The organism is Clostridium sp. chh4-2 (genome assembly GCF_002899675.1).
Lineage (GTDB): Bacteria > Bacillota > Clostridia > Lachnospirales > Lachnospiraceae > CHH4-2.
Genome location: NZ_PKUU01000031.1, coordinates 1 through 57,671, shown reverse-complemented (window position 1 = coordinate 57,671; position 57,671 = coordinate 1). Strand labels below are relative to the sequence as shown.

Annotated in this window: 48 protein-coding genes and 2 riboswitches; of the genes, 44 read left to right on the top strand and 4 right to left on the bottom strand. The window is 46.4% G+C overall.

Going from position 1 to position 57,671, the window contains the following annotated elements:
* The first annotated feature begins 289 nt into the window (after positions 1–289).
* From C0033_RS24200 to C0033_RS24135, 14 genes are all read left to right on the top strand, one after another.
* A complete protein-coding gene (locus C0033_RS24200; protein WP_103230417.1) occupies positions 290–1,009 on the top strand; it encodes a DUF5131 family protein in 720 nt (239 codons plus the stop codon).
* 155 nt (positions 1,010–1,164) lie between these two features.
* On the top strand, positions 1,165–2,094 hold the full coding sequence (locus C0033_RS24195) for a glycoside hydrolase family 25 protein (protein ID WP_180994882.1): 930 nt from the start codon (positions 1,165–1,167) through the stop codon (positions 2,092–2,094).
* Positions 2,095–2,133: 39 nt separating this feature from the next.
* Positions 2,134–3,567, top strand: coding sequence for a S8 family peptidase (locus C0033_RS24190; protein ID WP_103230415.1), 1,434 nt, complete (start codon positions 2,134–2,136; stop codon positions 3,565–3,567).
* 497 nt (positions 3,568–4,064) lie between these two features.
* Positions 4,065–5,774 carry a histidine kinase gene (locus tag C0033_RS24185; RefSeq protein ID WP_103230414.1) on the top strand — a complete coding sequence of 570 codons (1,710 nt, stop codon included), beginning with the start codon at positions 4,065–4,067 and terminating at the stop codon, positions 5,772–5,774.
* The gene (locus C0033_RS24180) at positions 5,771–6,526 is read left to right on the top strand and encodes a response regulator (protein WP_103230413.1); all 756 of its coding nucleotides are present in this window, start codon (positions 5,771–5,773) and stop codon (positions 6,524–6,526) included. The genes C0033_RS24185 and C0033_RS24180 overlap by 4 nt, the downstream gene beginning before the upstream one ends.
* 111 nt (positions 6,527–6,637) lie before the next feature.
* A complete protein-coding gene (locus C0033_RS24175) occupies positions 6,638–7,897 on the top strand; it encodes an extracellular solute-binding protein (protein ID WP_103230412.1) in 1,260 nt (419 codons plus the stop codon).
* A gap of 114 nt (positions 7,898–8,011) precedes the next feature.
* Positions 8,012–9,808, top strand: a complete 1,797-nt coding sequence (locus C0033_RS24170; RefSeq protein ID WP_103230411.1) for an iron ABC transporter permease — start codon at positions 8,012–8,014, stop codon at positions 9,806–9,808.
* A gap of 1 nt (position 9,809) precedes the next feature.
* Positions 9,810–10,925 (top strand): ABC transporter ATP-binding protein, encoded by a 1,116-nt coding sequence (locus tag C0033_RS24165; protein WP_103230410.1) that lies wholly within the window; start codon positions 9,810–9,812, stop codon positions 10,923–10,925.
* A gap of 189 nt (positions 10,926–11,114) precedes the next feature.
* Positions 11,115–11,564 (top strand): bilirubin utilization transcriptional regulator BilQ, encoded by a 450-nt coding sequence (bilQ, locus tag C0033_RS24160; protein WP_103230409.1) that lies wholly within the window; start codon positions 11,115–11,117, stop codon positions 11,562–11,564.
* Positions 11,536–12,648 (top strand): bilirubin reductase, encoded by a 1,113-nt coding sequence (bilR, locus tag C0033_RS24155; protein ID WP_103230408.1) that lies wholly within the window; start codon positions 11,536–11,538, stop codon positions 12,646–12,648. The genes bilQ and bilR overlap by 29 nt, the downstream gene beginning before the upstream one ends.
* The gene (bilS, locus tag C0033_RS24150) at positions 12,645–13,187 is read left to right on the top strand and encodes a flavodoxin family protein BilS (protein WP_103230407.1); all 543 of its coding nucleotides are present in this window, start codon (positions 12,645–12,647) and stop codon (positions 13,185–13,187) included. Before bilR ends, bilS begins: the two co-directional genes overlap by 4 nt.
* 20 nt (positions 13,188–13,207) lie before the next feature.
* Positions 13,208–14,176 carry a tRNA-dihydrouridine synthase family protein gene (locus C0033_RS24145; protein WP_103230406.1) on the top strand — a complete coding sequence of 323 codons (969 nt, stop codon included), beginning with the start codon at positions 13,208–13,210 and terminating at the stop codon, positions 14,174–14,176.
* Positions 14,177–14,354: 178 nt separating this feature from the next.
* Positions 14,355–15,341 (top strand): diaminopimelate dehydrogenase, encoded by a 987-nt coding sequence (locus tag C0033_RS24140; RefSeq protein ID WP_103230405.1) that lies wholly within the window; start codon positions 14,355–14,357, stop codon positions 15,339–15,341.
* Between the two features lie 205 nt (positions 15,342–15,546).
* Positions 15,547–17,253 carry a sensor domain-containing diguanylate cyclase gene (locus C0033_RS24135; RefSeq protein ID WP_103230404.1) on the top strand — a complete coding sequence of 569 codons (1,707 nt, stop codon included), beginning with the start codon at positions 15,547–15,549 and terminating at the stop codon, positions 17,251–17,253.
* Positions 17,254–17,267: 14 nt separating this feature from the next.
* Here C0033_RS24135 and C0033_RS24130 read toward each other — a convergent pair whose 3' ends face one another.
* Together C0033_RS24130 and C0033_RS24125 are read right to left on the bottom strand one after the other, a co-directional pair.
* A complete protein-coding gene (locus C0033_RS24130) occupies positions 17,268–17,558 on the bottom strand; it encodes a DUF6171 family protein (protein WP_242984585.1) in 291 nt (96 codons plus the stop codon).
* Complete coding sequence (locus C0033_RS24125) at positions 17,555–19,108, bottom strand: alpha-N-arabinofuranosidase (RefSeq protein WP_103230403.1); 1,554 nt, start codon at positions 19,106–19,108, stop codon at positions 17,555–17,557. The genes C0033_RS24130 and C0033_RS24125 overlap by 4 nt, the downstream gene beginning before the upstream one ends.
* A gap of 207 nt (positions 19,109–19,315) precedes the next feature.
* Here C0033_RS24125 and C0033_RS24120 point away from each other — a divergent pair, with 207 nt between their 5' ends.
* The 8 genes from C0033_RS24120 (at position 19,316) to C0033_RS27245 (ending at position 28,190) form a co-directional block, all read left to right on the top strand.
* Positions 19,316–20,239: a winged helix-turn-helix transcriptional regulator gene (locus tag C0033_RS24120; protein ID WP_103230402.1), complete on the top strand. Its 924-nt coding sequence runs from the start codon at positions 19,316–19,318 to the stop codon at positions 20,237–20,239.
* A 91-nt stretch (positions 20,240–20,330) separates the two neighbouring features.
* Positions 20,331–20,420: riboswitch (NiCo riboswitch) on the top strand.
* 112 nt (positions 20,421–20,532) lie between these two features.
* Positions 20,533–21,453, top strand: coding sequence for a cation diffusion facilitator family transporter (locus tag C0033_RS24115; protein WP_103230401.1), 921 nt, complete (start codon positions 20,533–20,535; stop codon positions 21,451–21,453).
* Between the two features lie 320 nt (positions 21,454–21,773).
* Positions 21,774–23,006: a hemolysin family protein gene (locus C0033_RS24105; RefSeq protein ID WP_103230399.1), complete on the top strand. Its 1,233-nt coding sequence runs from the start codon at positions 21,774–21,776 to the stop codon at positions 23,004–23,006.
* Positions 23,007–23,102: 96 nt separating this feature from the next.
* Positions 23,103–24,071, top strand: coding sequence for a DUF4846 domain-containing protein (locus C0033_RS24100; RefSeq protein ID WP_103230398.1), 969 nt, complete (start codon positions 23,103–23,105; stop codon positions 24,069–24,071).
* Between the two features lie 12 nt (positions 24,072–24,083).
* Positions 24,084–25,175, top strand: coding sequence for a linear amide C-N hydrolase (locus tag C0033_RS24095; RefSeq protein WP_103230397.1), 1,092 nt, complete (start codon positions 24,084–24,086; stop codon positions 25,173–25,175).
* A gap of 62 nt (positions 25,176–25,237) precedes the next feature.
* Positions 25,238–27,508, top strand: a complete 2,271-nt coding sequence (locus C0033_RS24090) for a glycoside hydrolase family 3 C-terminal domain-containing protein (protein ID WP_103230396.1) — start codon at positions 25,238–25,240, stop codon at positions 27,506–27,508.
* 15 nt (positions 27,509–27,523) lie between these two features.
* Positions 27,524–27,664: a hypothetical protein gene (locus tag C0033_RS27250; RefSeq protein ID WP_180994881.1), complete on the top strand. Its 141-nt coding sequence runs from the start codon at positions 27,524–27,526 to the stop codon at positions 27,662–27,664.
* 313 nt (positions 27,665–27,977) lie between these two features.
* On the top strand, positions 27,978–28,190 hold the full coding sequence (locus tag C0033_RS27245; protein WP_180994880.1) for a hypothetical protein: 213 nt from the start codon (positions 27,978–27,980) through the stop codon (positions 28,188–28,190).
* 289 nt (positions 28,191–28,479) lie between these two features.
* Here the strand turns inward: C0033_RS27245 and C0033_RS24085 are convergent, their stop codons facing one another.
* Positions 28,480–29,535, bottom strand: a complete 1,056-nt coding sequence (locus tag C0033_RS24085; protein WP_103230395.1) for a nitronate monooxygenase — start codon at positions 29,533–29,535, stop codon at positions 28,480–28,482.
* A gap of 283 nt (positions 29,536–29,818) precedes the next feature.
* On the opposite strand from C0033_RS24085, the gene C0033_RS24080 reads away from it, so the two are divergent.
* The 12 genes from C0033_RS24080 to C0033_RS24025 all read left to right on the top strand — a co-directional run bounded on the left by C0033_RS24080 (position 29,819) and on the right by C0033_RS24025 (position 44,503).
* A complete protein-coding gene (locus C0033_RS24080; protein WP_103230394.1) occupies positions 29,819–31,771 on the top strand; it encodes a BMP family ABC transporter substrate-binding protein in 1,953 nt (650 codons plus the stop codon).
* Between the two features lies 1 nt (position 31,772).
* Positions 31,773–32,372: a metallophosphoesterase gene (locus C0033_RS24075; protein ID WP_103230393.1), complete on the top strand. Its 600-nt coding sequence runs from the start codon at positions 31,773–31,775 to the stop codon at positions 32,370–32,372.
* A 157-nt stretch (positions 32,373–32,529) separates the two neighbouring features.
* On the top strand, positions 32,530–33,417 hold the full coding sequence (locus tag C0033_RS24070) for a hypothetical protein (protein ID WP_103230392.1): 888 nt from the start codon (positions 32,530–32,532) through the stop codon (positions 33,415–33,417).
* Positions 33,418–33,531: 114 nt separating this feature from the next.
* Positions 33,532–35,640 carry a penicillin-binding transpeptidase domain-containing protein gene (locus tag C0033_RS24065; protein ID WP_347501219.1) on the top strand — a complete coding sequence of 703 codons (2,109 nt, stop codon included), beginning with the start codon at positions 33,532–33,534 and terminating at the stop codon, positions 35,638–35,640.
* Between the two features lie 157 nt (positions 35,641–35,797).
* Positions 35,798–37,234 (top strand): amidohydrolase, encoded by a 1,437-nt coding sequence (locus C0033_RS24060; RefSeq protein ID WP_103230391.1) that lies wholly within the window; start codon positions 35,798–35,800, stop codon positions 37,232–37,234.
* 8 nt (positions 37,235–37,242) lie between these two features.
* On the top strand, positions 37,243–38,016 hold the full coding sequence (gene cbiQ / locus C0033_RS24055) for a cobalt ECF transporter T component CbiQ (protein ID WP_103230390.1): 774 nt from the start codon (positions 37,243–37,245) through the stop codon (positions 38,014–38,016).
* A 62-nt stretch (positions 38,017–38,078) separates the two neighbouring features.
* The gene (locus tag C0033_RS24050) at positions 38,079–38,903 is read left to right on the top strand and encodes an ABC transporter ATP-binding protein (protein ID WP_242984586.1); all 825 of its coding nucleotides are present in this window, start codon (positions 38,079–38,081) and stop codon (positions 38,901–38,903) included.
* A 37-nt stretch (positions 38,904–38,940) separates the two neighbouring features.
* A riboswitch (cobalamin riboswitch) is annotated at positions 38,941–39,126 on the top strand.
* Positions 39,127–39,245: 119 nt separating this feature from the next.
* Entirely contained in the window at positions 39,246–40,007 is a 762-nt protein-coding gene (locus C0033_RS24045) for an energy-coupling factor ABC transporter permease (protein WP_103230388.1), read from the top strand.
* Positions 40,000–40,317: an energy-coupling factor ABC transporter substrate-binding protein gene (locus C0033_RS24040; protein ID WP_103230387.1), complete on the top strand. Its 318-nt coding sequence runs from the start codon at positions 40,000–40,002 to the stop codon at positions 40,315–40,317. The genes C0033_RS24045 and C0033_RS24040 overlap by 8 nt, the downstream gene beginning before the upstream one ends.
* Before the next feature lie 96 nt (positions 40,318–40,413).
* Positions 40,414–41,868, top strand: a complete 1,455-nt coding sequence (locus tag C0033_RS24035; RefSeq protein ID WP_103230386.1) for a D-alanyl-D-alanine carboxypeptidase family protein — start codon at positions 40,414–40,416, stop codon at positions 41,866–41,868.
* A gap of 273 nt (positions 41,869–42,141) precedes the next feature.
* Positions 42,142–42,876 carry a GntR family transcriptional regulator gene (locus C0033_RS24030; RefSeq protein WP_103230385.1) on the top strand — a complete coding sequence of 245 codons (735 nt, stop codon included), beginning with the start codon at positions 42,142–42,144 and terminating at the stop codon, positions 42,874–42,876.
* A 13-nt stretch (positions 42,877–42,889) separates the two neighbouring features.
* Complete coding sequence (locus C0033_RS24025; RefSeq protein WP_103230384.1) at positions 42,890–44,503, top strand: mannitol dehydrogenase family protein; 1,614 nt, start codon at positions 42,890–42,892, stop codon at positions 44,501–44,503.
* Between the two features lie 897 nt (positions 44,504–45,400).
* Here C0033_RS24025 and larA read toward each other — a convergent pair.
* On the bottom strand, positions 45,401–46,675 hold the full coding sequence (gene larA, locus C0033_RS24015; RefSeq protein WP_180994879.1) for a nickel-dependent lactate racemase: 1,275 nt from the start codon (positions 46,673–46,675) through the stop codon (positions 45,401–45,403).
* Between the two features lie 505 nt (positions 46,676–47,180).
* Here larA and C0033_RS24010 point away from each other — a divergent pair.
* From C0033_RS24010 to C0033_RS23965, 10 genes are all read left to right on the top strand, one after another.
* Positions 47,181–48,497, top strand: a complete 1,317-nt coding sequence (locus tag C0033_RS24010) for an ABC transporter substrate-binding protein (protein WP_103230381.1) — start codon at positions 47,181–47,183, stop codon at positions 48,495–48,497.
* A gap of 99 nt (positions 48,498–48,596) precedes the next feature.
* Positions 48,597–49,469 carry a branched-chain amino acid ABC transporter permease gene (locus C0033_RS24005; protein WP_103230380.1) on the top strand — a complete coding sequence of 291 codons (873 nt, stop codon included), beginning with the start codon at positions 48,597–48,599 and terminating at the stop codon, positions 49,467–49,469.
* Positions 49,470–49,507: 38 nt separating this feature from the next.
* Complete coding sequence (locus tag C0033_RS24000) at positions 49,508–50,476, top strand: branched-chain amino acid ABC transporter permease (protein ID WP_103230379.1); 969 nt, start codon at positions 49,508–49,510, stop codon at positions 50,474–50,476.
* Entirely contained in the window at positions 50,469–51,221 is a 753-nt protein-coding gene (locus C0033_RS23995; protein WP_347501218.1) for an ABC transporter ATP-binding protein, read from the top strand. The genes C0033_RS24000 and C0033_RS23995 overlap by 8 nt, the downstream gene beginning before the upstream one ends.
* Position 51,222: 1 nt before the next feature.
* Entirely contained in the window at positions 51,223–51,945 is a 723-nt protein-coding gene (locus C0033_RS23990) for an ABC transporter ATP-binding protein (RefSeq protein WP_103230377.1), read from the top strand.
* A gap of 54 nt (positions 51,946–51,999) precedes the next feature.
* Positions 52,000–53,022, top strand: coding sequence for a zinc-binding alcohol dehydrogenase family protein (locus C0033_RS23985; protein WP_103230376.1), 1,023 nt, complete (start codon positions 52,000–52,002; stop codon positions 53,020–53,022).
* A gap of 97 nt (positions 53,023–53,119) precedes the next feature.
* Complete coding sequence (locus C0033_RS23980; protein ID WP_146043810.1) at positions 53,120–54,127, top strand: hypothetical protein; 1,008 nt, start codon at positions 53,120–53,122, stop codon at positions 54,125–54,127.
* 17 nt (positions 54,128–54,144) lie between these two features.
* Positions 54,145–55,263 carry a uroporphyrinogen decarboxylase family protein gene (locus C0033_RS23975; RefSeq protein ID WP_103230374.1) on the top strand — a complete coding sequence of 373 codons (1,119 nt, stop codon included), beginning with the start codon at positions 54,145–54,147 and terminating at the stop codon, positions 55,261–55,263.
* 77 nt (positions 55,264–55,340) lie between these two features.
* On the top strand, positions 55,341–56,393 hold the full coding sequence (locus C0033_RS23970) for a mannonate dehydratase (protein ID WP_103230373.1): 1,053 nt from the start codon (positions 55,341–55,343) through the stop codon (positions 56,391–56,393).
* Positions 56,394–56,813: 420 nt separating this feature from the next.
* On the top strand, positions 56,814–57,671 hold an 858-nt coding region (locus C0033_RS23965), incomplete at its 3' end, for a tyrosine-type recombinase/integrase (RefSeq protein ID WP_180994878.1).

The window sequence follows — 57,671 nt, the reverse complement described above, 5'->3', positions numbered from 1 at the left end:
GTAAGGGAATCTTATAGAAAAAAAGTAACTGTTCGGCGGGGACTGCGCATTTATTGTGCTGACCGCAATAAGACGTGGAAGAGCAGGCGAAAAACTAGGGCAGGAACTGTGAAATGATTATATATTGACATAATCATTTTGCAGTTCCTTTTTCTTTTTGAGTTCCAGTTTCTGATATAATAGGGTGTAAGCGTATAAAATTATATTTTATGCTATTTCTCTATTGAAAAATGTACCGCTATTATTTATAATAAAGAAAAAAGAACGTATGTTCGTAGGCGGTGAAGATATGGTAATTTGGAATCCCTGGCATGGCTGTACGAAGATCAGCCCCGGCTGTTTCAATTGTTATGTATACCGGCGTGATGCGGAATTTGGAAAAGACAGCAGAATTGTATCCAAAACAACCAGTTTTTCTCTTCCTGTAAAGAGAAGCAGAGGCGGTGAATATAAGATTCCCGGCGGGGAACGGGTATATGCCTGTATGACCTCTGATTTTTTTCTGGAAGAGGCTGATTCCTGGCGGGCAGAAGTCTGGGCGATGATAAAGGAACGTCAGGATTTGGAGTTCTGCATCATCACCAAGCGGATACACCGTTTTATGGCAAAGCTGCCGTCTGACTGGGAGAGCGGCTATGAGAATGTGACAATCTGCTGCACCGTTGAGAACCAAAACAGGGCGGATTACCGCCTTCCCATTTTTCTGGAACTTCCGATCCGCCACCGCACCATCATTCATGAGCCCATGCTGGAGGAAATCCACATAGAGCCATATCTGGCGTCCGGAAAGATTGAAGGGGTAACCTGCGGCGGCGAATCCGGGCCGGAGGCCAGACTCTGTGACTTTTCCTGGGTTCTGGAAACCATGAGACAGTGTATGGAAGCCGATGTTCCCTTCTATTTTAAGCAGACCGGAGCGAATTTCAAAAAGGGAAACAGGATTTACCGGATTGAGAGAAAAGACCAGATGATTCAGGCCGGAAAAGCCGGAATTAACTACAAGTGCTGAGTAAGATATTGTTAAGAAATATTAAGTTGACTTAAAGCAGGGGTAAAGTAGTAAACTGTAGATGAGTAAAACAGGAACTCGGTCACAGCAGTCTGCGGCCGAATAAAGGTTCAGAAAAGATTATGCCGTATTCGAACGGTAGAAATGAGGACAATATGAAAAAGATATCAGTATTAGCTGCGTCTGCGCTCATTACGGCCATATGCGCAGTGACGCCTCTGACAGCTTTTGGGGCGGAGCCATGGACCATGGAAAACGGACAGTATGTGGACGCATCAGGCGCGCCCATAGAAGGGGCGGTGGCTAAAGGAATAACGGTTACCAAATACCAGAACAGAGCCAATAAAGACACCGGAATTGACTGGGCAAAGGTCAGAGAGGACGGAGTCTCTTTTGCGATGGTACGTTTAGGCTATCTGAATGATCAGGACCCTTATTTTGGAATCAACATGCAGGAGGCGTCCGCCAACGGCCTGAAAACCGGAGTATTTTTCTATACCCAGGCCCTTGATGTGGCCACTGCGGAAGCGGAGGCCAGATACGTTTTGGAAGTGATCAAAGAGTATCCTGTTTCCTATCCTGTGGCATATGATGTGGAATCCCAGATTCTTCTGGATAATAATCTTACTAAGGAACAGATTGCGGATCAGATTAATGCATTTTGCAGGATTATCTCAGATGCCGGTTACCAGCCGGTTGTCTATGCCAATAATCTGTGGCTGACCCAGTATATCGACGCATCCCGTGTTCCTTATGAGATTTGGTATGCACGCTACGGCACCAATTATGCATATCCGAACCGCACCATCTGGCAGACTACAGATAAGGGGGAAGTAGACGGGATCGCCGGAGATGTGACCATCGAGCTGGCTTTCAAAGATTACGGCGCCGTCCTTCCTGCCGACGGCTGGAAGAACATTAACGGCAGATGGTATTACATGAAAAACTATGTAAAACAGACCGGATGGATTCAGGATCAGGATAAACAATATTACCTGGATTCCAACGGAACCATGATTCACGATACAACGATGGATGTTGACGGCGTATCCTATACTTTTGGTTCAGACGGTTCGGTACAATAGACCGGATAACGTGAGCAGGATACAGCAGTTGCGAATAGAATGCCAGAAAACAGCGGAGGCGGAATGAAGAGAAGAACGATTGTAATTTCCCTTATGTTCCTGTTGGGAATGCAGATAACGGCATGTGCAAACCGGCCGGGGCCGGCGGCAGAAATGGCTGCGGTTTTGGCAGATGGGCCAACAGCTGTCTGCCGGGCGGAATCTTATGGGCTCCTTGATGCCGGGCCACAAGAGTATTTCTACCGGATACAGGGCGCTTCTACCAATGATGCCTTATCCGGAGATCAATGGGCCCTGTCCAACGACGGCAGTTTTCGGATTGATGAAAGCGATGAGCGGTTTCCTGTGTTGTCGGTTCCTTTTGGCCAGGCAGAACCGGAATCCCGACCACAGAATGACGTGATTGCGGCGGCGGGCAGCGGATCAGCGTCTCAGATAATGGCAGCGGTAGGAATTGATATCAATATTGAAACCGCATGGAACCTTTTTGGTTCCGGCGGACGTGATGTTGTGGTTGCCCTGATCGACACGGGAGTGGACTACAGCCATGAAGACCTGGCCGGGGCGATATGGGTTAATCCGGGTGAGATACCGGGCAATGGAATTGATGATGACGGCAATGGCTATATTGACGATGTATTTGGCTGGAATTTCTACGATAATAATAATAACGTGCTGCCGGATGCCGAAGACGGGCACGGAACACACGGAGCAGGAACCATAGGTGCCGTTTCCAATAACGGTATCGGCATATCCGGCATAGTGCCGGGCGGCCGTGTTAAGATTATGGTGCTGAAAGCTTTGGGCGGATCGGAGGGCGGAGGAAAAAGTACAGGGCTTGTGGAGGCCATCCGGTATGCAGAAGCGAACGGAGCGGTGATCTGCAATCTGAGCCTGTCTTCTGATGAGTCAGACCCGGCGGTCTATCAGGCGATCGGTAATTCCGATATGCTGTTCGTCGTATCCGCAGGCAATGGGAGCGATCAGATCAACCCGGGCCGGGATATTGATATCCAGCCAAGTTATCCGGCGTCTTATTCTTTGGATAACATTATTTCAGTGGCTAATTTGAGATTTGACGGCAATCTTTATCCGGGTTCCAATTATGGGGCTTCGGGAGTGGATTTAGCTGCGCCGGGAACTTTTATCCTCAGCACCATACCGGGCAACAGCTACGGATATATGACCGGGACTTCTATGGCTGCTCCTATGGTGACTGCAGCGGCGGCCATGGTGTACTCTCATTATCCGGATATCACTTTGGCGGATGTGAAGGAGATTCTGCTTTCTACCGCACGTCCGCTGAACAGCCTGGCGGGCCGGACGCTGACCGGAGGAATGCTGGATGCGGGTGCGGCATTGTCTTTTGATACAGGAAGGCTGTCCGGAATGAGATGGTCACGGATCGGATATGCCCCGGAGATGGAGATCCATTTGGATAACCAGGGAAGCGGGTCTTATCTGGTTGTATAACGGCAGAACAGTTCTCAGGCGGAAGCGGAGGAACATCCCTCAGCCCGGATGAGAATGGGATGATATGGCTTCCGGTCCCCGGAACGGGCAGTTTTACATTCTATGCCAGAGATTACGCAGGCAATGAATCTGTAAAAACGGTGACCCTATATGATTCAGCAAACTGAGCGGGGATTCCCCCGCCTCTAGTAGGTGGAGGCATGAATCGCCAAAAACAAACTTAGAGGTACTTGGTCGGCAGAAACAGAAAAAGGCAGACAAATACTGAATTTCGAATCAGTATTTACCTGCCTTTTTCCGTTTCTGCCGGCCTTAGTACCTCTTAGGGTCGAAACTCGAATCCCTGATCTCTTATCATGTCCGCCGCCCGCCCGGGTTTCCCCTTCTTTCCGGCCTGCCTCAGTTAACTAAAAAGATATTGCCCATATGTTCGTAAATGGGTTATACTAAGGCCATATGTGAAAGGCAGAGCGGAATTGTCTGCGGTGGGGGAACGAATGAAAAAGGTTCAGTCAGTCAGGTCATTTAAGGAAAATTTGAAGAGGATGCTGCTTTTGTATTCTTTGGCGCCTGTGTTTCAGCTGATGGTGCTGTGTATTGCCATTGTTTTATGCGTGGGAAGTTTTTTTATTATCAGTAAAAGCAGAAATACGAATCAGGAAATCGTGCAAACGGTGGATTATACATTGGTATCTTATGATAAGCTGCTTCAGGATCTGGCTCAGACGCCGGATATTGTTGATCCGAAAACATCTACAACGAAAAGGCAGAAGATCATGCGCAAGCTTTATACCGTTTCCGTGGATACCGGGTATGAGGCGGAGCTATATGTGCTGGATGAGAATCACCGGATCTGTCTGAGGACGGGAGAGGAGGACCCTGACCGTTTAGAGAACGAGATCAATAAAAAATGGAAGGTATTGGACATTCTCGAAGAGGACCCGGATCAGACTGCAATTTACATAGCCGCTATGGGCAACGATAAAAAGATATATTTGGGACGAACTGTGAAGGAAGGACAGAGTACCCGGGGGTATGTGATTATCAGCATATCGAGGCCTGAATTTACGGCCCTGCTTTCCGGTTCTTTGCAGAAGAATATTCTTGTGGATAATACGGGCTGGGTTTTTGCCACCAGCAGCTACAGCTTTGTGGATGAAGTGGGAAGGCTGGCGAAGGATTTAAAAGGGAAAAAGGGCTTTTTTACCTATCGGGGAGGAAGTTATTATACGACGGTTAATGAGCTGTGGGGCGGAGCGCTGTCCGTCTATACGATTACGGATAATACGGATATCGTGGGTGTGCTGGTTGCGGTGCTGATTACCGGGTTCTTTGTGCTGTTTCTTGTGTTTTTTATCACATTTTCCAGCGCGGAGCGGATGGCGGTTAAGAGTACGGCCGACATCCGGGAGATCGACAAGGCATTTCAGAGCGTGACGGAAGGAAATCTGGACGCTTATCTGGATATTCGGAGCAGTACGGAATTTGAAAATATCGGAAAATGTTATAATGAGATGCTGGACAGCTTAAAGCGGCAGATTGAAGCCAACAGGGAATTGGCGGAGACGGTGGCCTATGCCCATGTAAAACAGCTGGAATCCCAGTTTAATTCCCATTTTCTGTTCAATACACTGGATAATATCCGGTTTATGTGTAAAATCGATGCGGATTTAGCGGAGTTCATGACGGTATCCCTGTCGGAACTGCTGCGCTATAATACCAGCAATGCCAATGAAAAGGTGACTGTTGAAGAAGACCTGAAATATATCAGGATCTATCTGGAGATTATGAAAGTGCGTTTTTGTGAGAGGTTTGATTATCAGATCCGGATGGAAGAAGGGGTGGAGGAGTGCCTGATGCCCAAGCTTTTGCTCCAGCCTTTGATCGAAAATGCCATAAAGTATGGTTTTGGGACGAGAGAACATCTGAATGTGGAGGTTACGGCGGTTAAAAAGGACGGTATGGTGGTATTTGTCTGCCGGGATGACGGTGTGGGAATTGTTCCGGAGCTGTTGGAAAAACTGCGCCATAATCTGACCCTGTCCCAAAACGAAAGCTCCCATCTGGGAATGTATAACGTCCATAGGAGGATTCAGCTGATGTATGGGGAAGAGTACGGTATCTTGGTGGAGAGCGAAGACGGGGTTACCATTACGGTGAATTTGCCTTTCGAAGGCGGAATGAGTGAGGAAAAGGAGCAGCTATGATCAGGGTTGTGGTGGTAGAAGACGAATATTATGTGAGAAAGGGAATTATCCAGACATTTGACTGGAAGAGCCTGGACTGTGAGATCGTGGGGGAAGCATCCAATGGGAACCAGGGAGTTGAGGTCGTGGAGGAGATGAAGCCGGATCTGGTGATTGCGGATATTGAGATGCCGGTGGTCAACGGGATTGAGATGGTAAAGATGCTGAGGAGCAAACAGTGTAAGGCGGAATTTATATTTTTGACGGCTCACCAGAAGTTTACCTATGTTCACAGCGCCCTGAAGCTGGAAGCGGTGGACTACCTTTTAAAGCCGTTTCATTACAAGGATCTGGAAGAATGTATCAGGAAAGTGAAAATACGGCTTCATAAGGTCGACGAGGAAACGTCAAAAACCGTACTTCTTACGGATGAGGAAATACAGGCCGAAAATATCTATATAAAAAAGGCCATTGCTTATGTGAGAGAGCATTATGCCAAAGAAGTCATGGTTACTGACGTGGCGGAATATCTAAAGATCAGCGAAGCGTATTTTTGCAGGCTGTTTAAAAAGGAGACAGGGTATACGTTCGGACAGTATTTAACAAACTACCGGGTTCATGTGGCGGCGGGACTTCTGGTCAACTTTCCGATGAAGGTGAGCGAGGCTGCGGAACAGGTGGGATTTACGGACAGCAATTATTTCAGCACCATTTTTAAGAAAATCATGGAAATGTCGCCCAGTGAATACCAGGAGATCAAAAAAGTCTATTAAATAATGTCAAATATTTCAAGATGAATGTCAAAATACTCTATTAGCAGATATCATGAACTCCGCTATAATTAGAACTATCAAAGGGGTAATTAAAATAAGAGGAGGGGTTTTATGAAAACAGGTAAAAGAGTTTTGGCATGTGTTATGGCAGCGGCAATGATGTCTTCGATGGCAGCATGTGGTTCAAAGGATACGGGCGCAGGAACGGCGAAAGAGCCGGAAAAGACTACGGCTGCAGAGACCACAGAGGCAGCGAAAACGGAAACTTCCGCACAGGAGACAGAGGCGGCAAAAGGTGACGATATGACGCTGGAAGAGCTCATCGAGGCAGCACAGAATGAAGCGACTGCGGACGGAGCCGGAACCTTCATGGTATACGCGCCTACAAGCCGTATTTCCAAAGCGCTGGCTGCATTTACGGAAGAGTATGGCATTCAGGGCGAGTACTATAACGAAAGCGGCCAGGACCTGTATACAAAACTTACAACAGAGCTGGAAGCCAATACAAAGGACACCGCCGATGTGGTGCTCATGCAGGATTCTTACTTATTCCAGACTCAGCTTGTGGATTATGATTATGTGACAAATTATGTGCCGCCGTATTTGAAAGACAGCATCATAGCGGAAGACCAGGCGCCGCTGATCTGCTATTACTACAATAAACTGTTCATCTACAACAATACGGACGGATCAAAAGGAATTTCTAATATCTGGGAACTGACCGAAGATTCCTTTAAAGGAAAACTGTTTATGAAGGATATCAGCAAGGAATCCGTTAATAAAAACTTCCTTGCAATGCTCACCAGCGACGACTGGTCTGCAAAGATCGAAACCGCTTATAAAGACTTCTATGGCAAAGAGATTGAACTCGACGAGGACTGCCCGAATGCAGGCTATCAGTTCATCAAACAGATGCTTGCAAATGTAAAATTCGGTTCCGGCGACGGCGATATCGCAACAGAGCTGGCCGATGGTCTGGGCGGAAATATGGGACTGTTCGTATATTCCAAACTTCGTGATGACAGCGTAGCACAGGATAATCTTTCTGTAGCCGCTTATGCGGAGAAACAGCCGGAAGGCTTTTCAGGCTTCATGTATCCGATGTATCTGCAGATGGTTACAAACACAGACCGTCCTTACACATCAAAACTGTTTATCTATTTCTTAATGACAGAAGATGGCTTTAAGTCCGCATTCCAGACAAAAGATTCTGATATTGGTACTTATTCCACCAATGCCACAATCAAACCGTTAGAGGGCGACAAGGAACTGGTATTCTGGAAAGACTGTCTGGTAATTGAAGATCCTACCTATCTGCCTAAGGCTTATGCAGACGGTATTCTGGATTTCATCACTTACTGCACGCAGTAGACGGGCGGCAGAAAACATAGATTCAAGATGTAGGTGGAGGGCGCTGTAAAATCTTAATTTGGATGTGATTTTGCAGCGCTCTTTTTCTGACCAAACATCGGATAGGAGAGGGATATGAACAAGGTTTCGAATCGGGTAAAAGCATTTTTTTCAAAACCAGCCAACATCATATTAGTCCTTTTTTCCGTCATTCTGGTCTTGCTGACCTTGTATCCGCTGTGCGAACTGCTTCACCACACATTTATCGTACACGCCACGGATGCCACGGTTCTGCCCGGACTGAAAAAAGGGGAACTGACGCTTCAAAGCTGGAAAAAGTTACTGACCACCAGCACTCATAAATACAGCTATATCAATTTCTATAAACCGATGATGAACTCCATTCTGCTGGCATCGTTGTCCGCCATATTTGCACTGGTATTCGGCGGCACCGTAGCCTGGCTTGTGACAAGATCCAACTTAAAGGCAAAACGGTTCATCTCGACGGTTTTCATCTTTCCATATATAATGCCGTCCTGGACGCTGGCCCTTTTCTGGCTCAATATGTTTAAGAATCCGGGAATCGGAACCGGATCACCGGGATTTATCTACTCGCTGACAGGAATCTGCGCGCCGGAGTGGTTTGTCTATGGGCTTCTTCCCATGGTGATCGTGTCGGGTCTTCATTATGCGCCGTTCGCTTATATATTTATCGGTGGTATTCTGAGGAATATGGACGCCAATCTGGAAGAGGCGGCCACGATATTGAAGACGCCGAGAAGGAGAATCCTTTTAAGGATCACCCTTCCCATCGTAAAACCTGCGATTTTATCCACATTTCTGCTGGCATTTGCAAGCGTTATGGGATCTTATGCGGTTCCGATCTATTTGGGATCGCCGGTTAACTTTTATGTGCTGACCACCAAGATGAAGACATTGCAGAGCACGGCCATCGGCCAGGCGTATATTGTGGCATTGTTCATGGTAATTCTGGGCGCGTGCATCATGCTGGCAAACAGCGCGTTTACCGGTTCCAGAAAATCCTATACCACCATTACGGGGAAATCCTCACAGATCTCATTGGTGGATTTAAAAGCTGGAAAATATGTGATTTCAGGCGTTCTCTGTGCAATTTTGTTTTTCGTGTGCATCATGCCGCTGATTTCATTTGCATTGGAGTCCCTTATCATTAAATCAGGCGATTACAGCATGGCCAACATGACGCTGAATTATTGGATCGGAAAATCCGGGTCCGTGTCCACCACGGTGGGGGACAGCGGTATTTTACAAGATCCGTCCATCTGGTCTGCGATTAAGACATCGCTGAAGCTGTCTGTTATCTGCGCGCTGATCGCCGGTTCCTGCGGCGTTATTATCGGATACGCGGTTGTCAGAAGAAGAGGAAGCAAGCTGTCCAAATGGGTGAGCGGATTATCATTTTTCCCATATTTGATTCCTGCTATGGCATTTGGCGCCATTTATCTGGCAATTGCGTCCAACTTCTCCTTCCTTGCCAATTCCTTCACGATTCTGGTATTGGTTGGTTCTGTTAAGTATCTGCCGTTTGCGACAAAAGCCGGAACTAATTCCATGCTCCAATTGTCTGCGGAGATTGAGGAAGCGGCTACCATATTCGGTGTTTCCTGGTGGAAACGGATGACTAAGATCATCATTCCGATTCAGAAAACAAGCATTATATCGGGATTTTTACTTCCATTCGTGTCCTGTATGAGAGAACTGTCTCTGTTCGTCATGCTGGTCAGCTCAAAGACTCAGACACTGACCACGATGCTCATGACCTATAACGAAAAAGGAGCTTCCCAATATGGAAATGCCATTAACCTTCTGATTATATTGATCGTGTTAACCATTAATTTTACTGTAAACAAGGTTACAGGAGCTTCCATTGATAAAGGAGTAGGGGGAAATTAATATGCCGGAAATTATCTTAAAAAATATAAAAAAAGAATTTGGTAATAAATTTGTTGCGGTGGATGATCTGAACATGGTCATTGAAGACCGTTCGTTTATCACGCTGCTGGGCCCGTCCGGATGTGGGAAAACCACCACACTGAGGATGATAGCCGGCCTCGAAACTCCAACCCAGGGGCAGATTATGATAGACGGCGTAACGGTATTCGACGCGGAAAAGGGAATTAACCTTTCGCCGGATAAGCGCGATGTGGGATTTTTGTTCCAGAACTATGCGCTGTGGCCTCATATGACGGTTTATAAAAATATCTCATTCGGATTGGAAAATATGAAATGGCCCAAGGCCAAGATTGAGGAGCGGGTGAATGAACTGCTGGATATGCTGAAGATCCGCCAGTTTGTAGACCGGTATCCCAGCGAACTGTCCGGAGGGCAGCAGCAGAGGGTTGCCATTGCCCGTACACTGGCTCCGAAACCAAAGGTTTTGTTCATGGATGAGCCGCTTTCCAACCTGGATGCAAAACTGAGAGGGGAGATGAGAACGGAGTTAAAACGTCTTCATGTGGACACCAACTCCACGTTCATCTATGTAACCCATGACCAGTTAGAGGCCATGACGTTATCCACGAAAGTATGTCTGATGGAAACCGGCGTGCTGCAGCAGTTTGCGCCGCCGCTTGAGATTTACCGGAAGCCTCATAACCTGTTTGTGGCAGATTTTATGGGGAACCCGACCATGAACTTTATCCCGGCTGCCGTAAAATCATCCGCCGGTCGGGAGATGGATCTTGAATTTTATGGAATCCACGCCAGATATGTATCGGAAGAACCGTTATCCGGTGATGCAAAAGAAGTGATTTTGGGCATACGTCCGGAACATATTGCGATTCTCGACGAGGGAAAAATCGCTGCCACCGCATATGCCACCCTTCCAACGGGAATGGAAACCACGGTTCGGGTGATGCTGGACGGAGAACTGCTGTCGGCTGTCGTATTCGGAAGCATTGATTATCCGGTGGATCACCCAATCAAAATCGATTTTACGGGAAATGATATCGTGCTGTTCGATAAGGCGTCTTCCAACCGGATTGGAATTGGAAAATTAATTATCCAATAGTTTGATTTATTGGCTAAAAAGACGCCTGGAAGAAGGCGGCCGGGAAGAGAGCCGGAGAGGCTGTATAGAGGGAATCAGATCCCTCGATGCAGCCTTTCCGGCTCTTTTTTTCCTTTTGATTGGTATATACTTGACAAAGTCAAATAATAAGAATATACTTGACTAAATCAAGTATATGGAGGAGAAACGATGCATCAAACATTATCCTTTTACGCATTGGTATTTGAAAAAGATTTTACGGCTTTTTGTAATCAGAAACTGCAGGAAATCGGGCTGACCCAAGGGCTTTTATATTTTATTATTTATATTGGCAAGCATCCGGGATGTACGGCGGGTACGCTGATTAAAGACCTGCGTATGGACTGGGGACATGTCCAGCGTTCCATTGATAAGCTGGCAGCAGACGGTTTTATCGATAAGAAGAGGAATGAAGAGGACCGAAGGGCATACAGCCTGTCGCTTACAGCTAAAGGGGATCAGGCATTTCTCATAAGTCATCAGGTGTTTTCCGATTGGGATGCAAAGGTGCTGGGGAAGCTGTCTGATATAGAAAAAGACCGGTTATTTGAACTGTTGGAAAAACTGGTTGACCGCAAAGGAGAATACATCAGTGTACGAGATGATAAAAAGTCCGATTGAGCTTGGGACAGTCACATTAAAAAACCGAATTATTTTCGCTCCCACAACCATGGGACTGCCGCGGGAAAAATACTTTGAAAAGATCGGAAAAATAGCTGCGGGCGGCTGTGCCATGATCATCATAGGAGACGTGCCGGCGGGCAAGACCAGCCACGGATATTCGCTGTACAGCAAAAAAGGATTTGCATATTACCAGGAACTGGTTTCCATTGCACATAAGCGGGGGTGTAAAATCTGCGCCCAGCTTCATCAGTCGGATTCCGATATCAAATCCATGCTGAAATATATTCCCGGCGTATTGAGTAAAAAAATATCAATGGAAGATTTGCGGCCCCTTCTTAACAAGCAGGTCGGTCCCTACATCAGCGGTCTTTCCCAATCTAAGGTGAAAAAGATCACTTCATCTTTTGGCGAAGCGGCGGTTTTGGCCCAAAAGGCAGGATTCGACATGGTCCAGGTACATGGGGACCGGATGTGCGGAAGCTTCAGTTCTTCTATTTTCAACAGCAGGACTGACGAATACGGAAAAACACCGGAAAACCGTGCCCGTTTTGCTGTAGAAGCTGTTTCTGCCATCAGGAAGAGGCTGCCCGGCTATCCGATTGATTATAAACTTGCGGTCCGGCAGGAAAATCCTCATTATGGCAATGCCGGCATTTTAAAAGAGGAGCTTCCGGTATTTATTCCTCTTTTAGAGAAGGCGGGAGTTACCAGCTTTCATGTGGCTCTGGCCAATCATTCCCAGTTGTCTGATACGATTCCGGCGGCGGACCATCCCTGCTTTTCAGAAGAGGGATGTTTCCTCAATTATTGTGATAAGGTCCGCGGTCTGACCAAACTGCAGGTCTGCGGAGTGGGCGGTTTGACAGATCCTGATTTTGTGGAGGAGCAGCTTAAACAGGGCAGAATCGACTGCGCTGCCATGAGCCGTCAGCTGATTGCCGATCCGGAATGGGTAGAAAAGATTATTTCCGGAAAAACCACGGAAATCCGCCGCTGTGTGCGGTGCAACCGAAAATGCTTGGGTGGGATTTTAAAACATCAGGGCGTCCAATGCATTTATGATAAGGAGGAGAAATCATGAAATATTCCATTACATACAGCAGCCGGACCGGCAATACAGAGCGGCTGGCAGAAGCATTGAGAGAAATGCTTTCTGAGGAAACACGAATCTATTTTGGCCCATTGGACGATACGGCATCCCATGCGGATATGATATTTGTCGGTTTTTGGACGGATAAAGGCTCCTGTGATGAGGATGTAAAACTTTTTTTGAAGAAATTAAAATGTAAAACCGTATTTTTGTTTGGAACGTCTGGTTTTGGCGGCAGTGAAGAATATTTTTCTAAAATAATGAACAGCGTCAGGAGTAATCTGGACGGGTCAAACTGCATAGCGGGCAGTTTTATGTGCCAGGGGAGGATGCCGGAATCGGTTCTTAGACGTTATGAAAAGATGCTTTCAGAAGCTTCCGATCCCGCCCGCATTCGGAACATGATTGATAATTTTCACAAAGCATCGGCACATCCGGATTCCGGTGATTTAGAACGATTGAAAGCAGAGGCTCAATCCGCTTTTTCTTGTCAACTGAAAAAAGGCGTGGTAGAATTACAGGAAAAATAAACGAGAGGAATTTCTGCCCCATGAACTACTATTTAGCGCCTATGGAAGGGATAACCGGATATATTTACCGGAATGCCCACCATAACATTTTCGGCAGGATGGACAAATATTTTTCACCTTTCATTACACCGAACCAGAAGAAGAAATTCTCATCCAAGGAAATCAACGACATCCTTCCTGAACATAACCAAAACATCCCTTTGGTGCCGCAGATTCTCACCAATAATGCGGAGGATTTTATCTGGGCGGCTTTAGAATTTAAAAATCTGGGTTACGAAGAGGTGAATCTGAATCTTGGATGCCCGTCGGGAACCGTGGTGGCGAAGAAAAAGGGCAGCGGCTTTCTGGCATTTCCTGAAAAACTGGACCTTTTTCTTGACCAGGTTTTTGCTTCTTTGGATATGCGCATCTCCATAAAGACCAGGATTGGAAAAACCGATCCGGATGAATTCTATGAACTCATAGAAATTTATAACAAATATCCTCTGGCGGAACTAATCATTCACCCCAGGATTCAGATGGATTATTATAAGAACACGCCCAATCTTGAAGTTTTTAAGGACGCCCTGAAACTGGGGAAATGTCCCATTTGTTATAACGGCGATCTCTTTTGCCCGGACAAAGTGGAAGAATTTTCCCAATGCTGTCCTCAGGTGGAGACGGTAATGCTGGGCCGCGGGGTGATCGCAAACCCGGGAATCATTTCTCAGATAAAGGAGAACCTTCCGCCGGATAAAGAAAAATTGAGAGCCTTTCACGATGAAATCTATCATGGATATCAAAAAATCATGCAGGGCGAGCGGAATCCTCTGTTCCGCATGAAAGAACTGTGGTTTTATATGGGCACAACATTTTCCAATCCGGACAAATATCTGAAAAAAATAAAAAAATCAGAGCGTTTCTGCGATTATGAAGCGGCGGTTTCCAGCCTGTTCCGGGAACAGGTTTTGCTGCCGGAAGCCGGTTATTCTGTCCGTTCCGGCAGCTGACCGGGGAAAATACTGAAAATCCGGGTGAATTTTTATTTGCCATCTGTTTTCAATTATTGTATAATCAAAAAAATTATGTATTTTATACATAGATAAACAGCAGCTGTTTAACAGGTCTGCGCATTTGCTGCGCTGACCGTAATCAAACTTGAAAAATAAATGAAAGGGAATGATAACTATGACAATCAGAATTGGTATTTTAGGATATGGAAACCTTGGAAAAGGCGTGGAATGTGCGGTGAAGCATAATCCGGATATGGAAGTGACAGCAATATTTACCAGACGTGATCCCAAGAGCCTTAAAATACTCACACCGGGAGCAGGCGTGTATTCGGTGGATGAGGCTGCGGCGAAAAAGGATGATATTGATGTTCTGATTTTATGCGGAGGAAGTGCGACGGATCTTCCGGTTCAGACCCCTGAATTTGCGAAATATTTTAATGTGATAGACAGTTTCGATACCCATGCCAAGATTCCGGAGCACTTTGAAGCGGTGGACGCTGCGGCTAAGGCAAGCGGCCATGTGGGAATTATTTCCGTGGGCTGGGACCCGGGTATGTTCTCTTTAAACAGACTGTACGCCAATGCGGTTCTTCCGGGCGGACATGATTACACGTTTTGGGGAAGAGGAGTGAGCCAGGGCCATTCAGACGCAATCCGCCGGATCGAGGGCGTTAAGGATGCAAGACAGTATACCGTGCCTGTTGAGAGCGCATTGAGCGCAGTCCGCAGCGGCAGCAATCCGGAACTGACAACCAGAGATAAGCACACGAGAGAGTGTTTTGTGGTGGCGGAGGAAGGCGCTGATTTAAAGAAGATCGAAGAAGAGATCGTCACTATGCCCAATTACTTTGCCGATTATGACACCACCGTTCATTTTATCAGTGAAGAAGAACTGGTGAGAGACCATGCGGGGATTCCTCACGGAGGTTTTGTCATCCGCACGGGAAAGACCGGATGGAATGATGAACATAATCATGTGATTGAATACAGCCTGAAGCTGGATTCCAATCCTGAATTCACGTCCTCTGTGATCGTGGCTTATGCGAGAGCAGCTTACCGTCTGAGCAAAGAAGGACAAACTGGCTGTAAAACGGTATTCGATATTGCTCCCGCTTATTTAAGCGCGCTGGACGGAGCGGAGATTCGGAAGCATCTGCTGTAAAATTATGATTTTTAGGAAGGGGACGCACGGAAAGAAATCAGGGAAGGGAAGCCGCCGGATTCCATTTCTGCGCTGTCTTTGGCTGGCTAAGTTAAAAACATCTAAAGAAGGAAACTGAGGATTCTTGGTTTCCTTTTTTATATCACGGAAAAGAACTGAGTATAATTAGAATAGGACATCTCAAATGGGAAGAGGGTGGGGATAGATGGGGTTATCAGTATTGGAACATTACAAGAACATACTTGATTTAGTGCCCTGCGGTATCTGCCAGGTTGCGCTGGATGAGGATCTTACTATCTTGTATGCAAACAGGTTATATTATGACATCTATGGATATACTGCGGAAAATGCATCTGAAAAGGGGTTTAAAAATGCCAGATTCATTCTGCCGGAGTCGGAATATCAAGGCATCTATCAAGCAGTAATGGGACATGTGGAGCAGGAGGACAGAAATTTCCAATTGGAATACCGGGGGGTACACAGTTCGGGAAAACTTCTGTGGCTTTTGGTTCAGTGTTCCTATGATCCGTTAAAGCCGGACACCATGCTCTGTGCTCTGGTGGATATTGCGGACCGGAAACGGATGGAAGAGGAACTTCGCATCAGTATGGAGGAAAGCCGGATCGCATTCGAACTGACCGATAAAATTATGTATGTATTTGAAGTGGCGGAGAGAAGGCTGCATCAACCGGAGGATACGGCGGAAGAATTCGGTCTGCCGACTGTCTCAGAGAATGTGCCGTACAGCGTGGCAGAATCCGGCGCCATTGATGAGACGAGCAGAAAAGCCTATATTGATTTTTACGAATCCATCATGCGGGGGGAACCAAAAGGCAATGCAGTGGTAAAAAAACGGAGAAAGGATGGGTCTATCTGCTGGCATGCGGCCAGATTTTACACCATATTCGACGGAGAAGGAAGGCCCAGGCGGGCGATTATTTCCTGTGAAAATATTACGGAACAGCGTGAAAAAGAGCTGGCTTACCAGAAATGGAGTCAGCATTTTAAAACACAAGAAGGTAAAACCATTGGTTACTATGAGTATAACCTAACCCGGAATGCGGTGGAGGAGGGGGTAGGGGACGAACCTCCGGAATATCTCAAGCCACTGAAGAAATATACGCAGATTGTGCGTTATATTGCAAAACATTTTGTATATGAAGGGGACAGGGAGCGGTTTTATCACTTTTTCAACAGGGAAAAGCTTCTGACCCGGTATTATGACGGGCAGAGAGGCGGAACTTTGGATTATCTCAGGAAAAGAAAGGATGGGAGCCTTTACTGGGTGCGCGCCACGGTCCAGCTCATCGCAGATCCCTATAACAGTGATGTCAGGCTTTTTATGATGACTTTGGATATCGACAGCGAAAAAAGGGAAAATCTGCGCCTGTATCAGCAGCTTGAGCAGGACAGGATGACAGGAATCCTCAACCGGGGAACCTTTGTCTCCAGGGTTACGGATATATTGGAACATAGCGCGGAGACAAAGCAGCACGCCCTTATTATGATTGATATCGATCAGTTTAAGAAACATAATGATAGCTATGGCCATCAGTTCGGCGATCAGGTGATCCGGGAAACAGCCCAGATCTTGAAAGGCTTTTTGAGAAAAAGCGACCTTTGCGGGCGGATGGGCGGAGATGAATTCATGGTATTTCTCTACGATATTTCATCGGAGACCGAAGTTGTTCCCAGAATCGCGGCGCTCTGCGGCCTGCTGAAGAGGGAATATACTGAAAAGGGAGAGGTATCCTGCAGTCTGGGCGTGGTTTTCTGCCCCCACGACGGAATGGAATTTAACGAACTCTACCACAATGCTGATATAGCCCTTTACGAAGCAAAGCGCGCAGGACGGGCGAATTACAAGATATTCGGGTTGGAACCGGATGAAAATAATACTCCGGCACAATGAAAAAACGTCTGAGTTTAAGCCCACCGCTCCGGCCTGCACGGACAGCGGAGACTTTTTTTGGCAGCCCGCATCTCAACAAAGCAGCCGCAGAGCCTGCACATGCCGTTTATAAGGTGGCCGCAGGATTTACAGGCTTCTAAGCGCAGATTATAAATGTCCGTGGAAACCTTGATGTCGTCATCCAGCTGCTCCACGTAATTTTTCAGAGAGGACTGATAATCGCTGGCGGAAAGAGACTGCATGCCGCATCTGGGACAGCCGTCCCTTTTAATATCAGGAACGGCTGCATTGGATGCGGGATTCATCGCTGTGTACCTTCGGGCTCTAAGGTTATTAATACCACTGACTTTGACGGAATCCGTACGGTAAGACAGTTATCCTGGATGGAACAGTCCTCAAATGGAGCGGGTTTTACCAGGTCAGGATTTTCAAAGGTATTTTTATCCTGCATTTGGCCGGAAGTGAGCACAAGCCCTGTTTTCAGCCGGAAAGTTCCATAGTCCTCCACGTGGCATTTTATTACGCCGTCTTTATGAGGATCGATGTTGCACAGAGTCATGTTGATGGAGCCGTCCTCTGCCCGTGATACGGAAGCGCTGATCTGCTTTAAGCTTTCTCCTTCATAGCAATAGTCATCCGATAAGACAGCGAAATCCAAAAGCTCAGCATCCTGATGAACCTTGAAGAGGTTAAATACATGGAACGTAGGTGTGCGCACCAGCTGATCGCCTTCGGTCAGCAGCATGGCCTGCAGCACGTTGATGGTCTGGGCAATATTGGCCATCTTTACGCGGTCACAGTGATTGTTGAAGATATTTAAAGTCACTCCGGCAGATAAAGCGTCACGCAGCGTGTTCTGCTGATAGAGAAAACCGGGATTTGTGCCTGGTTCGCAGTCAAACCAGGTTCCCCATTCGTCCACAATCAGAGCCACTCTCTTTTCCGGATCATAGCGGTCCATGATCTGACAATGCTTTTCGATCAGTTCATCCATAAAGTAGGAGGCTTTCATGATGCCGAACCATCCGTCTTCATTAAAATCAGTGGCCGATGTACGGGATCTGGACTCATCTCTCAGATAGCGTTCATTTCCATCCTGCATTTTCATAGGAATGACGGGATCATTTAGTCTGGTATAGTGATGGAGGGCGATGGCGTCCAAATGCATGGAAGCATCCCGCATCAGCACTTCCGTCCAGTGGTAATTAGATCCTCTGGGACCGGCTGCCACGCGGAAGAGGTGATTGTCGCCGTAATCGCGGGCGTATGTATGATAGCGGAGCAGTTCGTCCGCATAGTATTCGGCCCTCATTTTGCCGCCGCAGCCCCAGTTCTCATTGCCGATGCCGAAATATTTTAAATGCCATGGTTCATCTTTACCGTTTTGGCGTCTGAGATCCGCCATAGGGGATTTTCCACCGAAGGTCATATATTCCACCCATTCAGACATCTCGCGGACTGTTCCGCTTCCCACATTTCCGCAGATATATGGTTCCGTATCCAGCATTTCGCAGAGATCAAAGAATTCATGAGTGCCGAAATGATTGTTTTCAACGACTCCGCCCCAATGCGTGTTGATCATCTCTTTACGCGTCTCTTTCGGCCCAATGCCGTCTTTCCAATGATATTCGTCAGCAAAACATCCTCCCGGCCATCTGAGGCAGGGGATTTTGATCTCTTTAAGAGCTTCCACCACATCATTTCTGATTCCCCTGGTGTTTGGAATGAAAGAATCTTCTCCCACATAGAAACCGTCATAGATACATCTGCCCAAATGCTCGGCAAAATGGCCATAGATCATCCGGCTGATCTGCCCCTTTTTTGAAGATCCATTTACAATCATCTGATTCGCCATACCTGTTCCCCGCTTTCTTTTATTGTTTAATTTTAAATAAAAGTATATATTATAGAAAAATATATAATTAATAAATACCATAGATTTTGGTATTTGTCAAATGGGTTTTGTTTGGGGGCTTTATTAAAAACTTAAAAGCCTTGTTTTCTTTTCCAGCCTCTTCTATAATCTAAACATACGCCTTATTTTATCCGGGGAGGAAAACGAATGATACAAATATCTAATTTAAGAGAAGGAAAAACATTGTTTAAAGCGTTAGGTTCAGATATCCGCATCGCCATATTAGAACTTCTGCTTGAGCATGATAATATGAATTTAAATGATTTGGCATGTGCCCTAAATCTGACCAACGGAGCTTTAACCAGCCATATCCGGCTGTTAGCTGAGGCGGGAATTATTGCCGTGGATACAAAGGCCAGCGTGGGCAATGAAAAAAAATACAGGGTGACGGCGGAACGGATTCTGGTTCAGATGCGTAGGGAGCCGGTGAAAGATAATCTCTACGAAGCCGATATCAAAGTGGGGCTTTACTGCGGCTACCGGGTGGCCCCGTCCTGCGGCCTGTCCACGCCGACCCATTATATCGGCCAGGTGGACGATCCGCGCTTTTTCTCACATCCGGAACGGAGCGGCTGTGATATCTTATGGTTTACGGAAGGGTATGTGGAGTATATACTGCCCAATCTGATACCGCAGGGGCAGAGGGCGGACCAGCTTTCCCTTACAGCGGAACTGGGCTCCGAGGCTCCGGGACATAATGATGTGTGGCCTTCCGATATTTATTTTTATCTTAACGATGTTCTGCTGGGAATGTGGACCAGCCCCGGAGACTTCGGAGGAACGAAAGGTGCGCTTAATCCAGAATGGTGGAACAGCAATATGAACCAATATGGCCTGTTAAAATGTATAACGGTGAATCATGAAGGCTCTTTTATCGACGGTGTCAGGATATCGGATGTGTGCATTGACCAATTTAAGCTGGATGAGCATGTTCCAATCCGTTTCCGTTTCGAGGTGCCGAAAGAGGCAGAACATGTGGGCGGTTTGACTATATATGGCAGGAGTTTCGGCAATTACGGCCAGGATATCAGGATGAAGCTGGAATACAGTCCGGTGAAAGCCGCCCAATAAACTAAATTCTTGATTTGTACTAAGATTTTGTTGCAAAATATCCGGATTTCGCATATGATATAGAAATACTCTTTGCACTGCATATAAATCTACAGTACAAACTGAGCAGGCGATGGATGAGATCCATAGGGCCGGGTTGCCATAGGCGACAACAGATGAAGACAGCATCTGTGGGACAGTAGTTTACTAAGATATTGTTCCATAGGTGTTTTTATTTTACGGAAAAATAGGATTTCCCATAAATGAAGCACCATGGATGGACGGCAGCTGCAAAACATTGGAGGTAAATGTAAATGAAACATTTAAGGAAAAAAGCAGAGGCGCCAACCGATAAAAATATAGCGATGAGGGTGTCCACAGTCAGCATTGTGATCAACTGTCTTCTTTCACTGTTTAAGCTGGCCGCAGGGATTCTGGCTGGATCAGGAGCCATGATATCGGATGCGGTTCATTCTGCGTCGGATGTGTTCAGCACCATTGTCGTTATGGCCGGGGTTACGGCAGCCAATAAAAAATCAGATAAAGAACATCCCTATGGACATGAGCGGATGGAGTGCGTGGCGTCCATACTGCTTGCGGCCGTTTTGTTTATCACCGGAATCGGTATCGGCCTTGGCGCGGTGGAGAAAATCATGAAAGGGACTTCAGGCACACTTCTCATTCCCGGAAAGCTGGCTTTGGAAGCTGCCGTCGTATCCATTGTTGTAAAGGAGTGGATGTATTGGTATACCAGGGCGGCAGCCAAACGGATTAATTCAGGCGCACTGATGGCAGACGCATGGCATCACCGTTCCGATTCCCTTTCTTCAATTGGGGCGTTTGTGGGAATTTTCGGAGCCCGTATGGGATTTCCCGTTTTGGACCCGGCGGCCAGCCTTGTGATCTGTGTGTTTATCGGAAAGGCGGCGGCGGACATCTTCCGCGACGCTATGGATAAGATGGTGGATAAGTCATGTGATGATAAGCTTGTGGCGAAGATGACGGAAACGGCTTTGAAGGAAGAAGGGGTCTGCAGGGTGGACGAAATCAGAACCAGGATGTTCGGTTCCAAGATCTATGTGGACATTGAAATAGCTGCGGATTCCAGGCTTGATCTCAAAGACGCCCATCAGATAGCAGAAAATGTACACTGCGCCATTGAAACGGAATTTCTCCAGGTGAAGCACTGCATGGTCCATGTGAATCCGCTGGAAGAACAGGAACAGAGCTGTTAAAACGGCGTTAAGCATTGGGGGAACGGATTGACGAAGAAAACAGGGATCCTTTATAATAACTGATAATCCGTAACACGGATGGAGAAAGGAAACATTTCATGGACGACGCCGACAGCGACGAAGAATCCCATATATCTTTTGTTAAGTCAAAATCAAACTGCATAGATTCGGATATTACAGGCATAACCTGCGGTCTTTTCAGACGGCGGGTTGTGCCTTTTCGTGTTTTTGGCGGCAGAAAGGGAGGAACCGATGGGCAGATAAGACGAAGACCGGAGTAAGTTATTCACAAGCAAATTAAAAAGAGAGAGGATTATTAAATGGAAAGTCACAGTATTTCACTTATTATCATTATATTTTGTATTATTATGTCAGCTTATTTTTCGGCCACAGAGACCGCATTTTCATCCCTGAACCGCATTCGGATTAAGAATATGGCGGAAAAAGGGAATAAAAAAGCTGCATTGGTATTTAAACTTTCAGAAGACTATGACAGCCTGCTGTCCACAATCCTGATAGGAAATAATATCGTCAACATAGCCAGCGCCTCCTTAGCTACCTTAATATTTGTAAAACTTCTGGGGGATGAGGCGGGAGCCAGTGTATCGACAGTGGTCACAACGATTGTGGTCCTGATCTTTGGCGAGGTATCACCGAAAAGTATTGCAAAAGAATCGCCGGAGCGGTTCGCCATGTTTTCCGCTCCGCTTCTGAAATGCTTTATCGTGATTCTGACACCGGCTAATTTTCTTTTCCGCCAATGGAAAAAGCTTCTGTCATTGGCCTTTAAGACAACGGAGGATGCCGGGATTACGGAAGAAGAGCTGTTAAGTATTGTAGATGAAGTGCAGCAGGGCGGAGGAATCGATGAGCAGGAGAGCGGTCTGATACGCAATGCTATCGAGTTTTCCGAGCTGGAAGCTGTTGATATCCTTACCCCCCGGATCGATGTGACGGCAGTTTCCGCCGATGCCTCAAAGGAGGAGATTGCAGAACTGTTTTCTTCAACCGGCTATTCCCGCCTTCCTGTTTATGAAGGCGATATCGATCATATTACGGGAATTTTGTATCAGAAAGATTTTTATCACCTGATCTGCGGCCAGAACAGGGAACTGCAGCAGGTGGCCCGTCCCGCTTTATTTATTACGAAACATATGAAGATAGGAGCGCTACTTAAAGAACTTCAAAAGAGAAAATCACATATTGCGGTAATTGTGGATGAATTTGGCGGTATGGTCGGAATCGTAACGTTAGAGGACGTTTTAGAAGAACTTGTTGGGGAGATTTGGGATGAACACGATGTGGTAATCAATGAGATCGAGATGATTTCAGACCGGGAATATCTGGTTCTGGGAACCGCTCATGTGGAAAAATTATTTGAGCTGCTGCATAAGGAACGGGAATTTGACGTCGTCACCGTCAGCGGCTGGGCGATGGAAGAGATCGGGCGGATACCGAAAAATGGGGATCAATTCACCTATGAAGATATGAAGGTCACAATTCTGGAAATGAAAGATAAAAGGGTGAATAAGGTAAGGGTCAGCATTCTCTGATCAACCTGCTGAACAGTTGCATTAATTCATAGAATTCATGCCGGGATTATGGTACAATAAATATCAGAACAAAAAAACGGGTATGAGGATAATGCTATGAAAAAATATACCAGGGCTGCGGCCTTAGGATTGCTCTTGACTGCCGTTACTTTAACCGGCTGCGGCGGCCGGAGAATCCCGGCGGAAACAAAGAGCAGCACAGAGGAGCCGGTGACGGTGACCATTCGGGCCGGGACCATAGAACTGGTAACCGAAACTTCTCCGGTTCAGGGACAGGGAGAAGAAAAAAAGAGTTTGATTGATCCGGAAGGGATGACTCTTGAGACGAGAATCCGAACGCCAAAAGGCTATGCGCGGATACCCAAAGAGGCCGGAAGCTTCCAGGGATATATGCGGATGAGGGCGATGAAGCCGGATGGAAGCAAAGTACTTTTATATGACGGGCGGGAAAAGGGCAATCAAAGCGCACAGGCGGCGGTTTTTGACTTCCCTGTTTTTGACAGCGATCTGCAGCAGTGTGCGGACAGCGTAATCCGCCTTTATTCGGAATATTTCTGGACGATGGGTGCCCATGATAAGATCGCCTTTCATCTGACCAATGGATTTCTCATGGACTATCCGTCCTGGATCAGCGGAAAACGGCTGGCCGTGGACGGAAACAATACCTCCTGGGTGGATAAGGAATCCTATAACGATTCCTACGAAACATTTCTGCTCTATTTAAAGTATGTGATGATGTATGCGGGAACCCTGTCGCTGGATGAAGAAAGCGCCCCTGTTGAACTCGGGGATATGCAGGCCGGAGATATGTTTATCAAAGGGGGAAGTCCGGGGCATTGCGTGATGGTGGCGGATATGGCGGAAGATGAGATGGGAAATCTGTGTTTCCTGCTGGCTCAGGGATACATGCCGGCCCAGGATTTTCATATTCTGAACAATCCGCTGCATGAAGAAGATCCCTGGTATTACGTTTCTGAGATAAGCTATCCGCTTCAGACCCCGGAATATACCTTCCAGGAGGGAAGCTTTAAGCGATGGTATGGTTTTCAATATAAAAAGGAATAGGATAAAGAAGAGATGAAACAAAAGAGATGGAAAAAAATACTGGCCGGGATCATTGCCGGCCTTCTGATTTTGGCTGTTGTCGTTCTGGGGGGAGCTGCATTTGTGTTCCGCCATGAACTGAAAACAGTCAGTTCCTTAAAACAGGTGGATGATAACGTTTTATACGTGATGGAATATGACGGGGATTATGGATTTGACGAGTTTCTGGAAACGGGGGCGAAGAGCGACGGAGAGTTGGTGGAATTTGTGACAAAACGTCTGTTAAAGGGACTTCCGGTGAAATTTTCCATCCCCGATCTGGGCTGTTCCACGTTCAGCGCTCAGACAGAAGATGGAGATCAGATATTCGGAAGGAATTTTGACCTGACCTATTCCCCGGCCCTTTTTATTAAAACGGCTCCGGATCATGGGTATCAGTCTTATTCCACGGTTAACCTGGCCTTTTTAGGATTTGGAACGGATAAACTTCCGGACAGCTTTATGAGAAAGGTTATTACTTTGGCGGCTCCCTATGCGCCTTTGGACGGAATCAATGAAAAGGGGCTGTCCATAGCGGTTCTGAGAATTGCGGACGAACCCACACATCAGGATAACGGAAAGATCGATATCACCACGACGACTGCCGTCCGCCTGGTGTTGGATAAGGCCGCAACGGTGGCGGAAGCGGTAAGCCTGCTGGAGCAGTACGATATGAACGCTTCGGCAGGAAGCAACTACCATTTCCAGATAGCGGATGCTCAGGGAAACAGCGCGGTGGTGGAATACATAGATGATGAATTTATCGTATTGGAAGCGGATAAAAATTACCAGATGGCTACCAATTTTCTGCTGTCCGATAGAAAATATAATTTCGGAAGCGGCCAGGACCGGTATCAGATTTTAAAGGATACTTTGGATGAATGCGGCGGAATTTTAAAGGATGAACAGGCCGGGATGGATCTTTTAGAAGCTGTCTCAAGCGATTGGCACAAGTCGGAATCGGGAAGAATCAATGCGACACAGTGGTCGATTGTCTATAATAACACGAATCTGACCGCGAAGGTGGTCACCGGGCGCCAATATGATAAGCCGGCGCATGAATTTTCTTTGAAAGCTGCTGATTAGGGGATAAAGGGCAGTAACTGTATGCTCTGAACTGATGGTAAAGCAAAAGGAGGGCAATCATTATGGACAGAAGCGATATCAAAAAAATTGTAAACCAGATGACTCTGGAAGAAAAGGCTATGATGTGTTCCGGTGCAGATTTTTGGCACACACAGAAGATAAGCCGCTTGAATATTCCGCAGACGATGGTGAGCGATGGACCGCATGGATTGAGAAAACAGCCGGAAGACAGCGGCGGGGATCATCTGGGGCTGAACGATGCCATTGATGCCGTATGTTTTCCGGCGGCGTGTGCGACGGCCTGTTCTTTTGACAGAGAACTCTTATATGAGATGGGAGAAGCCCTCGGAAGAGAATGCCAGGCAGAAAATGTTTCCGTGCTTCTGGGACCTGCCGTAAACATAAAACGTTCTCCGCTCTGCGGAAGAAACTTCGAATATCTGTCCGAAGACCCATATGCAGCGGGTGAACTGGCCGCGGCGTATATAAGAGGTGTTCAGTCGCAGGATGTGGGAACCTCGATCAAACATTTTGCAGCTAACAATCAGGAACACGAGAGAATGTCCATATCCGCAGATGCCGATGAGCGTACACTTCGGGAAATCTACTTTCCGGCATTTGAAACTGCGGTTAAAAAGGCTCACCCCTGGACAGTAATGTGCTCCTATAACCGTATAAACGGGATCTATGCATCTGAAAATAAATGGCTTCTCACAGATGTTCTGAGAGACGAGTGGGGATTTGACGGATACGTGATGTCGGACTGGGGCGCGGTCCGCGACCGTGTGGAAGGTATCATTGCAGGAATGGATCTGGAAATGCCGGGAAGTAATGGAGTAAATGATAAGTCTATCGTGAATGCAGTAAAGGAAGGCCGTCTGAAAGAGGAAATCCTGGACCTGACCGTGGAGCGTATTTTGAATATTGTTTACCGTTATACAGAGAACCGGAAAGAGGAAGTATTCGACAGAGACTCAGACCACAAAAAAGCTGCCGCGATAGCAAAACAGTGTATGGTTCTGCTGAAAAATGAAGAAAAAGTCCTTCCTTTGTCATCAAAAGAAACGATCGCATTTATCGGCGGATTTGCTGAAAAACCCCGTTATCAGGGCGGCGGAAGTTCCCATATCAATTCTCATAAAGTGGTATCCGCACTCGATTTGAAAGATTCTTATGGGGATATCATTTATGCTCAGGGATTTTCCTCTGAGGAAGATAATATGGATTTAGAACTGATGGATGAAGCCGTCAAAACCGCACAGCTTGCCGATAAGATTGTAGTATTTGCAGGTCTTCCGGACCTCTTTGAATCGGAAAGCTATGACAGAAGCCACATGAACCTTCCAAAGTGCCAGACACATCTGATCGAAAAGCTGTCGGCCATGAATAAACCGGTGATTGTTGTGCTTCATAATGGTTCGCCCATTGAAATGCCCTGGGCAGATAACGTACAAGGAATTTTAGAAGCATATCTCGGAGGCGAAGCGGCAGGCGAGGCAGTTATGGACATTTTATATGGAAACGCAAACCCGTCAGGAAAATTAGCGGAGACATTTCCCCTTCGCCTGGAAGATAATCCCAGCTATTTGAATTTTCCGGGAATGAATAAGCACGTAAATTACGCAGAAGGAATTTTTGTCGGCTACCGCTATTATGATACAAAGAAAATGGATGTGCGGTTCCCATTCGGATATGGCCTCAGCTATACAACGTTTGACTACAGCAATCTGAGGCTGGACAAGGCAGAACTTTCTCCTGAGGATACGGTTACAGTCTCTGTAGACATCACAAATACCGGCGACAGAGCGGGAAAAGAGATTGTCCAGTTATATGTGTCCGACAAAACCGGAGCCGCAATCAGACCTATCCAGGAGTTGAAAAATTTTGCCGCCGTCACCCTGAATCCCCAAGAGACAAAGACTGTGAGCATGGAACTGGACTACCGCTCCTTTGCCTGGTATGATGCGTCCCAGAAAGACTGGTATGCGGCAACCGGAAACTATGAAATAAGGATTGGGAAGTCCTCAAGGGAGATCGTGCTGTCCGCAACCGTTTCCATGAAAAACAACAATGAGAAACTTCCGGTTATTGATGAAAATGTTATGATCGGCGATCTGATGAACTGTAAGAAAACCGCCAGTTATGTACAGGAAAGGCTGATGCCTTATATTAAAGTGTTTACCGGGGGAAATGTGGAAGGCGAAACAACTGAGATGGAACAAAAAATGGTATACTATATGCCCCTCAGCTCTTTAAGAAGCTTTGGCCACTTAGACAATGAAGAACTATTTAAGATCGTAAATGAGCTAAAATCAATCATCCCTTCTAGCTAAGAAAAATTCACAAAATTGTTATTTAACGGGGTTGGCGGAAAGGTACGCCCGGAATCAGGAGGCGGAGCCGGAAGACGAAGGTCGGAGGGGCCATCCGGGCCGGGGAAGGAAGATGCAGCCACATGGGATTCGGGATTCGCCCCTAAGAACTACTAAGACCCGCAAGGACAGAACGAGGCAGGCCAGCGCCATTCGCAGTGAACTCTTTATGACTTCGCTGCTCAGTGGCGCTTTAGAAACTGATTCGGAATTCAGTTTCTACCTGCCTCGTTCTGCCCTTGTGGGTCTAAGTAGTTCTAAAGGGGTTCCATACGATCCCATGTGGCTGCATCTTCCTTCCCCGGCCCGGATGGCCCCTCCGACCTTCGTCTCCCGGCTCCGCCTCCCGATTCCGGGCTGGTTTTCGCAGGCCAGGTTAAAAACAATATTGGTGCGTAGGTATTTATGTAGAATTACATTTATATAGATCATGAAGGGATTTTCAGAAATGCCTTCGGGTTTTACTTTAAACGTCAAAGCATTTCACGAAAAGACCTCACCCTTTACATTAAATGGTGAAGGCATTTCTGAAAAAGACTTCACCCTTGATGTAAAACTTACTCACAATCCATCAAATCTTTTTTCCTCAGCTAGCCAAGCAACAGCCGGAAAGAAGGGGAAACCCAGGCGGCGGCGGAAGTAATCGGCGAAATGGGATCGTATGGAACCCCTTAGATGTACTTAGATCCGCAAGGACAAAAAGAGACAGGTAGAAACTGAATTCCGAATCAGGTTCTAAGCGCCCCTTGAGCAGTGAAGTCATCAGGAGTTCACTGCGAATGGGCGCGGTCCTGTCTCTTTTTGTCCTTGCGGGTCTTAGTACATCTTAGGGGCGAATCCCGAATCCCATTTCGCCGATTACTTCCGCCGCCCGCCTGGGCTTCCCCTTCTTTCCGGCGTTTCTTACTCAGTTAAATAAAGATTTCCCCACCTTATTGGCTTAGTTCGGCTAATAGTTCGTGGACTGTGGTCATTTTGTTCAGGCGGTATGCATTTTCTCCGCAGAAGAGAAGGGAATTATCCACATCCCCCTTTGCCGCCCGGACCAATGCCCCGGTAATGCAGTATGGAATCTTAGTGATATCGCATTTTTTCAGGCAGTGGTAGCATTTGGGAATCTTTTCGTTGGAAGTTTCCCGTTCTGCCATAAAGGCGTTGCGGATTGCCCGTCCCGGCATGCCGACAGGGCTTTTTACGAGCACGATATCTTCTTTTCCTGCATTTAGATAGGCTTCTTTAAAGCGGGGGTCCACATCGCATTCTTCTGTGACGACGAAGCGTGTGGCCATCTGAACGCCGGCGCAGCCTAATGACATATAGTGATCGATATCGGCGCGGTCGTAAACGCCTCCTGCAAAGATCACGGGAATTTCCTTTTGATATTTCTTTTCATATTGTTTAACGCATTCAATGATTTCAAGAATCTGTTTATCGTAACCGGTGGAGTCTAAGGCTTCCACCTCTTCTTTTGTATATCCCAGATGGCCGCCTGCTTTCGGCCCTTCAATAACCACCAGATCGGCGGTTCTGCCGTAATGGCGGTCCCAAAGCTTTAACAGGGTCTGGGCTGCTTTTGGCGGGGATACGATGGGGGCGATCTTAATGTTGGAATCCTTTGTCAATGCAGGCAGATCGGTGGGAAGTCCGGCTCCTGAGATGATCAGATCCGCTCCATGATCGATACAGCATTGCACGTATTCCTTATAATTATTAAGCGCACACATGATATTCACTCCCACAATGCCGCCGCAGGCCAGTTCTTTTGCCTGTTCGATATGGCGTCCCAATGCGCGGAGATTGGCATTTAATGTATCGGTTTCAAAGTCCGGTTCCAAAAATCCCGGCTGGGCGGCAGAGATGATTCCGATTCCGCCTTCCTTTGCAACCGTTCCGGCCAGCCTTGAAAGACTGACGCCAACCCCCATTCCTCCCTGGATAATCGGAAGTCTTGCGGTGAGTTCACCTATTTTCAATGGTTTAAGATTCATTTTTCTTCTCCTGTTGTCATTATAATTAATACTCTGATATGTAGTTATCAATACCATATAACACAATACCAATATAAAGCAACATAAAGAATCTGTCAAGCAAATATATATATAAATAACTGTTGCTTAAAATGCGTAAAACACCCCGAGATTTGTTGCAACAAGGCTTCTTATTATATATAATAGACGTGTACTGACAAATTATGCCATGAGAAGGGGAGCCGGGCAGAGGTTTCGGCTTTTCGTCGAAATTGCCGTTAAGAGCGGCAGAATGGAGGAATATATGGCGTTATACGATTATGTGGGAGCATTGAAGAAAGGGCGGAAGCAATACCAGTCGGCCGTCTTAAAGGGAGAATATCCATACCTTCCGGTATTGGATGACATCCTTTCTTATACAGATATTGTGTCGGAAGTGAGCTTGGGACTGATGGATATACCGCTGGACCGGATTGTGGGAACGAAGACAAAGGGCAGAACCAGCGCCTTTGCCAACAATTTCATGCCTTTGTTAAATGAAAAATCAGAGTTTGGAGCCAAATGGGCTTATTTATTTGACCACCAGATTGAAGAGGGAATACGTGATCCGATCATTGCTTATGAGTTCATGAATCAGTTTTATGTTCAGGAAGGCAATAAAAGGGTCAGTGTTTTAAAATACCTGGGGGCGTTCAGCATACCGGGAACCGTGGTTCGGCTGATTCCGAGAAGAAGCGATGAAAAAGAGAACCGTCTCTATTATGAATTTTTGGACTTTTATCAGGTATCCTTTAACTGCGATATCTGGTTCAGCAGAGAGGGCAGTTATAACAGGCTTTTGACCGCCATGGGCAAGAAGCCGGAGGAAGTATGGAGCGAGAATGACCGGGAATATTTTAAGGCCGTTTATAACCGATTTGCCAAAGTTTTCGATCAGGAAGGCGGGAATGCGCTGGAGCTTACCTGCTCGGATGCATTTCTTATCTATGTGGAGATCTTTGGCTACGATGCCATAATAGAGCGCACAGAAGCCCAGATGCAAACGGATCTGGTGAAGATCTGGAATGAATTTTTGCTGGTATCCAGCGGCGGAAAGATCGCTTTGGTAGAACAGCCGGAAGAGGTTGATAACGGCGGAGCAGCTAAATTGATGAACTGGCTGAGGCCATTTACCAACGTGGAACCGGAGATGCTGAAAATTGCATTTATCTACGCAAAGACTCCGGAGACGTCCAGCTGGACTTATGGGCATGAACTGGGAAGAATGTATTTGGAACAGGCATATGACGGCAAGCTGAAGACCGTGGCTTTTTATGAGGCGGACAACGACGAGGAGACGGCCAAAGCCATTGATTTAGCCATTGCGGCCAGATGTAATCTGATCTTTACAACCGCGTCACAGATGATTAATTTCAGTGTCAAAGCGGCGATCCAGCATCCGGAAGTCAAGATATTCAACTGCTCGGTTAATATGTCGTACTCATCCATCTGCACCTATTACTGCCGGATGTATGAGTCCAAATTTCTGATGGGAGCGTTGGCTGCGTCCATGGCCCGATCCGATAAACTGGGCTATATTGCGGATTACCCCATCTATGGAACCATTGCCAATATCAATGCATTTGCGTTGGGAGCCAGGATGATCAACCCTTATGTTAAGGTTTATCTGGAGTGGTCCAGGGTAAAGGATGCTGACGTGCAGGCATCCCTGGAAAAAGATGGAATCACGTTTATATCAGGAGAAGATATGATCACTCCGCAGACTCCGTCCAGAGAGTACGGTTTATATCATAAGGAACCGGACGGTCAGCTTGAGAATCTGGCCACGCCCATCTGGCATTGGGGTAAATTCTATGAGCGGATCGTTGAGCTGACCTGCAAAGGAGCGCTGGACGCCAAGGACAAGAAGGGCAAACAGGCCATCAATTACTGGTGGGGGATGTCGGCAGATGTGATTGATGTGATCTGTTCCCAGAATCTTCCCCACGGAACAAACCGGCTGATTACATTTTTGAAAAATTCCATTCGGACCGGCAGCTTTCAGCCGTTTAACGGCCTGATCTATTCCCAGGACGGCACAACTCAGTGTAAAGACGGGGAAAGCCTGTCTCCGGAAGAGATCATCACGATGAATTGGCTGGCTGAAAATGTGGTGGGCCGGATTCCCGAATTTGATGAGCTGGCAGAGGAAGCCCAGGCGCTTGTAAAACTTCAGGGAGTGAAAGTAGAAGAGACAATGGATACGGAGGAAAATTAGTGTGAAGATCCTGGTATTGGCAGATCATGAGTCCAAGAGTCTCTATGATTTTTATCAGCCCGAAAAGCTGGCGGATATCGATTTAATCATATCCTGCGGGGATTTACGGGCCAGTTATCTCAGCTTTTTTGCCACATTCTGTCATGCGCCTGTGCTGTATATCAGCGGAAACCATGACAAATATGACATGAAAAAGCCGGAAGGATGCATCTGCATTGAAGACGATATTTATGAATTCCGCGGAGTCCGTATTATGGGGCTCGGCGGGTCCATGCAGTATATTCCGAATGCGGACAACCAGTATACGGAAAAGGATATGGAAAAACGGGTGCGGAAGATGTGGTGGAAATTAAGGCGGAGCAAAGGGTTCGATATTCTGGTAACCCATGCGCCCGCACATGAATTAAACGATCTGACGGATCTCCCTCATAAAGGATTTCAATGCTTTAAGACATTGATGGATAAATACAAACCGAAATATTTTATTCACGGCCATGTCCATGCAAATTACGGCGGGTTTAAACGTTGTGACCAGTATGGAGACACCATAGTGATTAACGCATATGAAAAATATGTGATCGAATATCCGGAAACCAGCTGAAAATGCCTGAAAACTGAAAAAGAATGGCCATAAGCATTACAATTATTTGACAACAGATTGCTTTCAGGATAATATGTAATTATTGAGTTTGAATTGCGATTAGACCGGAGTGTATGACTGAAGAGAAATAGGTTTTTACGAAAGGATTACGATTGCGATGAAAAAAAATCTGTTTATGGTATTAGCGCTGGCTGCGGGAATGTCTGCTGCCGTCAGTTTTTTGTCCTTTGCAGGTGAGTGGAAGCAGGATTATGCAGGAAGCTGGTATGATAACGGCAACGGCACATATCCGGCGGGAACCTGGCAGTGGATTGACAGCGATCACAACGGCGTGGCGGAACGCTATTACTTTGATGAAAACGGCTACTGTGTCAAGGACTGTGTGACTCCTGACGGCTGTACCGTGGACTGTGACGGAGCGTGGATTCAGAACGGTTTGGTACAGATCCGCTATCTGGGGATCAACAGTTACGACGAGGCGACAAAGGAGGCTTTGAGCGGTTTTGTGAATGAGATATGCAGCACAGGAATTCTGTCCGACGGCGAAGAAGTCAGGGCGGAGATCACCGCTGCGGATCTTGGAACGGGAGAAAAAGCGGATATTCTGTACTGGTACCAGTCGTTGTACGGCCGCAGTACGGACTGCCGGTTTATAAGTGTTGCGGGAAAGATAGGAACGTATAACCGGGTGACTTCCGAGGTGCTGGACGATGTGCTTTATGAAGTGCTGGGAAGCAGTGACAATGAAGCGGCGCTGGCCTTATTCGGCGATCCCGCTAACGGCTATGTAAACGGCGGGCAGGTCAACGGGATGTACAGCTGTTCCCTTCAGAAAGAGGAGGAAAAGCCGGAACTCTACTTGAAAACGGAATTTTGCACGGCTGAGAAAGAGGTGGCCTGTTTGAGAGGAGAAGTGATGGTTTACCAGCCTGATAAGGAGGCTTATGAGCCGGTTCGGGATTTCCAGGCTTATTTTACGGAAAACCACAATTCTCATATCGCCGGTTTCCAATTTGACCGGCTGGTATTGAGCGATAGGACGTAATTTTAAAATCAATATGGATGAATCCTTCCATTTTAAAAAATATTAAGATAAAATCAATTGAATTTTCATTCAGCCGGATTTAAGATTAATAAAATGAAAATGAGGAGGACACCCATGAAAAAGAGAAGAAGACGGCTTTTGGGGATAGTGTTCGCCCTGATTGCCGTCCTTATTTTATTATCAGGAGCCATAATTCTGTTCCTTATGAAATCCCCAAAAGAAGACCAGACCGTGCTGCCGGACAAGCTGCTTATGGAATATATGTCATGTATCGAAGGGGGACGGTATGATGAGATGTACGGGATGCTGAATGAACAGAGCAAAGTGAATTTAAGCCGGGAGGATTTTGTATCCAGAAATAAGAACATATACGAAGGAATCGGAGCTGCCGGGATTCAGACGGAAGTTACCGCCATGGAAGAAAACGGAGAAACTGATATAGCAGTGCGGTATACGACCGTTATGAATACGGACGCAGGTGAAATCCGCTTTGATAACCAGGCCCTTTATACGAAAAATGAAGAGGGAGAATACCGCCTGGAATGGAGCGATAAACTGATTTTCCCCCAATTGGATGTAACGGATAAAGTGAGAGTGAGCACGGATAAGGCGGTCCGCGGGCAGATTCTGGACCGGAACGGAGTGATGTTGGCCGGCCCCGGCATCGCCTCCAGCGTAGGACTTGTTCCCGGCAAGATGAATGAGAGCCCGGATGAAGATATCCAAAAACTGTCACAGCTTTTAGGAATTTCAGAGGAATCGATCAGGAAAAAGCTGGATGCAGGCTGGGTAAAAGAGGATTCATTTGTCCCTCTTAAAAATATAAAAAAGCTGAAGGATACGGATCTGATGAAGGAAGTCCCGTCGGATGAGACCCTGCAGCTCAAGGCATTGGAAGATGACCTTCTTTTGGTGCCGGGAGTGAAGATTACCGATGTGGAAGTGCGCACATATCCGTTAGGAAAAGCGGCCTCCCATCTGACCGGTTATGTCCAGAATGTGACGGCTGAAGATCTGGAAAAACATCCGGGCGAGGGCTATAGAAGCGACAGCGTGATCGGAAGAAGCGGTATGGAGAGCCTGTACGAGAAGGAACTGAAAGGACAGGACGGGCATACCGTTCAGATTGTGACAGCCCAGGGAACGACAAAAGAAGTTTTAGCCACTACAGCTAAAATGGATGGAGAAACCATCCGCCTTACAGTGGATGCGGAGCTTCAAAAGGCAATTTACAGCCGGTTTGAAGAGGATAAAAGCTGTTCGGCGGCAATGAATCCCAATACAGGAGAGGTGCTGGCGCTTGTCAGCACTCCTGCCTACGACAGCAATGATTTCATTCTGGGTATGTCAGGCGATCAATGGAACGCTCTGAATGAAGATCCGGCGCAGCCGATGTATAACCGGTTCCGGCAGAAATTTTCACCGGGATCGTCGTTTAAGCCGGTAACAGCGGCCCTTGGGCTGGATGCCGGAACCATCGATCCCAATGAAGATTATGGAAGCGAGGGGCTTAGCTGGCAGAAGGATTCCAACTGGGGCAGCTATTATGTGACCACACTTCATACATATCAGCCCGTGATTCTGGAAAATGCGCTGATCTATTCGGATAATATTTATTTTGCAAAGGCAGCTCTGAAATTGGGCAGCGACCGCCTGGAAGAGGGGCTGGACCGCCTGGGATTTAACGAGCAGATGCCGTTTGAAATCACCATGGCGAAGTCTCAGTATTCCAATGAAGGTTCCATTGACAATGAGATCCAGCTGGCGGACAGCGGCTATGGACAGGGGCAGGTTCTGGTCAATCCTCTGCATCTGGCCGCCATTTACACCGCATTCGCCAATGACGGTTCTATTGTGAAGCCGTATTTAAGATACCGGGAGGAAGCCGAACGGGAAATCTGGATTGATCAGGCATTTTCTTCCGATGCGGCTCAGCGGGTGAAAACCGCTCTTATAAAGGTGGTAAATAATCCGGAAGGAACCGGACATGCCGCCCGCCTGGAATCCGTCACCCTGGCAGGCAAGACGGGAACCGCTGAAATTAAGGCTTCAAAAGACGATACGACAGGAACGGAACTGGGCTGGTTTTGTGCATTTACTGCTGACCCTCAGGCGGAGCGGCCTCTGCTTCTCATGAGCATGACAGAGGATGTGAAAGGCCGGGGAGGAAGCGGTTACGTTGCAAAAAAGGTCAAAGAAGTGCTCCAATCCTATGGCTATTAACCTTATGAATGAAAATAAGGGTGCCGGTTCGCGTATCAGAAGGCTGTTTTGCTGTCTTGAAAATAGAGAAAACGAAAAAAACTCTGTAAAAGAATCCGTTTTTGGTTTATGATAGTCTATATGTAAAAATTGCAGGTACAGCGGATTGGAGGGTTTTATGAATTCAAAGGAATTAATTTGCAGCGCGGTATCGGAAAAAGCGGATAAGATCGCAGGGATTAACCGGGCTGTATGGAGCTATGCGGAATTTGGGTATAAGGAATTTAAAAGCGCGGAAGCGATTATTCAAGTATTGGAAGAAGAGGGATTTCAGGTTGAAAGAGGAATTGCCGGAATTGAGACAGCCTTTGTGGGAAGTTACGGAAGCGGATCGCCTGTAATTGCGGTGCTGGCGGAATACGATGCCCTTCCTGATTTGAGCCAGAAGGCCGGATGCGCGGTGAAGAGCCCGGTTCCGGGGCAGGCGTACGGACATGGATGCGGCCACAGCGCCCTTGGAGCAGGCGCAGTAGGAGCGGCAATTGCGGCCAAGGAATATCTGAAAGCGAAACAGATTAAGGGAACGGTTAAGCTGTTTGGCTGTCCGGCAGAGGAGATGGGATTTGGCAAGGCATTTATGGTGCGGGAAGGCTGTTTTGACGGAGTGGACCTGGCATTTACCTGGCATCCCTCCGACTGTAACGGGATATCCGCTTCGAAAAGTGTGGCTTATTACAAGGTGAAGTTTCAGTTTAAGGGAGTGACGGCCCATGCGGGAGCGGCTCCTCATCTGGGAAGAAGCGCTCTGGATGCCTGTGAACTGATGAATGTAGGGGTCAATTATTTACGGGAACACATTACTACAGACGCCAGGGTTCATTATGCGTATCTGGACTGCGGCGGGGATGCCCCCAATATCGTCCAGGACCACGCGGCCCTGCTGTATTTTGTGAGAGCGCCTAAATTAAGACAGTGCGGAGAAATTCTGGAACGGATTAAGAAGATCGCCCAGGGAGCGGCCATGATGACGGAGACGGAAGTGGAGATCAAGGTGTTGGGCGGCCTGAGCGATACGGTGCCCAATGCGGAAGCGGCTAAGGTGCTGTCCGAGGCTTACTGCGAAGTGGGAGGCCCGGAATTTACGGAAAATGAGTTTGCAACAGCGAGAGAATTTTTAGCAATTCTTCCGGAAGAGGAGAGACAGAGAATCCTGAAAACAGCCGCAAAGGCGGAAGGAATTACGGAAGAAGAATTTGCCAAACGGCCGTTATACACAAATGTCATTCCATTTTCTCCCGGGATGATGGATACGCTTATCACCAGTTCTACTGATGTGGGGGATGTGAGTTATCAGGTTCCAACGGCTCAGATCGGCGCGGCAATCGGCATTCCGGGAACCGGCCTTCATACCTGGCAGGCCACCGCACAGGTGGGCTCTTCCATCGGGGATCAGGCGTCTTTGGCGGTAGCCAGAGCCATCGGGCTGGCCTGCGCAAAGGTATTTGAACACCCGGAAGTGGCAGACCGTGCGAAAGAGGAGCTTAAAAATGCCACCGGTGGGGAATATCTTTCTCCCCTTCAAAAAGGTGCAAAACCTGGAGAGGAAGGAAATTAAAAAAGAAGATGAAGATCGATTATTATGCATATTCTTCAGGAATCAGAAATTGGAACGCTGCATTTAAGGTGCTGCTGTCCATGACTGTACTTCTTTTCTGCATAATTGCCGACAATCTGTATGTCTCATCTGCGGTGGTATTGTCCATGGCTCTTTTTACCATTGAAAAGGGAAAGGTGGATGCGATGGATTATGTTCATCTGATGACAATACCGCTGACCTTTATGATCCTGGGAAGCATTGCCATTGCGGCAGGATTTTCAAAAGAGGCGCTGGGAGATTACAGGATTGACCTGAAAATCTGCTATCTGTACACCTCAGCATCCGGCATTCGGCGGTGCCTTAACGTGTTTATGAAGGCCTGGGGAGCGGTCAGCGCCATGTATCTGATGACGCTGTCCACCCCGGCCAGCGAACTGATTTCGGTGCTTCGAAAGGCGCATATCCCCAAAGTGGTGGTGGAGCTGATGAATATGATTTACCGTTTCATCTTCATCATGCTGGAGGTTCACGAAAGGATGAAGATATCGGCTCAGTCCAGACTGGGATATGTGGATTTTCCCACATCCTGCAAGTCTTTTGGAAATACGGCCAGCAATCTTTTGGTGGTTTCCTTTAAAAAAGCCAATGCTTATTACGACGCCATGATTTCCAGATGCTACGATGGTGATTTCGTATTTCTGGAAGAAGAAAAGCCGGTTACCGGAATGCAGCTGGCAGGCGGAGCGGCCTATCTTTGCTGTCTTGTGCTGATCTGGCAGCTGACGGGCCGCTTTTGGTAACCGCGCAATTGGGCAGAAGGGAGGAAGACGTGGCAGGTGAAGTTTTATTACAGGCAGACGGCCTGTTTTACGGTTATGAGAGCGGAAAAGATGTATTAAAGAATGTAAACCTTACCATCAGGGAAGGGGAACGGATTGCGGTGCTGGGCGCCAACGGCGCAGGCAAATCCACGCTGTTTCTGAATTTAAACGGGGTGCTCACTCCGACAAAGGGAACGGTATCCTTCCGCGGAAAAACGGTCACAAAGAAGGAATTAAATGAACTGCGCAGACATGTAGGAATCGTCTTTCAGGATGCGGACAACCAGATCATAGCCTCGTCCGTTCTTGCGGAGGTATCTTTCGGGCCGATGAATCTGAAGCTTTCCAGGGAGGAAGTATGGAACCGGGTAGAAGAGGCGCTGTCTTATATGAACCTTTCCGATTTTAAGGACAGGGCGCCCCATTATCTGAGTGGAGGAGAGAAAAAGAGGGTGAGCATTGCCGATATCCTTGCGATGAAACCGGAAGTGATCATTTTCGACGAGCCGACGGCTGCTTTAGATCCGTTGAATGCGGACATGCTGGAAGAGGTATTGGGCAGCCTGGCGGGAGAGGGGAAAACGATTCTGGTTTCCACCCACGATGTAGACTTTGCTTACCGATGGGCGGAGCGGATTTTGGTATTTAACGAAGGGCGGATGATTGCGGATGGAGATCCGCTGGATATTTTCGGAAGAGAACAGGTACTTTTGGAAGCCCATTTAAAGCGTCCCGTATTACTGGATGTTTATGAAGGGCTGGTAAAGAAGGGATTGATAAAAGGCTGCGGAATTTATCCGCGTCAGACTTCAGAGTTTCAAAAGATGTTGGATGAGACGGCAATAGGAAAGAATTGGAAAGATTAGATTGACAAATACATTTCTATTCGCTACACTAAAATATGAAAAGTAAATTACGATAGGTGCCTGTCTCTTAGGAGAGAGGATAATAGGAAAATGGGTGTAAGTCCCATACGGTCCCGCCGCTGTGTTGGAGGAGCTGTATTCCATATGTCACTGTTTTTACGGGAAGACGGAATATTGCGATGATGCCAGAGTCAGAAGACCTGCCTTTTGTAAGGAAACGTTACGGTTACGAGAGATAACCGGATACGATATTTTCTCCGGTATGGCCGGAGTGAATTTTGGATGCCGGTTTGTGAGTGGGAATCACAGATTGGGCGTCTTTTTTTGTTAAAGGAGAAGATCATGACAAAAAGACAAAAAAAGGTAGTGAAACTGGCAATTTTAATTGCCGCAGTATTTGGTATGCAGATCCCTGCTTTTGGCATGCATATCATGGAAGGGTATCTTCCGGTGGGCTTTTGTGTGGCGTGGGGAGTGATCTGCATTCCATTTTTAGCAAGAGGCCTTTTTCGGATTCAGAAGGTACTGGACGAAAACAGAAAGGCGATTACCGTACTTGCCATGGCCGGCGCGTTTATCTTTGTGATCTCATCATTAAAGATTCCTTCTGTGACCGGAAGCTGTTCCCATATGACGGGAACCGGACTGGGAGCCATTTTATTCGGGCCGTCCGCTGTCAGCATCCTGGGGATTATCGTGCTTTTGTTTCAGGCAGTTTTATTGGCCCACGGCGGACTGACAACGATTGGAGCTAACACATTTTCCATGGCAATTGCAGGACCTTTTGTTTCTTACGGCATTTACAAATTATGTGAGAAGACAAAAATGAACCGGAGAGTCAGCATCTTTCTTGCGGCGGCTCTCGGCGATCTCTTTACATACTGCGTCACCAGCGTACAGCTTGCCATGGCTTATCCGTCGGAACAGGGCGGAGTGGCGGCCTCGGCTGTGAAGTTTTTAGGCGTGTTTGCACCTACCCAGCTGCCGTTAGCCATCATAGAAGGTCTTTTAACGGTTGTTATTGTGATCGGACTTGAAGTATATGCCAAGTCAGAGCTTACATCCATAGGATTTTTTAAGGAGGCGAAGGTGAGTCATGAGTAAAAATAAAAAGACGGTTTTAGTGCTTCTGGTACTGGTTGTATTGATCGCCATAGTTCCCCTTTTTGTGTTAAAAGGCGCTGAGTTCGGCGGCTCGGATGATGCGGGAAGCCAGATGGTAGAAGCGATTCACGGAGAATATGAGCCATGGTTTACACCTGTTTTGGAAACGATGATCGGAGGAGAACTTCCCGGAGAGATCGAAAGCCTGCTTTTCTGTCTGCAGACAGGAATCGGCGTATCAATCATCGCATTTTTCATGGGACGTTTCGTAGAGCGTAAGAAATGGGAAGATAAGCAGGCACAATTGTAAGAAACTCGGTCAGAATTTTGTTGAAACTTGTCTCTCAAAATGTTAAACTATAAAATGTTACGATTCTATGACAGAACATTTTGGGAGATTTTTTACATGAGACGATTACTTAGCACAATCCTGACACTAACATTAATGATGCAGTTTTTTATAATACCTGCCTATGCGAAGCCGGATTGGCCCGCTGATACCGGAATCTTGGCAGAGGGCGGTATTGTAATTGATATGGATTCCGGAACCGTGCTGTTTGGGCAGAATATCCGGGTGGGATATTATCCTGCCAGCATTACCAAGCTTTTAACTGCTCTGGTGGTCTTGGAACATGCCTCTTTGGATGAAGAGGTGGCCTTTTCTCATGATGCGGTTTACAATATTGAAGAAGGAAGCGGAAACTATTTCGGTCTGGATGAAGGGGATAAATGGCCGGTGGAGGACTGCCTCTACGCGTTGATTCTCCGCTCTTCCAACCAGGCATCCAATGCGCTGGCGGAGCATGTGGGCGGAACCAGAGACGGATTTGTGGATATGATGAACGAGACGATCGAGAGACTGGGCTGTACAGGCAGCCGTTTTAAGAATCCGTCAGGCCTTAACGATCCGGAACAGGTGGTGACTCCGTACGATATGGCGCTGATCGCCAAAGCGGCATTTTCCAATGAAAAGCTGTTGGAGATCGCTTCCAGCAAACGCCACAAATTCCCTCCTACGGTAAATACGCCGGAGGAAATCAGCGCAACCATAGAGCATAAGCTTCTGAAGGAATCGGAAGAAGTGTATTTCCCTGATGCAATAGCGGGAAAGACCGGATATACATCCCTTGCGGGCAATACTTTGGTAACTCTAGCAGAACGGGATGGAAGAAGAGTTATTGCGGTTGTTTTAAAGGGCAGCCAGCCTCAGTATTATATTGACAGCCGGAACCTTTTGGAATTTGGCTTGTCCAAATTTCAGAATATAAAGATTGCCGATATGGAGACCTCTTATACCACGGGCGAGAATGCGGTTGAGATCGGCGGCCAAAGTTACCAGCCCTCTGAACTGGAGATCGATCCGCTGGCAGTGATCACTCTCCCTTCGGATGCGGAGTATGGCGATGCGGAAAAATCATTGGTAACGGAACTTCCCGAAGATCATCCCGTGGGAGCGGTGGCTCTTTTGAAATATACCTACAACGAGCGCAGCATCGGACAGGCCTATCTTCTTTTGAAGAATGCTGAGGTTTTGGCAAATGCAGGCCAGACCGGAATAGAAGAAACCTCTCAGGGAGAAACGGCGCCGGAAAGCCAGCCTGCGGACCAGCCGGAAGATGGCAAAGGAAAATTCTCAATGCCTTCCTTGCCGGTACCGGTACTGATTCTGATTGTCGTATTGATTTTGGCAGGCGGAGGAATTGGATATATTGTTTACCAGAGGCGGAAAGAAGAGAAGGAGCGCGCCCTGCGCCGCCAGAAGAGGCGTCAGAGAATTATTGATTCCGGCTGTTCAGAAGAGGAGTTTGACAGAATGGTGGCGGAGCGGATGAACCGGAAGAAGGATACGGACGGTAAATAGTCATTAAATTAATAGGCCCGTGCGAAAGCGGCATTGGCATATTTGAGGATGAAAGGCTTCTGTTTTTTACAGGAGCCTTTTCCTGTATTTGCCACAAAATGAGTAATATATCAAAAATAGAAAAAAATACTTTTTTGTGCGATTATCTTGTGATTTATGTACAAAATGTGGTAAAATATATATTAAATAGCGCTTTGTTTGAGTGAAATAGCCAGATATAATTGAGAATCACTAATATATTTGAGAGAGGAGAGGTATAATTAGTCGGATTAGATGGTTATACAAGAAAATATGATTATTTTAGATCGCAATGAGAACGAGAGCCACAGAGAGTATGCTTACAGAGTTATGCGTGAAAATATCATGCAGCTGGAGATGAAACCTGGGGAAATCGTTAATGAAGTAAAGATTGCCGAGGAATTGAGTATAAGCAGAACTCCGGTTCATGAGGCGGTTTATCAATTAAAGGAAGAACGTTTAATAGAGATCATTCCCAGAAAAGAATCAAAGGTGACGCTGATCAATATGTCGTGTGTAAATGAAGGCTTTTTTATCAGGTGTGCGGTAGAACCATCGGTTATCCGCCTGGCGTCCAATCATTTATCTCCGGAGGATATCGACTGGTTCTATGCCAATTTGGAAATACAAAAAGAAACACAGGATGACGAAGAGAAGATACGCACATTCTTTCATTATGATGATGAATTTCATAAAAAGATTTTTATGGTGGCCAATAAACCTGAGACCTATGCTTCCGTTCTGCGAGTGATATCACATTTGGACCGTATCCGCTATCTTGTCCGTGTTTTGGGCAGATTTAATCTGGAAACCGTGAGTTATGAAGAACATCTGGAAATTTTTAATATGCTGCTTCTGGGAGTGACGGGAAAATATGATTTGGACAGTTTTATCTATAATCATATTATCCGTTTTGCGGATTTTCTGCCCACGCTTTTAAAGGAATACCCTTATTATTTTAATGTAAACTGCAACGTACCTTCAAAATAGAAAAGGAGACAATATGAAATTAAACAGAGAATCACTTAAAAATGCAAGTGTTTGGGAAGAAGCCGGATTTGACCTGCCAAAGTTTGATATGGATGAAGTGGCGAAAAAAACTTATGAAAATCCAAAGTGGGTGCATATGGGAGCAGGCAATATCTTCCGTGCGTTTACAGCCAACGTGCAGCAGAATATCCTGAATGCCGGAAAAGCGGATACGGGCATCATAGCGGCCGAAGGCTTTGATTATGAAATCATCGATCTGATGTACCGCACACATGACAACTTGGGAGTCCTCGTCACATTAAAGGCGGACGGAAGCATCGAGAAAACATTGGTTGGAAGCATAACGGAAGCCCTGGCTTTAAATCCGGAATCAAAAGAAGAGTGGGACAGACTGACGGCTGTATTCGTAAACCCAAGCCTTCAGATGGTCAGCTTTACGATCACGGAAAAGGGCTACAATCTGTTTGACGGAAAAGGGGAGTATTACCAGAATGTAAAAGATGATTTTGAAAACGGACCGGAAAAGACGTCCAGCTATATGGGTAAGGTGGCATCGCTTCTCTATAAGCGTTTCCAGGCCGGAAAGCTCCCTGTTGCCATGGTCAGCATGGACAACTGCTCCCATAACGGAGATAAATTATACAATGCCATCCGTGCATTTTCAGAGAACTGGTGCAAAAACGGAGTCTGTGAAAGCGGATTTGACCAGTATGTAAATGATCCGTCCAAAGTATCATTCCCATGGAGCATGATCGATAAGATCACCCCGCGCCCGGATGAAAAAGTGAAGAAGATGCTTTTGGACTGCGGATTTGAAGATGTGGATACAAAGGTGACATCTAAAAATACTTACGTTGCAACCTTTGTTAATGCGGAAGAACCTCAGTATCTCGTGATCGAAGATGCATTCCCCAACGGCAGACCGAATCTGGACGAGGGCGGCGTGATCTTTACCGACAGGGAAACCGTGGATAAAGTGGAGAAAATGAAGGTGTGTACCTGCTTGAACCCGCTGCACACTTCCTTGGCTGTTTACGGATGCCTGCTGGGCTACACGTTAATTGCCGACGAGATGAAAGACGAACAGCTGAAGCGTTTGGTTGAAGTAATCGGATACGAAGAGGGGCTGCCTGTTGTGGTAGATCCCGGCATCATCAGCCCTAAGGCATTTATTGACGAAGTCCTTCAGGTGCGCATTCCAAACCCGTTCATGCCTGATACGCCGCAGAGAATCGCAACGGATACCTCTCAGAAGCTGGCAATCCGTTTTGGCGAAACCATTAAAGCTTACCGCAGCCGTGAAGGGCTGGATGTAAAGGACTTAAAACTGATCCCGCTTGTATTGGCCGGCTGGTGCAGATACCTTCTGGCAGTAGATGATGAGGGCAACAAGATGGAACTCAGTTCCGATCCTCTTCTGGATACGGTTTGCCCATACCTGAGCGGAATCGAATTGGGTGCAAACGGTGATTATCACGAGCAGTTACAGCCGATTTTGTCCAATGAAAAGATATTTGGAGTTAATTTATACGAGGCAGGACTCGGCGAACTGGTTGAGAAGTATTTTGCGGAGTTAACAGCAGGAACAGGCGCTGTCCGTGAGACTTTGAAGAAATATGTGAAGTAAAAATTGATTTAACTGAGTTGGCTGGCGGAGGGGACGCACGGAATCGAGAGGCGGAATCGGGAAACGAAGGCTGGAGAAGCCATCCGGGCCGGAGGAAGGAAGATGCAGCCACATGGGATTCGGGATTCGCCCCTAAGAACTACTAAGACCCGAAAGGACAGAACGAGGCAGGCCAGCGCCATTCGCAGTGAACTCTTTATGACTTCACTGCTCAGCGGCGCTTTAGAACCTGAGACGGAAATCAGGTTCTACCTGCCTCGTTCTGCCCTTTCGGGTCTAAGTAGTTCTAAAGGGGTTCCATACGATCCCATGTGGCTGCATCTTCCTTCCTCCAGCCCGGATGGCTTCTCCGGCCTTCGTTTCCCGGTTCCGCCTCCCGATTCCGTGCTGGTTTTCGCTAACCTAGTTAAAAACAATATTTGTGCTTCTGTATTTATATAGAAACACATTTACATAGGCCGTGTACATAGCCGTGAGGGAATTTTCAGAAAAGCCTTCACGGTTGATGTAAAAACTTACTCACTACTTCACCAAATCTTTTTTATCCTTAGCTAGCCAAGCAGCAGCCGGAAAGAAGGGGAAGCCCAGGCGGGCGGTGGAAGTAATCGGCGAAATAGGATCGTATGGAACCCCTTAGATGTTCTTAGATCAGCAAGGATAAAAAGAGACAGGTAGAAACTGAATTCCGAATCAGTTTCTAAGCGCCCCTTGAGCAGTGAAGTCATCAAGAGTTCACTGCGAATGGGCGCGATCCTGTCTCTTTTTGTCCTTGCGGGTCTTAGTACATCTTAGGGGCGAATCCCGAATCCTATTTCGCCGATTACTTCCACCGCCCGCCTGGGCTTCCCCTTCTTTCCGGCGTATCTTACTCAGTTAAATAAAGATTTAAAGCCCTCTTTATTTTTCCACCCGCACAAGCGTTTCGCCGCCTAAAGGTATGATCCCCACTTTTGCGTCAGGGCCTTGGGCTTCGAATGCCATCTTCAGCGCATCTTCGATGGTCTCCGCTTTGGCGAAGGACAGAAGGTCGCATTCTTCTTCGGTTAATCCATTGGTCAGGCAAATTACATTTTTAACATAGTTGAGCACTTGGAAATGGCACAGTGGATTTGTAACGCCCACTTTATCCGTTACCTTGCCATCTTCCACATCTTTATATACCGTATCCGCATCTGATTTTAAGTATTTAACCAGCATTTCCTTGTGGACAGGAGAGTTGTTGCAGAAGCCTTCTCTCGGGTCCAGGATATAGATGATTGTTCCTCCTTCTTTTACTCCGCACATGGAGAAACCAAAAGGCTTAAAGCCCTGCCAGTAGTCCATATTGCACGGATAAGCGGAGACGATTACAATGTCCGCCAGGTCCGGAATTGCAGGACAGAGAGTCTGTTTGGCGAATTCCACGCCTGCACGGTGAGCGTCCAGAAAATGTCCGCAGAACAGTTTTAAGATGCCGCCTTCCGCATCTAATACAGTATTAAGGATAAAATCCAGTCCGATCCGTTTACCGATAGAATCCACTTCTTTTCTCATTTCGCAATCAATATTTCCAAAAATGTTCTGCAGTGGAAAATGAGATCCGATCAGGTGGGTGGTTGAAGTGGTTAGCTCGCCACTCACTCCGGGCATCAGGATCTTAGCTCCGCCGCCCCAGCCGACAACATTGTGTGGGGCAATGTTGCCGACCGCAATTTTATAGTCTGCTGCCAGGACTGCTTTATGGATATGCAGCGGGGTACCCATATCGCTGTCTCCTATGTATTCGTAATCCTCTGCAGTTCTGTAATTTATGTTGAATACCGGATATTTGTTCAGATATTCCGTTCCCAGTTTCATCTCCAGTTCCGCATCTGTTAAAGGCCTGTGAGTTCCGGGCGCAGTGATAAACGCCAGATCGGTGGTGCGTGCCTCCAGGCGTTTCATCAAATGGGAGAGGATTAGCTTTGTAGGAGTCGGTCTGGTAGCGTCGTCAATAACGATAAGGACTTTGGCCCCTTCCGGAATTGAATCCAGGGAAGCGTCTCCTATCGGGTTATCCAAAGCCTGTTCGATAAGGTCATCCTGGGAAAGGGGAGGAACATATTCCTCGTGTTCTGCGAAGAAAAGATAGTTCTTGTCCTCCAAATTGATCTGGATATTGCGCATCCCTGTAAATACTTCAAAAGATTTCATGAATTGCTGCTCCTTTCTGACTCGTGTATGTAATATATCAAATGCCGAAATACACGAAAAAATTAGTCTGAGAACGCTTGATAAAATATTAACCATTCTCAGATAATGATAATGTAATATATTACAGATTATATCTATAATGTGGTTATAATGTCAATATAAATAAAAAAATAACAAAGAAATTTGTGCAAAATCTTAAATAATAACGATAGGAAGAAGCGGGGGGAAAATTTAAAAAAGAAAAAACCTGCGATGCGAGGCAAAAAAATGATAAAATATTATATAAAATGCATATATAAAATAAATTATATGTTAAAAACATGTTGAAAATGCGCAATAAAATAAAAATGGTGTGCAAAATAATTAAAAATACAAAAATATAAAATGATATATTGACATATTGTACAAAAGATGATATTGTGTGATCAGTGATATATCAGAAAGCCTCAAACAAAGCCTATTCTGATAAAACAACGTATAACTAAGGAAAGGGAGAACGTATTTTATGAAAAAACAAATCATGTCACTGGTAATGGCAACTGTAATGGCATCTTCATTAGCAGCTTGTGGAGGAGGAGCTTCTTCAACAGGATCTACTACGGCAGGTACAGCAGCTGCTACAACTGCCGCAGCATCGGGGGATACTACAGCGGCAGGAACAGAAGCAGCGGGAAGTGAAGCGGCGGGAGGCGACTCTGCCAGCGGTGAAACTTTTAAACTGGGAGCTTATCTTCAGTTATCAGGTGGAAATGCAGCTTACGGTATAGAAGCCCGTAATGCAATTCAGATGGCAGTTGACTACGTGAATGAGAACGGCGGATTTAACGGAGCCAAGGTTGAATTTGTTCCTTATGATACACAGGGATCAGCAGAAGAGGCAGTTAAGATCGTTTCCAAGCTTGTGGAAGTTGAAAAGGCGGATGCAGTTATCGGATCTGTTAACTCCAGTGAAGTATTTGCGGCAGCCGGCAGTTTGAACAAACAGGGGATTTACACAATCGGTTTAGGAACCTCTCCGTCCTGGATGGTTGAGGACTGGCCTTATGTATTCAGAGCAGCTATGAACAACGGATTCGCAGTGCCGATCACCGTTGATATGCTGGTTGACCTGGATATGAAGAGCGTAGGCGTGTTCTATGGACAGGATGATGCGTCTCTTGCAACCGGAAATTCCTTCATGGATGAATGTAAGGCAAGAGGAATTGAAGTGTTAAAGAGCGAAAGCTACGATCAGGGCGATACCGATTTCTCAGCTCAGGTTGCTAACTTAATTTCAACAAATCCGGATTGTATTTACATCTCTGTAATCGGAGAGACAGGACCTGTCATCGTAAAACAGTTAAGACAGTACGGATATTCAGGAATTATTTTTGATAAAGAATCATTCATGGCTTCACAGGTTGCTATTGCAGGCGAAGAAAATTCAAGCTACATCGCATTTGCAAATCCTTATGTTACATATGCAACCATCGATGAATGCGACATTCCTGAAGTAAAAGAATTCCTGCAGAAATACATCGATAAATACGGAGAGATCGCTAAGACAGACTCCTCTTACCGTGGATGGGATACCGTTATGGTTATGTGGGAAGCAAGTAAAATCGCAGGCAAGAACGATTCCGATTCTTTAAAAGATGCTACAAACAAGATTTCAGGACTCCAGGGACTTGGCGGAATCCTCGATTATACAAAGGGAAACAGAGAAGGATACAACACATTTAACAGCTTTATCCTGGTAGACGGAAAGAACATTCTTTGGAAAGACTGGATTGCCAACGGCGGATATGACGCTTACAAAGAAGCAACAGGCAATGCAAAATAAGCTGTAAACAGATGCAGTTAACAACAGGCCGGGTATTCAAAAGCCCGGCCTGTATTGGATAAAAAGAGATTAAAAGGCATTTTGAAAGGAGATAGGTTTATGTATGGAATGCTGTTGATATCGGGACTTGTGATCGGAAGCATCTATGGGCTGATCGCCCTTGGATACAGTTTGATCTATAAGTCATCCGGCTTGCTGAGCTTTGTGCAGGGCGATATTATGACGCTGGGGGCGTTTTTGGGGCTGACATTCTATTCGTATATGGGGCTTCCGTTTGTGGTTTCATTATTACTTACCGTTTTGTGTGCAGTTATTTTAGGTTTTGCGTTGGAAAAAGGTGTAATCAGAAAATTATTGGATAAGAACGTTATGGCAATTTATATCGTTCTTGCAACAATTGCTATTTCTTATATCGTTCAAAATGGAGCGATGCTGGCATGGGGATCAATTGCTCTTAATTTCCCATCCATTTTTAAAGTGAAAACAATTAAGCTGGGGAGCATCAGCGTACAGCCGGAAGCCATTATGTGTTTCGTAGTTGCGCTTATCTGTATGTTTATCCTTCATCTTTATATGACTAAAACAAAGCTTGGAACTTCAATGAGAGCTGCTTCTATGGACGCGATGGCAGCGGAATCCTGTGGAATCGATGTTTCTTTGAGCACCGGACTTTCCTGGGGGCTGTCGGCAGGTCTTGCAGCAGTGGCCGGAATTCTGATCGGACCGATCTACGGCGTTTATACGACTCTTGGTGCAGTAATCGGACGTAAAGGATTTTCCAGTGCGGTAATCGGCGGATACGGCAACATGTATGGAGCTATGGTAGGCGGTCTGATTCTGGGACTCGTAGAAACTTTTGCAGCCAGTCTGGTTTCTTCTACATATAAAAACCTGATTGCATATGGTTTATTACTTGTATTCCTTTTCTTAAAGCCAACAGGTATTTTTAATGAAAAGGCAATCAAAGATTAAAGAAAAGAAGAGAAGGTCTTAGAATAGGAGGTAAAACCTTGAAGGATATAAGTAAAAATAATCTATGGAAAGTCCTGTTGGCGGTTTTTATATTGGCTCTGCCGCTGCTCATGCAGGGATCGAACTACTTTATACTCGTGTTCTGCTTTATTGAAATATACATTATAGGTGTTTCGGGGCTCGATATTGTTTTTGGTTACTGCGGCCAGATTTCTCTGGGGCATGCCGCTTTTTATGCGATCGGAGCGTACGGTTCTGTTGTTATGCATAAATACTTTGGAATTCCCGTCATTTTAACGATGATCATTGCGGCATTTATCAGTGCGGCAATTGGCGCGCTGATCGCATACCCGTGTTCCCAGCTGGTTTTCCATTTCTTGTCGCTGGCAACCCAGGCGGTCGGTGAAATCGTTTATATCGTGGTATCCCACTCTCCGAATAATATAACAGGAAACTATGTGGGAATGTATACAGATCCGGTTAATCTGTTTGGATTTAAGATAGCAACGAATACTCAGTTTTATTATTTCGGCCTTGTCTGCGTTGTGCTGTTTTTGGTTGCAAAGACATTCCTTGTGAAATCCAAAACAGGCCGTGCGTTTACGGCAATCCGTGAAAATTCACATGCTGCCAATGGTATGGGAATCAATGTACGGTTATATAAGGTGCAGGCATTTGCGGTCAGCGCTTTTTATACGGCATTTGCAGGCGCGATGTATGCTCATCTGGTTGGATATATCAATCCTGATACATTTTTATACAAACAGTCTGTTATGTTCCTCACCATGCTTTTATTCGGCGGAACCGGCTCTTTGTGGGGACCGATTCTGGGAGCGGCATCCGTGCTTTTGGTTAACGAATCACTGCGTTCGCTTCAGGATTATCAGATGTTTATCTACGGTATTTTAATGCTTCTTGTTATCGTTGTTATGCCTGGCGGTATTTTCGGTGAAGGAAAGAAACTTGCTGCAAAACTCAGGAGAATCGGAGGGAATGCAAATGCTTAGAACAGAAGGTGTAACCATTCAATTCGGAGGATTAATAGCTGTTAATAACGTGAGCCTTCACGTTCAAAAGAATAAAATCACTGGCCTCATCGGCCCAAATGGAGCCGGAAAGACAACATTTTTCAACTGCATCAGCGGTGTTTATGTGCCGAACAAAGGTTCTGTAATCTTTGACGGGGAGCACATCGAAGGGAAAAAGCCGTATCAGATCAACCAGACCGGAATTTCACGTACCTATCAGGTAATCAACCTGTTCTGGAACATGAGCGTTTTGGAAAATGTTATGGTGGGAATGCATCCCAGATTAAAATCAGGCTTTTTCTCCGATCTGATTAAGAGCCCGGCGGAGAGAGCGGAAGAGGCCGAAGCCAAGGAAAAGGCATATGAGTGGCTTAAATTTGTGGGCCTGGAGAAATTCGCCAATGATCCGGCCGGCAGCCTTTCCTACGGAGGACAGAGACTTCTTGAAATTGTCCGCGGACTGGCCAGCTCACCGAAAATGATCCTATTAGATGAACCGGCAGCCGGAATGAACACGAAGGAAAAGAAGGAATTTGATGAACTGCTTCAGAGAATCCTGAAAAAGGGCGTTACCATTCTGATGATCGAACACGATATGAAGCTGGTTATGAATGTCTGCGATTATCTGTATGTGCTTGAATATGGAAAACTGCTGGCTGAAGGGGAACCGGAAGCGATTCAGAACAATCCTGAAGTAATCAGAGCCTATCTGGGAGGTGAATAGTATGGCGCCATTATTGGAAATAAAGGATTTTCACTATTATTATGGAAATATTCATTCTGTAAAAGGAATCAGTCTTTATGTAAATGAGGGTGAGATGGTAACCCTGATCGGCGCAAACGGAGCCGGCAAAACCACAACGCTTCAAACCATATCAGGCCTTACAAAACCTCAGGGAATCAGAGGCGAGATCTGGTTTAACGGAAAACAGATACAGGGAAAAAAGGGCAACAAAATCACTGCTATGGGCCTTTCTCACGTTCTGGAAGGCAGACATGTATTTTCTAAGCTGTCCGTAGAGGAAAACCTGATGATGGGCGCGTATCTCAGAAAGGATACGGCTGCGGTAAAGACAGATCTTTTAGGAATATTTAAAAGATTCCCAAGGCTTGAGGAAAGGCGTACCCAGCTGGCAGGAACATTGTCCGGCGGTGAACAGCAGATGCTGGCCATCGGAAGAGCGCTGATCGCAAGGCCTAAGATGATCTTGCTGGATGAGCCGTCCCTGGGACTTGCTCCGATTATTGTTAAAGAGATCTTTGAAGCCATTAAAGAGATCAATAAAGAAGGCACCACGATTCTGTTTGTGGAACAGAATTCCAAGATCGCGCTTTCGACAGCTGACCGGGGATATGTTATGCAGACCGGAGAGATGATTCTGACCGATACATGTAAAAATCTTATGGCTAATGAAGAGGTTAAGAAGGCATATCTGGGCGGCGAATAATCTTATCAATAAAATAATTTAAAAGCCGTGAAAACGGCGGAATGAGAGGGATATATGAAAGCGATTATGGTAGAAGAACCTTTCAAGGTTCGCGTTGTGGAAGTTGAAAAACCGGAAATTAAAGCAGAAAATGAAGTGCTGATCAAAATAAAATGTGTCGGTATCTGCGGATCTGACATCGGCATTTATAAAGGAACCAATTCATTAGCTACATATCCGAGAATTATTGGCCATGAATACGGCGGAGAAATTGTTGAAGTCGGTTCGGCAGTTACCAATGTGAAGGTGGGTGATTATGTATCGGTTGACCCGGTGCGTTCCTGCGGACACTGCTATGCATGTAAAATCGGCAGACACAATGTCTGCACCACATTGGAAGTAACCGGCGTTCACCAGGACGGCGGTTGCAAAGAATATCTAGTGGCACCGGCAGAGGATGTCTATAAGATCGATACGGATAAGATCGATAAAGACCTGATCTGTCTTGTTGAACCATACAGCATTGGAATGCAGGTAAATCACAGAGCGGATATACATGAAGGCGACAAAGTGCTGGTTATGGGAAGCGGACCGATCGGCCTTACGATCATGCAGGTCGCAAAATCCAGAAAAGCCCAGGTTATGATGACCGATCTTGTGGATTCCAGATTGGAAAGAGCCAAAGAGATGGGCGCTGATATTGTTGTTAATGTATCAAAAGAGGACCTTAAAAAAGCGGTTATGGATTTCACCGATGGAGAGGGAATGCCTGTAATCGTGGACAGCGTCTGCTCGGTTACATCAGTTCCGGAAGCTTTGGATCTGGCCTGTGCGGCAGGACGGGTGGTAACGCTGGGACTGATCAATAAACCTTCCGAGATCGCTCAGGTTGAAATTACGAAAAAAGAGCTGACCGTTGTTGGTTCCAGACTGAGCAATTACAGATTCCCTGAGGTAATCGAGGGATTTGAGAGCGGAGCTCTGACACCGGATAAGATGCGCACCCACAGTTTCCCGGCTCAGGATGTGGAAGAAGCGATGAAACTGATTATGGAGCATCCGGAGCAGGTTTGTAAGATCACGTTGACATTTGACTGATTAAAGCGGGGAGCGAACACAGATGCCTTTATCGATAGATGAAAAAATAAAAAGAAATCTTGATTTCTGGCAAGGAAATCATCAGGAGAGGCCGCTTATGATAGCCCGTCTTGGCGGCGTGTTCTTCAGCCGGGCGTTTGAAGCATTAATTCCGCTGTTGGAGAGAAGGACTGAGATCCGTCCGGAGGAGATCATCGTAGACGATTTCCTTCCGGATTATGAGAGAATGTATCAGGAATTGGAAAAAGTGAATCACGATGCCTTTTTTGTGGCGGAGCCGTGTACAGGGCTTCCGTGGATGGAATGCATTATGGGCGCCAAGGCCTATGGGGAAAATGTAAGCGTGGTAACGAAGCCGGTCTATTCGGATCTGGAAGATTTAAAAGGCCTTAAACTGGATAAAAATAACCCCTGGTATCAAAAATATCTGGAATTTTCCAAAAAGCTGACGGATCTTTCTCAAGGAAGATTTGCAGTAGGCCAGCCCATATTGCGCGGCGTTACCGATACCATAGGAGCGCTTGCAGGACAGGTGGAGATGGCCTGCGGCTTGATTGATGAACCGGAACTGATGCAGGAATTATTCCATGCGGTAACGGATGCGCAGAGAGAACTGATTGCCGATCAGTATGCGGTCACAAAAGCATGCCATGGCGGATACGGAATCGGTTTTTACCATATCTGGACGCCGGACCGGGTGATGTGGTATCAGGAGGATTTGGCGGCGTTAATGTCACCGGATCATTATGGAGAATATTTATTTGACACTTCAAAGTGTGTGATAGAGGGTTATCCATACTCTCTGGTTCATCTTCATTCTGCCAGTTTCATGCATTTGGAACAGATGCTTCAGATCGCAGATTTGAAGGCGGTTCAGATCAACCGGGATGTGGTGGGACTTTCGGTAAGAGAGATGCTGCCTCAGTGTAAAATGGTTTTAGACAGTGGTAAACGGCTTGTTCTCGGGATGGGGCCCATTGTGAAAGACGATATTGACGCAATTTACGATAATCTGCCTCACCACGGAATTGCAATCAATATGATTGCGGAGACGGCCGATGAGGTGGAAGAGATTCTGGAGTATGTGGATTCTAAAGAGTGGTAAAATGAGGGGTGGGAGATATGACATCGAAAGAGAGGGTATTTGCTGCACTGAATCATGAAGAAGCGGACCGTGTGCCTCTTGATATTGGGGGAATTAACAACAGCATGATGCATGAACTGGTTGAAAAGGAGCTGAAGGCAAAACTGGGGCTGGAGGATCACGGATCTTTCATCAAAGCGATCAATCAGGGAGTTGTGGTTCCGGATCAGAGCGTGGTGGATTATTTCGGAGCGGATACATGCTGTATTTATATCAATGAGACGAGGCCGTGGATTGACAATGGAGACGGCACATTTACGGATATGTGGGGTGTCGGCCAGAAATTAAACCCGGACGGATACTATTATAATATGTGCAGTCATCCGCTGGCAGATGCTGAGGAGCCGGAGGATTTAGACGTGCTCCAATGGGATGAACCCAATGAATATATGCTGGAAGGGCTTGCCGAAAGGCTGGAAGCCAATAAGGATAAATTCTGTATTCTGGAAGGCTTCAGGGAGACCATGTTTGGACTTCCGTCCTGGCTTCGCGGAGTGGAAAACTTTTATATGGATTTATTGGCCAATGAAGAACTCTGCGATGCGCTGCACGAAAAGCTTTTGGCGTATCAGATCAAATTGGTGGATTACGTGATGGACCGCTTTGCGGATCAGATTGACATCGTAAAATACGCGGATGATATGGGAACCCAGCAGAGCCTTTTAATGTCGCCGGAGACCTACAGAAAGATGGTAAAACCTTACCAGGCCAGGCTCTATCAGCATGTGAAAGAAAAATATCATAAGAAGATCCTGCTCCACAGCTGCGGCGCCATACGGCCGATTATCGGGGATTTGATCGAGATCGGTGTGGATGCCATTAACCCTGTTCAGATATCGGCAGCAGGTATGCAGCCGGAGGAATTGAAGAGAGAATTCGGCGATAAGATAACCTTTTGGGGCGGCGGAGTGGACACCCAAAGTATTTTAAACAACGCTACGCCTGAGGAAGTGAGGCGTTCGGTAAAAGAAAATATGAAAGTATTTAAACCGGGCGGAGGTTTTGTATTCACACAGGTTCATAATATTCAGCCGGGAGTACCGATTGATAATGTGATTGCAATGTATGAAGCTTATAGGGAAAATGCGGATTATTGAGAATTGAAACAGTAAATATGCATTTATGTATTTGCAAAGAATAAAAATGCAGATATGTGGCACATCAGGAGGTTAAGATGAAGTTATCATTTCGTTGGTATGGAGAAGATGATAAGGTTACACTGGAACAGATCCGGCAGATTCCGGGAATGAAAGCGATTGTTACCGCAGTGTATGATGTTCCGGTGGGAGAAGTATGGAGTGAGGAAACTATTGCGAATTTGAAAGTATCTGTGGAAAAAGCAGGCTTGAAATTCGAGGTGATTGAAAGCATTCCTGTCCATGAGGATATTAAATTGGGCAAACCGAGCAGAGACAAGTATATTGAAAATTACTGCGAAAACATCCGCAGAGTTGCCGCAGCAGGCGTAAAGTGCATCTGCTATAACTTCATGCCTGTATTTGACTGGACCAGAACCCAATTGGATCACGTGCTGGAAGACGGCTCCACCAGCCTGGTATATTATCAGGAGCAGGTGGACCAGGTAAATCCGTTAGAAAGCGACAGCGACCTGACTCTGCCCGGCTGGGATTCCAGCTATACGCGGGACGGTTTAAAATCTGTGGTTTCTGAATATAATTCCATGTCTGAGGACGATCTCTGGAATAATCTGAAATACTTTTTAGAGCGTGTGATTCCGGTAGCGGCGGAATGCAGCGTCAACATGGCCATCCATGAGGACGATCCCTGCTGGAGCATCTTCGGCCTTCCGAGAATTATAACGTGTGAAGAAAATCTGGACCGCTTTTTAAAGCTGGTGGATGATACCCATAATGGCATTACATTATGCACCGGGTCGCTGGGCTGTTCCAATAAAAATGATGTTGTGAAGATGGCCGGTAAATACGCGGCTATGGGAAGAATCCATTTCGTACACGCCAGAAATGTGGCTGTTTTGGACAATGGGTTTGAAGAGAGAGCACATCTTTCATCCTGCGGTTCTTTGGATATGTTTGCGATCTTAAAAGCATTATATGATAATGGATTTGACGGGTATATCAGACCGGATCACGGACGCATGATCTGGGGAGAGACGGGACGCGCAGGTTATGGACTCTATGACAGAGCGCTTGGAGCCACTTATCTGAACGGTTTGTGGGAAGCGATTGAGAAGATGAGTGAAAAGTAGTGGGAACTTATAGGTAAATGTGTTGTGAGATAAGGCATCAGGTGAGAGGACGGTTAGAGAGGCCTCTTGTCTGATGCTTTTGTTTTAATTACGCTTTTTGTTTGTATGTATTGCGTTGTGAAACAAGATTGGATTTATTAAGTAAAAAGGAGCAGTTCATTGATTTTGGAATCTGAGAGATAGGAAGAGCAAATATATAGGGCACTGAAATAGAATGTATTAAATTAGGTAATTGTCAGATGCATAAGTGAAAAGGTTGGTAAGGATAAAGCGGAAAAAAGAAGACTGAAAAAGCCGACTATGCCCTTGCAAATTCTGTTGTGTTTTAAAGTCAGTTTATAATTAACCTTGTTTTTTTCATGGAAGTAGTATATTTTAAAATGAATACCCATAAAAATACGAAAACAAGGAGTGGACAGAATGAAACTAAACATGGAAATGATCCCGGTTTTTGAGCGGTATCTTTACGAACAGGAGAGAAGCAGGGCGACGATTGAGAAATATATCAGGGATTTGAAAAAACTGTTCGTTTATCTGGCCGAAGACCTGGAGGTCAGTAAAGATAAGATGATCCAATTTAAACAGGATCTGACGGAGCGCTATAAGACAAGCAGCGTGAATTCGATTCTGGCTGCAGTGAATCACTTCCTGACGTTTGCAGGGATGGGGGACTGCCGGGTAAAGCAGGTCCGGGTCCAGAGAAATCTGTTCTGCCAGCAGGAAAAGGAGTTATCCAGAGAAGAATACTTCCGCCTGGTAAACGCGGCGCAGGATAAGAAAAATAAGAGGATCAGCTGTCTGATGCAGGCGATCTGCAGCACCGGAATCCGTGTGAGTGAGCACCGGTTCATCACCGTGGAAGCGCTGAAGGAAGGGTGCTTGAGGATTTACAACAAAGGGAAATCCCGGATCGTGTTCCTGCCGCCGGAACTGATTACCGTCTTAAAACAATACTGCAGGGAAGCCGGAATTGGAAGCGGGCCGGTATTTGTTACAAAAAGCGGCCGTCCGCTGGATCGGAGCAATATCTGGTCGATGATGAAAGCGCTGTGTGAAGATGCAAAGGTGGATTCCAAAAAGGTATATCCGCATAACCTGAGGCATCTGTTTGCCTTCACTTTTTATGGGATAGAGAAAGACCTTCTCCGTCTGGCAGATATTCTTGGACATGCCAACGTGGATACGACCAGGATCTATACAGTTTCAAGCGGTTGGGAACATAAAAGGATTTTATCGAAATTAGGACTGGTTGACCAAAGTGACGGAAAAAGCATGACA

What these genes read in the sequence shown, in the direction of transcription:
- C0033_RS24195 (WP_180994882.1), top strand. Translation starts at nt 1,165, where the DNA reads ATGAAAAAGATATCAGTATTAGCTGCGTCTGCGCTCATTACGGCCATA.
- C0033_RS24175 (WP_103230412.1), top strand. Translation starts at nt 6,638, where the DNA reads ATGAAAACAGGTAAAAGAGTTTTGGCATGTGTTATGGCAGCGGCAATG.
- C0033_RS23970 (WP_103230373.1), top strand. Translation starts at nt 55,341, where the DNA reads ATGAAGTTATCATTTCGTTGGTATGGAGAAGATGATAAGGTTACACTG.
- C0033_RS24065 (WP_347501219.1), top strand. Translation starts at nt 33,532, where the DNA reads ATGAAAAAGAGAAGAAGACGGCTTTTGGGGATAGTGTTCGCCCTGATT.
- C0033_RS24200 (WP_103230417.1), top strand. Translation starts at nt 290, where the DNA reads ATGGTAATTTGGAATCCCTGGCATGGCTGTACGAAGATCAGCCCCGGC.
- C0033_RS24130 (WP_242984585.1), bottom strand. Translation starts at nt 17,558, where the DNA reads ATGAATCCCGCATCCAATGCAGCCGTTCCTGATATTAAAAGGGACGGC.
- larA (WP_180994879.1), bottom strand. Translation starts at nt 46,675, where the DNA reads ATGAAATCTTTTGAAGTATTTACAGGGATGCGCAATATCCAGATCAAT.
- C0033_RS24025 (WP_103230384.1), top strand. Translation starts at nt 42,890, where the DNA reads ATGAAATTAAACAGAGAATCACTTAAAAATGCAAGTGTTTGGGAAGAA.
- C0033_RS23990 (WP_103230377.1), top strand. Translation starts at nt 51,223, where the DNA reads ATGGCGCCATTATTGGAAATAAAGGATTTTCACTATTATTATGGAAAT.
- C0033_RS24190 (WP_103230415.1), top strand. Translation starts at nt 2,134, where the DNA reads ATGCCAGAAAACAGCGGAGGCGGAATGAAGAGAAGAACGATTGTAATT.
- C0033_RS24070 (WP_103230392.1), top strand. Translation starts at nt 32,530, where the DNA reads ATGAAAAAAAATCTGTTTATGGTATTAGCGCTGGCTGCGGGAATGTCT.
- C0033_RS27245 (WP_180994880.1), top strand. Translation starts at nt 27,978, where the DNA reads ATGAAGGGATTTTCAGAAATGCCTTCGGGTTTTACTTTAAACGTCAAA.
- C0033_RS24170 (WP_103230411.1), top strand. Translation starts at nt 8,012, where the DNA reads ATGAACAAGGTTTCGAATCGGGTAAAAGCATTTTTTTCAAAACCAGCC.
- C0033_RS24060 (WP_103230391.1), top strand. Translation starts at nt 35,798, where the DNA reads ATGAATTCAAAGGAATTAATTTGCAGCGCGGTATCGGAAAAAGCGGAT.
- C0033_RS24010 (WP_103230381.1), top strand. Translation starts at nt 47,181, where the DNA reads ATGAAAAAACAAATCATGTCACTGGTAATGGCAACTGTAATGGCATCT.
- C0033_RS24045 (WP_103230388.1), top strand. Translation starts at nt 39,246, where the DNA reads ATGACAAAAAGACAAAAAAAGGTAGTGAAACTGGCAATTTTAATTGCC.
- C0033_RS24085 (WP_103230395.1), bottom strand. Translation starts at nt 29,535, where the DNA reads ATGAATCTTAAACCATTGAAAATAGGTGAACTCACCGCAAGACTTCCG.
- C0033_RS24185 (WP_103230414.1), top strand. Translation starts at nt 4,065, where the DNA reads ATGAAAAAGGTTCAGTCAGTCAGGTCATTTAAGGAAAATTTGAAGAGG.
- C0033_RS24180 (WP_103230413.1), top strand. Translation starts at nt 5,771, where the DNA reads ATGATCAGGGTTGTGGTGGTAGAAGACGAATATTATGTGAGAAAGGGA.
- bilS (WP_103230407.1), top strand. Translation starts at nt 12,645, where the DNA reads ATGAAATATTCCATTACATACAGCAGCCGGACCGGCAATACAGAGCGG.
- bilQ (WP_103230409.1), top strand. Translation starts at nt 11,115, where the DNA reads ATGCATCAAACATTATCCTTTTACGCATTGGTATTTGAAAAAGATTTT.
- C0033_RS24080 (WP_103230394.1), top strand. Translation starts at nt 29,819, where the DNA reads ATGGCGTTATACGATTATGTGGGAGCATTGAAGAAAGGGCGGAAGCAA.
- C0033_RS24030 (WP_103230385.1), top strand. Translation starts at nt 42,142, where the DNA reads ATGGTTATACAAGAAAATATGATTATTTTAGATCGCAATGAGAACGAG.
- C0033_RS24040 (WP_103230387.1), top strand. Translation starts at nt 40,000, where the DNA reads ATGAGTAAAAATAAAAAGACGGTTTTAGTGCTTCTGGTACTGGTTGTA.
- C0033_RS24115 (WP_103230401.1), top strand. Translation starts at nt 20,533, where the DNA reads ATGAAACATTTAAGGAAAAAAGCAGAGGCGCCAACCGATAAAAATATA.
- C0033_RS24105 (WP_103230399.1), top strand. Translation starts at nt 21,774, where the DNA reads ATGGAAAGTCACAGTATTTCACTTATTATCATTATATTTTGTATTATT.
- C0033_RS24095 (WP_103230397.1), top strand. Translation starts at nt 24,084, where the DNA reads ATGAAACAAAAGAGATGGAAAAAAATACTGGCCGGGATCATTGCCGGC.
- C0033_RS24100 (WP_103230398.1), top strand. Translation starts at nt 23,103, where the DNA reads ATGAAAAAATATACCAGGGCTGCGGCCTTAGGATTGCTCTTGACTGCC.
- C0033_RS24090 (WP_103230396.1), top strand. Translation starts at nt 25,238, where the DNA reads ATGGACAGAAGCGATATCAAAAAAATTGTAAACCAGATGACTCTGGAA.
- C0033_RS24140 (WP_103230405.1), top strand. Translation starts at nt 14,355, where the DNA reads ATGACAATCAGAATTGGTATTTTAGGATATGGAAACCTTGGAAAAGGC.
- C0033_RS23985 (WP_103230376.1), top strand. Translation starts at nt 52,000, where the DNA reads ATGAAAGCGATTATGGTAGAAGAACCTTTCAAGGTTCGCGTTGTGGAA.
- C0033_RS23995 (WP_347501218.1), top strand. Translation starts at nt 50,469, where the DNA reads ATGCTTAGAACAGAAGGTGTAACCATTCAATTCGGAGGATTAATAGCT.
- C0033_RS24145 (WP_103230406.1), top strand. Translation starts at nt 13,208, where the DNA reads ATGAACTACTATTTAGCGCCTATGGAAGGGATAACCGGATATATTTAC.
- C0033_RS23975 (WP_103230374.1), top strand. Translation starts at nt 54,145, where the DNA reads ATGACATCGAAAGAGAGGGTATTTGCTGCACTGAATCATGAAGAAGCG.
- C0033_RS23980 (WP_146043810.1), top strand. Translation starts at nt 53,120, where the DNA reads ATGATAGCCCGTCTTGGCGGCGTGTTCTTCAGCCGGGCGTTTGAAGCA.
- C0033_RS24120 (WP_103230402.1), top strand. Translation starts at nt 19,316, where the DNA reads ATGATACAAATATCTAATTTAAGAGAAGGAAAAACATTGTTTAAAGCG.
- C0033_RS24005 (WP_103230380.1), top strand. Translation starts at nt 48,597, where the DNA reads ATGTATGGAATGCTGTTGATATCGGGACTTGTGATCGGAAGCATCTAT.
- C0033_RS24125 (WP_103230403.1), bottom strand. Translation starts at nt 19,108, where the DNA reads ATGGCGAATCAGATGATTGTAAATGGATCTTCAAAAAAGGGGCAGATC.
- C0033_RS24035 (WP_103230386.1), top strand. Translation starts at nt 40,414, where the DNA reads ATGAGACGATTACTTAGCACAATCCTGACACTAACATTAATGATGCAG.
- C0033_RS24135 (WP_103230404.1), top strand. Translation starts at nt 15,547, where the DNA reads ATGGGGTTATCAGTATTGGAACATTACAAGAACATACTTGATTTAGTG.
- cbiQ (WP_103230390.1), top strand. Translation starts at nt 37,243, where the DNA reads ATGAAGATCGATTATTATGCATATTCTTCAGGAATCAGAAATTGGAAC.
- C0033_RS24165 (WP_103230410.1), top strand. Translation starts at nt 9,810, where the DNA reads ATGCCGGAAATTATCTTAAAAAATATAAAAAAAGAATTTGGTAATAAA.